This is a genomic window from Sphingomonas sp. Leaf242 (assembly GCF_001422045.1).
Classification (GTDB): Bacteria; Pseudomonadota; Alphaproteobacteria; order Sphingomonadales; family Sphingomonadaceae; genus Sphingomonas.
The window spans coordinates 225,335-283,005 of the sequence record NZ_LMLW01000010.1 but is presented as its reverse complement, the minus strand read 5'-3'; the positions used below and the strand labels follow the sequence as shown (position 1 = coordinate 283,005).

Sequence of the window (57,671 nt, the reverse complement as noted above, 5' to 3'; positions counted from 1 at the left end):
GCACGATGGACAATGCCGAGACCGCGATGTCCGGGCACGTCTATCACTGGCATGACGGCATGTTGACGCAGACCGACGTGCCGCCCGTCGCGATCACCAACGGCCCTGCGATTTCACCTGACGGCCGCACGCTCTACACGGTCGACACGCTCGGCAAGCAGATCGACGCGTGGACGGTCGGTGCCGATGGCACGCTCGACAATCGTCGTCCGTTCATCGTCGTGGGCCCCGACGATGGCCATCCCGACGGCGCGATCTGTGATTCCGAAGGCGGCGTCTGGGTCGGTTTCTTCGGCGGATGGGCGGCGCGTCGCTTTGCGCCGGACGGCACCTGCACCGATGTCGTGCGCTTTCCGGTCGCGAACATCACCAAGATCGCGCTCGGTGGCGCGGACGGCCGGACCGCCTATGCGACGACCGCGGCGAAGGGCCTCGACGCCGCAGCGCTTGCGGAACAGCCGCTCGCGGGCAACCTGTTCACCTTCCGCGTCACGGTCCCCGGCGTTCCGGTCGAGCCGGTCACGCTGTAAGACGCGGTCTGGCCATCCCGGCAAACGGGATGGCCGTACTGCGCTCAGTGGTTATGTCGCGGCGTTTTCGCGGAAATCCCACGATATTTCACGGCGAAGTCGAGCACGCCACCCTCGGCGAGCTGCCCGGTCTTTTCGCGGTACAGTTCCTCCCACGGCGTATTGCTTTCGGGCACAGGGGGCAGCCCCTCGCCCTTGCGTCGCGCGATCTCGTCCGGCGCGACCAGCGCATCGCACGTGCCCGCGACCAGATCGATCCGCACCACGTCGCCCGTCCGGATCCATGACAGTCCGCCGCCGACCGCGCTCTCAGGCGAGACGTTCAGGATCGACGGGCTGTCCGACGTGCCCGACTGCCGCCCGTCGCCGAGTGTCGGCAGCGCGAGCACGCCGCGCTGGATCAGCGCGTCGGGTGGCTGCATGTTGACGACTTCCGCCGAACCCGGCCAGCCGATCGGCCCCGCGCCGCGGATCACCAGGATACAGCCCTCGTCGATCTTGAGCGCGGGATCGTTGATCCGGTGGTGATAATCGTCCGAGCCCTCGAACACGATCGCCCGCGCCTCGAACCGATCTTCCGCCCCCGGCGTCGAGAGATAGCGCGCGCGGAACGCCGGCGAGATCACCGACGTCTTCATGATCCCGAAGTCGAACAGGTTGCCCTTGAGCACCAGGAAGCCGGCCCGTTCCATCATCGGCGCGTCGAACGGCTTGATCATCTCGCGGTCGCGCGTCTCGCGCCCGGCGATGTTCTCACCGATCGACCGGCCGGTGACGGTCAGGCAAGACGTGTCGAGCTTTCCGCCTGCGATCAGCTCGTGGAGCACCGCGGGCACGCCGCCGGCGCGGTGAAAGCGTTCGCCGAGATACTTGCCCGCCGGCTGCATGTTGACCAGCAACGGCAGGTCGTAGCCATGATCCGACCAGTCCTCCGGGTACAGCGTCACGCCAGCATGCTGCGCCATCGCCATGATGTGCGGCTGCGCGTTGCTCGACCCGCCAATCGCGCTGACCACGCGGATCGCGTTGAGGAAGCTGTCGCGCGTGAGGATCTTCGACGGGCGCAGATCTTCGTACGCCATCTCGACGATCCGCCGGCCGGTCTCGTACGCCATCTGCCCGCGCTCGCGGTAGGGCGCGGGGATCGCCGCGCACCCGGTCAGCGACAGACCCAAGGCCTCCGCCACCGCGTTCATCGTCGACGCCGTGCCCATCGTATTGCAATGCCCGGCGGACGGCGCGCTGTCGGTCGCGCGGTTGAGGAACTCCTCCTCGTCGATCTCGCCCGCGGCCAGCTTGCGCCGGCTCCGCCAGATCACCGTGCCGGAGCCGACGAGTTCGCCGTCATGCCAGCCGTCGAGCATCGGCCCGCCCGACAGCACGATTGCCGGGATATCGACGGTCGACGCCGCCATGATCCCGCTCGGCGTGGTCTTGTCGCACCCGGTGGTCAGAACGACGGCATCGATCGGATAGCCGTAGAGCGTCTCGACCAGCCCCAGATACGCCAGGTTGCGATCGAGCGCCGCGGTTGGACGCCGGCAATTCTCGAAGATCGGGTGGACCGGAAACTCCATCGCGATGCCGCCAGCGTCACGGATGCCGTCGCGCGTGCGCTTGGCGAGTTCGAGATGGATGCGGTTGCACGGCGACAGGTCGCTGCCCGACTGGGCGATGCCGATGATCGGTCGGCCCGAACGCAGTTCCGCCGGGGTCAGCCCGTAGTTCATGAAGCGTTCGAGATAGAGCGCGGTCATGTCCGAGCGGGCGGGATCGGCGAACCAGTCGCGCGATCGGAACTGCCTTACCGGTACACGGTCCACTGCAAACTCTCCTGAACGCCATTCTTCGATGGGAGCGCTACCGCGACGGCCGCCATGCGGTCAAGCGTGGACGCACCCGCGTAAAACGCCGCCCCGGTGCGGCATCCGATTGATCGCATACCAGATATTTGTCGGGCAGGACACGGCGGTCCGCCCCACTGCTCGCAGAACGTGGCGCAGGCCCGATGCTCGCGGGAAGCATGCTGGCACGCGATCGAAGAAGCTACGTTCGCCAAGAGCGTAACCGTCATGCGCCCGATCCTCCTTTCGCCGTGCGTATTACCCCGCAATTGCGGACCCCGCCGGCAGTCCTTGGCTTGCGTGTTATCGGTCACACCCTTATTTCGCCTGCGACACCAAGCGATCCGCTACCAAAATGTCGCGACGCGGCCGATGCGCGTCACGACCGACCTGGAGAATTGAAATGGACGGCACCTTCCCGATCGGCGCACGCGCCGTAAGCAGCGACGTCACCTTCCTGGCGATCGACCCGTCGACCGACGCGAAGATCGAGCCCGCCTTCGCGGTGTCGAGCGAAGCCGATGTCGCCGAGGCCTGCAAGCTCGCCGAGGCCGCCTTCGACATTTTCCGCGAGATCGATCCCGAAGCTCGCGCCGTATTCCTGGATACGATCGCTGACGAGATCGAAGCGATCCACGAGCCCCTCGTCGCACGCGCGATCCAGGAGAGCGGCCTGCCCCGGCCACGTCTCGAGGGTGAGCGCGGTCGCACCACCGGCCAGCTTCGCCTGTTCGCCAAGCATCTGCGCGCCGGCACTTGGGCCTCGGTCGTGATCGACGAGGCGCAGCCCGACCGCAAGCCGATGCCACGCTCCGACCTGCGCCAGCGTCGCATCGCGGTCGGTCCGGTCGCGGTGTTCGGCGCGTCGAACTTCCCGCTCGCCTTCTCGGTCGCGGGCGGCGACACCGCCTCCGCACTCGCCGCCGGCTGCCCGGTGGTGGTCAAGGGCCACCCCGCGCATCCCGGCACGTCGGTAATGGTCGGCAAGGCGATCCAGGCCGCAGTTGCCAAGTGCGGCCTGCCCGAAGGCGTGTTCTCGCTGGTCCAGGGTCCGGCGAACGAACTCGGCGCAGCGCTGGTCAAGGACGCCCGCATCAAGGCGGTCGGCTTCACCGGCTCGCGCGGCGGTGGCTTGGCCCTGGTGGCGCTCGCCGCGGCGCGTCCCGAGCCGATCCCGGTCTATGCCGAGATGAGCAGCATCAACCCGGTGATCCTGTTCCCGGCGGCGCTCGCCGCGCGCGGCGAAGCGCTCGGCAAGGCGTATGTCGGTTCGCTGACGATGGGTTCGGGCCAGTTCTGCACCAACCCCGGCATCGTCGTCGCGGTGGATGGTCCTGACCTCGACACCTTCGTCGAAGCCGCCGCCGCTGCGCTTGGCGAAGCCGCGCCGCAGGTCATGCTGACGCCCGGCATCCATGCAAGCTACGACCAGGGCGTAGCCGCGCTTGCCGGTCACGACGCGGTCGAGACGCTCGCCCGCGGCACCGAAGCCGAGGGCGCCAACCGCGGTCGTGCGGCGTTGTTCTCGACCACCGGCAAGGCGTTCGTCGCCGACCCGGCGCTGTCGCACGAAGTGTTCGGGGCGGCCTCGATCATCGTCCGCTGCACCGATCTCGCCGAGGTCCACAGCGTGCTCGAGAAGATCGAAGGCCAGCTGACGATCACGCTCCAGATCGACGAAGGCGATTACGCCGACGCCACTGCGCTCGTGCCGACGCTCGAGCGCAAGGCCGGTCGTATTCTGGCGAACGGCTGGCCGACCGGTGTCGAGGTCGCGCCGGCGATGGTCCACGGCGGGCCGTTCCCGGCAACGTCCGACCCGCGCACGACCTCGGTCGGCACTGCGGCGATCGAGCGCTTCCTGCGCCCGGTCTGCTACCAGGACCTGCCCGACGCCCTGCTGCCCAAAGCGGTCAAGCACGGCAACCCGCTCGGCCTGCCGCGCACCGAGGGGTGATGGGTCCGGGAGTTGCTTGACGGCAACTCCCTCTTCCTTGTTCTCCCGCGAAGGCGGGAGCCCAGACTGGGTCCCCGCCTTCGCGGGGAAACATGTTTAGCTCCATTAAGTGTGAGCCGCTAAGCGCCGCGCACCTTGAACCGCGCACCACCCCGGCGAAGGCCGGGGTCCAATTGGGTGACATCGCTAACGGAGCACTGTCCTTCGTTATTGCCACCTTTCCAATTGGGCCCCGGCCTCCGCCGGGGTGGTTTAGGAATTGTGGTAGCCCGCACCCTGCAACCCTATCGCCGCTAACCATCCGTATTTATTGACACGCGTGCGCCACAAACCCACTAGTCCGGCATGACAACTCCAGACTCGTCGCAAGTCTCGTCGCGCACCGTTATCCTGCCCTCCGACCTCGGCAGCTACATCGACGACCTCGCCGCCGCAGGGCATGGCGATGCCACCGCGATCGTCCGTACCGCGCTCGAACGGATGCGCGAGCGCGACACCCCGCCAAGTCCTGCCGAAATCCTGATCGGCGGCGGCGAATGCGGGATGCTGGTACGCCAGCGCGACTGGAGCGCGACCTCGCTCGGCCCGATCGACTCGTGGGCCGCCGAACTCCGCGTCACGCTCGCCAACATCCTCAACTCGCCCGTCGCCAAGGTCGTGATGTGGGGCCCCGAGCACATCATGCTCTACAACGATAGCTATCGTGCCGTCGCGGGCGACCGCCACCCCGCCGCGCTCGGCAGCCCGGTCGCGACCGCGTTCCCCGAAGTCTGGGACTGGAACCGCGGCGTCCTCGATGCGGGCCTGCGCGGCGAGATCGTGGCGTACCGCGACCAGCCGATCCTGTTCCAGCGATCCGATGGCCCCGAGACGCTGACGCTCGACCTGTTCTACACGCCCGTCTACTGCGCCGGCGTCCCCGCTAGTGGCACCACTGCCAGCACCGTCGGCGGCGTCCTCTGCACGATGGTCGACAACACCGGCCGGGCCGAAGCCGAACACCGCCTCGCCGCCAGCGAGGCCGAACTGCGCCGCGTCACCGATGCGGTGCCGATGCTCATCTCGTACGTCGACCGCGACCATGTCTACCGTCTCGCCAACGCGCAATATGACGAATGGCTCGGGATCGACCCCGAGGCGATGATCGGCAAACCGGTTCGCGAGGTTCTCGGCGAAGCTGCCTACGAGAATCGGCGCCCATCGTTCGATCGCGCGTTTGCCGGCGAGAGTTTCACCACAGAAGCGATCTTCCCGCATCTGGACGGCCGCCCCCGCCGGTCCGAATTCCGCTACGTGCCGCATATCGCGGCGGATGGCTCGATCCCCGGCATCTATATTCTCGGCATCGACGTCGAGGAGCGTGCCGAACGCGAGGCCGCGGTCGGCATCAGCAACGGCCGCTTCCGCACCGCGATGGACGCGGTCCACGGCGTGCTCTGGACCAACAGCCCGGACGGCCGGATGATCGGCGAACAGCCCGGCTGGGCCGCGCTCACCGGCCAGTCGATCGACGCCTACCAGAATTTCGGCTGGGCCGACGCGATCCATCCAGACGACGTCGCCTCGACGATCAAGGCCTGGACCGCCGCTGTCCTCAGCAAGTCGATGTTCGTGTTCGAGCACCGCGTCCGCCGCCACTGCGGCACATGGCGCACGTTTGCCGTCCGTGGCTTGCCGATCCTCGACGAGGCCGGCGAGGTCCGCGAATGGGTCGGCGTCCATACCGACATCACCCACCAGCGCGCCGCCGAAGCCGCGTTGCGCGAACAGGCCGAGGCGCTCGCGCGGCAAGTCCGTCACCGCGAACGCGCCGAGGACCAGCTCCGCCAGCTCAACGAGACGCTCGAAGCGCGCGTCATCCGCGAGATCGACGAACGCCGCCAGGCGGAAGCCAAGCTCGCCCAGTCGCAAAAGATGGAAACCGTCGGCAAGCTCACCGGTGGCGTCGCGCACGACTTCAACAATTTGCTGCAGGTCGTTTCGGGCAATCTCCAGCTGCTCGGCAAGAACCTTGCCGGCAACGCGCGTGCCGAACGCTGGGTCGAGAATGCGATGGCCGGCGTCTCGCGCGGGTCGAAGCTGGCTGCGCAACTGCTCGCATTCGGCCGCCGCCAGGCGCTCGAGCCCAAGGTCGTCAACGTCACGCGGTTCGTACGTGGGATGGACGACATGCTGCGTCGCGCGATCGGCGAAGGCATCGAGATCGAGACCGTGGTCGGCGGTGGCCTGTGGAACACCTTCATCGACCCCGCGCAGATCGAGAACGCACTGCTCAACCTCGCCATCAACGCGCGCGACGCGATGGAGAGCCAGGGCAAGCTCACCATCGAACTCGGCAACGCGCATCTCGACGACGCCTATGCACAGGGTCATGACGAGGTCGAAGCCGGGCAATATGTTATGTTGGCGGTCTCCGACACCGGCACCGGCATGACTCCCGAGATCATCGAGAAGGTCTTCGAACCGTTCTTCTCGACCAAGAGCGAAGGCAAGGGATCGGGCCTTGGCCTGTCGATGGTCTATGGCTTCGTCAAACAGTCCGGCGGCCATGTGAAGATCTATTCGGAGGTCGGCGAAGGCACGACGATCAAGCTCTATCTGCCGCGCGCGATGGAAAGCGAGGACGTCGAGGTCGTCGCGGATGCCAGCCCGATCTGCGGCGGCACCGAGACCGTGCTCGTGGTCGAGGATGACGACGAGGTCCGCGGCACCGTCGTCGAGTTGCTCACCGATCTCGGCTATAGCGTGCTGAAGGCGGTCGACGCCGCGAGCGCGCTGAACGTGGTCGAGAGCGGCGTGCCGATCGACATCCTGTTCACCGATGTCGTGATGCCCGGCACGCTGAAGAGCCCCGAACTCGCGCGGAAGGCGAAGGAACGCCTGCCCGATCTCGCGGTGCTGTTCACCTCGGGCTATACCGAGAATTCGATCGTCCATGGCGGCAAGCTCGATGCGGGTGTCGACCTGCTCTCGAAGCCGTACACACGGGAGGCGCTCGCGCGGAAATTCCGCCAAGTGCTCGCCAACCGCCAGCGTTCGGGAAGCCCGGCGGCCAAGGCCGCGCGCGACTCCCGGATCGACGCGGACCGCCGCCTCGACTCGCCCGCCCGCCGCACCGTGCTGCTGGTCGAGGACGATGCGCTGATCCGCGCCAACACCGCCGAGATGTTGCAGGGCAGCGGCTTCGTCGTCGTCGACGCGGCAAGTGCGGAGGACGCGATGACCGCCCTCCAGACCGTGCCGATCGATGCCTTGGTGACCGACGTGAACCTGCCCGGCGTGTCCGGGCCGGACTTTGCACGGACCGCGCGGGCTCTGCGCCCGGGCGTCGGCATCGTCTTTGCGACCGGAGACACGGCTTCGGTTGCGGACGAGACCGATGCGATCATGCTGGAGAAGCCGTACGGGCTCGACGCACTGGCCGCGGCTGTGCTGGCATCGCTCGGCGAAACGGCATTGGCCGACCCGCTCACGTCGCCAGCCAACTCCGACCGGGTTACCAAAGCCGACTGACGCATCCTCCGTCACCCCGGACCTGTTCCGGGGTCCACCGTTCCGCACGCTTATCATTGGCGAGCGTGGGGAATGGTGGATGCCGGAACGAGCCCGGCATGACGGACGGACCTGTAACGTTCTTCACAACTCTACAGACGACGCACCGGCGCAACCGACACCAACACCTCGCCGCTCTGTGCATTTCCGACCGAAATCCTGTCAACAACCGTACACGACGATCAACGCAGCAGCGAAGGATCGCCCGTGACCTACCAGACCCACATCGCCCAGTTGACCAACCTCATCGCCGACCAGAACGGCACCTGGGACGCGATCTCAACCGAGTCGGTCGCGCGGATGCGGCTCCAGAACCGCTTCGCTACCGGTCTCGACATCGCCCGCTACACCGCCGCGATCATGCGCAAGGACATGGCCGCCTACGACGCGGATCCGACGCACTACACCCAGTCGCTCGGCTGCTGGCACGGCTTCATCGCGCAGCAGAAGATGATCAGCATCAAGAAGCATTTCGGCACCACCGACCGCCGGTACCTCTATCTTTCGGGCTGGATGGTCGCAGCGATGCGGAGCGAATTCGGCCCGCTGCCTGACCAGTCGATGCACGAGAAGACCAGCGTCCCCGCGCTGATCGAGGAACTCTACACCTTCCTCCGCCAGGCCGACGCACGTGAGCTCGGCATGATGTTCCGCGACGTAGACGCCGCGCGAGCCGCCGGAAATGCGATCGAGGAACAGCGCCTGCTCAACGCGATCGAAAACCACCAGACGCACGTCGTGCCGATCATCGCCGACATCGACGCGGGCTTCGGCAATGCGGAAGCGACCTATCTGCTCGCGCGGAAGATGATCGAGGCAGGCGCCTGCGCGCTCCAGATCGAGAACCAGGTCAGCGACGAGAAGCAATGCGGGCACCAGGACGGCAAGGTCACGGTGCCGCACGAGGACTTCCTCGCGAAGGTGCGTGCGTGCCGCTACGCGTTCCTCGAACTCGGCGTCGAGGACGGCATCATCGTCACGCGCACCGACTCGCTCGGCGCCGGCCTCACCAAGCAGATCGCGGTCAGCAAGGCAGCCGGCGACCTCGGCGACCAGTATAACTCGTACCTCGACTGCGAGGAGATCGACCCGGCGACGGCGCAGAACGGCGACGTGATCCTCAACCGCGACGGCAAGCTGCTCCGCCCCAAGCGCCTGCCCTCGAACCTGTTCCAGTTCCGTGCTGGCACCGGCGAGGATCGCTGCGTGATGGACTGCATCGCCTCGCTACAGAATGGCGCCGATCTGCTGTGGATCGAGACCGAAAAGCCGCATATCGAGCAGATCGCCGGCATGGTCGACCGCATCCGCGCAGTCGTGCCCAATGCGAAGCTCGTCTACAACAACTCGCCGAGCTTCAACTGGACGCTGAACTTCCGCCAGCAGGTGTTCGACGCCTGGACGGCCGAGGACCAGGACGTCTCCGCCTACGACCGCGCGCGCCTTATGAGCGTCGACTATGACGGCACCGCGCTTGGCAACGAAGCCGACGAGCGCATCCGCACCTTCCAGGCGGACTCGGCAAAGCGTGCGGGCATCTTCCACCACCTGATCACGCTGCCGACCTATCATACAGCTGCGCTCTCGACGGACAATCTCGCCAAGGAGTATTTCGGCGATGCCGGCATGCTCGGCTATGTGAAGGGCGTCCAGCGCAAGGAAATCCGCGAGGGGATCGCCTGCGTGAAGCACCAAAACATGTCCGGCTCGGATCTGGGCGACGACCACAAGGAGTATTTTGCGGGTGAGGCTGCGCTGAAGGCTGGGGGAGCGCATAACACGATGAACCAGTTTGCGGCGTGATGTCCAAGCCGGAGCGCAAGCTCCGGCGCGGACCTGCATCACGCCCGGCCGGCGGGGCCAAAAGCCTCGTCCGACTTAGTCTATCCTGAGCGCCTGCATTAGCAGGCAGCCGAAGAGCGGCTTAGCCACGGCGGGCTCAAGAGAAGTCCAGCCCCAATCATACCACCCCGGCGGAGGCCGGGGCCCAATTGGGGAGGTCGGAATAACTGGAGGCAGCGCTCTCCCGTCATCGTCCCCCAATTGGGCCCCGGCCTTCGCCGGGGTGGTCAGCGTGTTTGACGTCGGATCGTTACGCAACTCTGGCACCTCGCCCCGTCCCCCGCTACGCACGCCGCCATGGACACCGATATCGCCATCGCCCGCAGCGTCGCGCTGCGCCCCATCGCCACCATTGCGGACGGCCTCGGCATCCCCGACGCGGCGATCGAGCCCTATGGCCGCTTCAAGGCGAAGATCGTGCTAGACTGGCTGGAAACCCGTAAATCAGCCGCAAAAGGCCGGCTGATCCTCGTCACCGCGATCAACCCGACTCCGGCGGGCGAAGGCAAGACCACCACCTCGATCGGCCTTGCCGACGCGCTCCGCCATACCGGGCGCAAAGCCGTGCTCGCGCTGCGCGAACCCTCGCTCGGGCCCTGCTTCGGCACGAAGGGCGGCGCGACCGGGGGCGGCCGTGCGCAGGTCGCGCCGATGGAGGACATCAACCTCCACTTCACCGGCGATTTCCACGCCATCACCGCCGCGCACAACCTGCTCGCGGCGATGATCGACAACCATATCCACTGGGGCAACGCGCTCCAGATCGATGTCCGTCGCGTCGTCTGGCGCCGCGTCCTCGACATGAACGACCGTGCGCTGCGCGACATCGTCCAGTCGATCGGCGGCGTCGCCAATGGCTACCCCCGTGAGTCGGGTTTCGACATCACTGTCGCCTCCGAAGTGATGGCGATCCTGTGCTTGGCCAACGACCTTGCGGACATGGAACGCCGGCTCGGCGATATCGTCGTCGCCTACACCCGCGACCGCAAGCCCGTTACCGCGCGCGACCTGAAGGCCGACGGCGCGATGGCTGTGCTGCTGGCGGAGGCGATCAAGCCCAACCTCGTCCAGTCGCTCGAAGGGACGCCCGCGTTCCTCCACGGCGGGCCGTTCGCCAACATCGCGCATGGTTGCAACTCGGTGATCGCGACGCGGGCAGCGCTGTCGCTGGGCGATTACGTCGTCACCGAAGCGGGCTTCGGCGCGGATCTCGGCGCGGAGAAGTTCTTCGACATCAAGTGCCGTCAGGCAGGGCTCGCTCCCGACGCGGTCGTGATCGTCGCGACCGCGCGCGCGCTGAAGATGAATGGCGGTGTCGCGAAGGCCGACCTCGCGCACGAGAATGTCGAGGCGGTCCGCAAGGGCGCGGTCAACCTCGTCCGGCACATCGAGAACATCCGCCAGTTCGGCGTCCCCGCGATCGTCGCAATCAACCATTTCTACACCGACAGCGATGCGGAGATCGCCGCGATCGTCGAGGCGGCCGCCCAGCACGGCTCGCGCGCGATCCTCTGTCGGCACTGGGCGGAGGGTGGCGCGGGTGCGGTCGAATTGGCCGAAGCGGTCGCCGAGATTTGCGAGACGCATGGTGGCGGGTTCGCGCCGATCTATGGCGACGAACTGTCGCTTTTCGACAAGATCGACACGGTTGCGCGGCGGATCTATCGTGCGGAGCATGCGGTCGCCGAGCCGAGCGTACTCGCGCAACTCAAGCGCTGGGAGGATGCGGGGTACGGCCACCTCCCCGTTTGCCTCGCCAAGACGCAGTATAGCTTCTCGACCGATCCGGCTCTGTTGGGCGCCCCCACCGGCCACATCGTGCCGGTCCGCGAAGTCCGCCTTGCGGCCGGTGCGGGGTTCGTCGTCGCGATCTGCGGCGAGATCATGACGATGCCCGGCCTGCCGCGCGTGCCCGCAGCAGAGGCGATCCATCTGAACGACGAAGGGCTGATCGAGGGACTGTTCTGAGGCCCCAGATGCTACCCCCGCCTCCGCCATCCTGACGAAGTCAGGATCCAGGGTAACCGAGCCCTTCGTGGCTCTGGATCCTGACTTTCGTCAGGATGACGGCGAGCGGGGTGTCAGTCTCACGTGACAATCAGACCGTCCGGCCCGACCGCGACCGACAACCCTGCATAATTGACCACCGTCGGATGTGACGTCGCGACACCATGCGAGTGCGTGGCCGTAATCACGAGAACATCCGCCCCCGCCGCTTCGCCCGCGGCAATCCCGGCGGCGGCATCCTCGAAAACCAGACAATCGCCCGCCGCGACGCCGAGCCGCTCGGCCGCGACTAGAAAGCAGTCCGGTGCGGGTTTGCCGTTGGGGATGTCGTCGGCGGCGATCATGGTGGCAGGCATCGGCAGCCCGGCAGCCTTCAACCTTACTTCGGCGAGCGCACGCGGGGCGGACGTGACGATCGTCCAGCGTTCAGGCGGCAGGCTGGCCAGGAACGCGGCCGCACCGGGGATTGGTTCGATGTCGCCGACGTCCAGCATCTCGGCCGCGGTGATCGCAGCCGCTTCAGCGACCGGGTCGACGCCGGGGAGGTTCAGCCGTCGGACCGTCTCGACCGATTGGACGCCGTGGATCGTCGGCACGAACGTCGCGGGGTCGAGGCCATGCGCGATCGCCCATTTGGTCCAGGTGCGCTCGGCCGACGCGATCGAGGTGAGGATCGTGCCATCCATATCGAACAGGAAGGCGGCGTAGCGTCGGGTGGGGAGAGTCATGCGGGTGCTCGTGAGGCAGGTTGGCGGGTTGGGCAAGGCGGTTTGGTTAGGTTCTCTGCACCACCCCGGCGAAGGCCGGGGCCCAATTGGCATGCCCGAGGTAACGGCGCGCCGCCCTTAACCAGAACCGTCCCCCAATTGGGCCCCGGCCTTCGCCGGGGTGGTGGCAATTCTGATAGTGGCGGCAGCAAAAACCTACCGCACAAAGAAAAGGCCGCTCCGGTTTCCCGGAGCGGCCTGTATTCCCGTACCAAGCCGAAGCTTAGATGTCGTCGCCGAGTGCGCCCTTGACGCTGCCCTTGACGTTCTGCGCAGTGCCCTTGGCCTGCTGCGCCTCGCCTTCGGCTACCAGCTTCTCGTTATCGGTCGCCTTGCCGACGGCTTCCTTGACGTTGCCTGCAACCTTGTTGCCTGCTGCTGCGACCTTGTCGGTGAACTCGCCCATCAGAGCCTCCACTTGCTGTGCGGACCCGCCAACCGGGCCGCTTGAACTTGCAAAGGTATAACGGCCGTCTTTACCGTGGGTTCCGTGACGTTTGCGTCATGACCTATGTTTCAGATCAACCCCGCCAATGGACTCGAAGGATCGGCATAGCGACGCAGCCCCATCCGCCCGGCGCGGTACGCGAGCCGCCCCGATTCGACCGCGGCCTTCATGGCCGCCGCCATCATCAGCGGGTCCTTGGCCTCGGCAATGGCCGTATTCATCAGCACGCCGTCGCAGCCCAACTCCATCGCCACCGCCGCGTCGGACGCGGTGCCGACGCCGGCGTCGACCAGCACGGGCACCCCTGCCCCCTCGACAATCAGACGGATCGTCACGCGGTTCTGGATGCCGAGCCCCGAGCCGATCGGTGCGCCCAGCGGCATGATCGCGACCGCGCCCGCGTTCTCGAGGCGCTTGGTGGCGATCGGATCGTCGACGCAATAGACCATCGGCTTGAAGCCTTCGTTGGCCAGGATCTCGGTCGCGCGCAGCGTCTCGACCATGTCAGGATAGAGCGTCTTCGCCTCGCCGAGCACTTCGAGCTTCACCAGCTCCCAGCCGCCGGCCTCGCGCGCCAATCGCAGCGTGCGAATCGCCGATTCGGCATCGAAGCAGCCGGCGGTGTTGGGAAGGTAGGTGATCTTCTTGGGATCGATGAAGTCAGTCAGCATCGGCGCATTGCGGTCCGACACGTTGACTCGGCGGACGGCGACCGTGACGATCTCCGCGCCTGACGCTTCCACCGCGGCGGCGTTCTGCGCGAAATCCTTGTACTTGCCGGTGCCGACAATCAGCCGCGATTTGAACGTCCGGCCTGCGACTGTCCACGTGTCGTGGTCCCCGCCGCCGACGAAGTGCACGATCTCGAGGTCGTCGCTGTCTTCGACCATCACGTCCGCCAACGTCGAACGCGGCACGACCTCCATGTTCCGCTCGACCGCGATCTTCTCGGGTACGAGGCCGAGTTCGGTCGCGAGCCCTGCCAGCGAGAGTCCGGCGGAGACGCGCTTGTGCTCGCCGTTGACGGTGATCGAGACGGTGCCATCGGAGTGGGGCATGCAAAACTTCCGTTCGTTTCGAGCCCCTCGACATGGCTCGGGACAGGCTGATCGAGAAACCACCCGTCCGCTGCTTGTCTCATGTCTCGACTTCGCTCGACACGAACGGGTAAGGGTGGGACGAAGCATATAGGGGGTGGTTTGCCGCCCTCGCAACCAGGAGCAGCTCTTGCCAGATACCGTGTTCGTCCTGAACGGCCCCAACCTCAACCTGCTGGGAACGCGCGAGCCGGAGATCTATGGCGACGAGACGCTCGACGATATCGCCGGGATGCTGGAGGACCGCGCTCGCGCGCTCGACCTGGAGATCGACATGCGCCAGTCGAATCACGAGGGGCACCTCGTCGACTGGATCCAGGAGGCGCAGGCGCGTGGTGCCAAGGCGGTGATCCTCAACGCCGGTGCGTTCACGCATACCTCGGTCGCGGTGCACGACGCGATCAAGGGCGTGAAGACTCCGGTGATCGAAGTGCATCTTTCCAATCCCCATACGCGTAAACCGTTCAGGCATGTGAGCCTGGTCGGGCAAGCGGCGAAGGGCACGATCGCGGGTTTCGGCGCGCTTTCGTATCTGCTCGCGCTTGAAGCCGTCGCACGGTTCTGACAGGAGGCCCCGCCATGAACGATACAACTGAAAACACGGGCGCAATGCAGGTCGATGTGACCCTGGTGCGCCAGCTCGCCGAACTGCTCGACACCACGCAGCTGACCGAGATCGAAGTCGAGGACGGGTCGCGCCGGATCCGCGTCGCGCGCAAGGCCGCCCAGGCTGCCCCCGTCGCGCATTACGCGCAGGCGCCCGCCCCGGCCCCCGTCTCCGCACCGCTGTCGATCCCGCAGGCCGAGGTCGGCGCATCCGCCCCCGCGATCAGCGCGAGCGCGGTCAAGTCGCCGATGGTCGGCACCGTCTATCTCGCCGCCAATCCCGAGGCGAAGCCGTTCTCGACGGTCGGCCAGAAGGTCAATGCGGGCGACACGCTGCTGATCATCGAGGCGATGAAGGTCATGAACACGATCGTCGCGCCGTCCGCCGGCACCGTGACCGCGATCCTGGTCGAAAACGGCCAGCCGGTCGAGTTCGATCAGCCGCTGGTCGTGGTGGAATAATGCCGCAAATCAAGAAGCTGCTCATTGCGAATCGCGGCGAGATCGCGCTGCGGATCCACCGTGCCTGCCACGAGATGGGCATCAAGACGGTCGCGGTGCACTCGACCGCCGACGCCGACGCGATGCACGTCCGGCTCGCGGACGAGGCGATCTGCATCGGACCGCCGTCCGCCGCGGACAGCTATCTGAACATCCCGAATATCATCTCGGCCGCCGAAATCTCGGGCGCGGACGCGATCCATCCGGGCTATGGCTTCCTCAGCGAGAACGCGCAGTTCGCCGAGATCGTCGAGCTGCACAACATCCTGTTCGTCGGTCCCAAGCCCGAGCACATCCGCACGATGGGCGACAAGGTCCAGGCAAAGCGCACCGCGGGCGCCTTGGGGCTGCCGCTCGTCCCTGGGTCTGATGGCGCGATCAGCGACATCGCCGAGGCGAAGCGGATCGCCGAGTCGATTGGCTATCCGGTGATCATCAAAGCGGCATCGGGCGGCGGCGGTCGCGGCATGAAGGTCGTCAACGACCCCGAAGATCTCGAAACGCAGATGCAGCAGGCCGGCAGCGAGGCGAAGGCCGCGTTCGGCGACGCCACCGTCTACATGGAAAAATACCTCGGCAATCCGCGGCATATCGAATTCCAGATCTTTGGCGACGGCGAAGGCAACGCGATCCATCTCGGCGAGCGCGACTGCTCGCTGCAGCGCCGCCACCAGAAGGTGCTCGAGGAAGCGCCCTCGCCGATCATCACCGCCGAAGAGCGCGAGCGGATGGGCGGGATCGTCGCCAAGGCGATGGCCGACATGGGCTATCGCGGAGCGGGGACGATCGAGTTCCTGTGGGAAGCGGGCGAATTCTACTTCATCGAGATGAACACCCGGCTCCAGGTCGAGCATCCGGTGACCGAGATGATCACCGGGCTGGACCTCGTCCGCGAGCAGATTCGGGTGGCCGAGGGTCATCCGCTGACGCTCCGCCAGGAAGACGTCCAGTTCCGCGGCCATGCGATCGAATGCCGCATCAACGCCGAGGACCCGCGCACGTTCGCGCCGTCGCCGGGGCTGGTGAAGGTGTATCACGCGCCGGGCGGGATGCATGTGCGCGTCGATAGCGGGCTGTATGCGGGGTATCGCGTGCCGCCTTACTACGACTCGATGATCGCCAAGCTGATCGTCTATGGGACCACTCGGCAGGGTGCGCTGCGCCGGTTGCGTCGTGCGCTCGAGGAGATGGTGATCGAGGGCGTCACGACGACGATCCCGCTGCACCGTGCGCTGCTCGACGATCCCGAGTTCCAGGAAGGCGCGTACACGATCAAGTGGCTGGAAGAGTGGTTGGCCAAGCAGGGGGCGTAGGTACGATGTCGCGGTGGATGTTGCTTGCCGTTCCGGTCCTGCTCGCTGCGGGACCGGCATCCCCCGATCCGGTCAGAGGATTGGCCGGGCGCTATTACGCCCAGTTTGCCGACGGCATGGTGACCGGCGAAAAATACACCGGCGAGAATGTCGTCGAGATCGTGCCCGTAGCTGCGAACGCAGCCTATGTCCGCGCGCATCTCGATTTCTTCAACGGTCATCAGTGCGACATCGCTGGCATCGCGACGTCCCGCGGGGCGACACTCGTCTATCGCGACCTCGAAACGCCGTTACCCGGAGAACCGGCGTGCGTGCTCACCGTCTCTCATGCCGGGTCGTCGCTCAAGCTCGACGACGGCAATCGGGGGTGCAGCACCTATTGCGGCGCACGGGGAAGCTTGACGAACATGAGCGTGCCGTTCGCAAGCCGCCGCCCGATCCGGTACATGCCGCGTCTCAAGGCATCCGAGCAATATCGGCGCGCGATGACGGAATGGCGGACGGGCAAGCCTGCATCGTGAAGGCGACGATCTACCACAATCCGCGTTGTTCCAAGTCCCGCGAGGCGCTCGCCCTGCTGCAAGAGGCAGGGGGGGACGTCACGATCGTCGAATACCTCAAGACCCCACCCACCCGCGCGGAGCTCGTCCGCCTCTACGACCGCGCGGGCATGACGCCGCGTCAAGGGCTCCGCATGGCCGAGGACGGCGCCAAGGCGGTGAAGCATGGCGATGCCGAAGCAATCCTCGACGCGATGATGATCGATCCGCTGCTGATCGAACGCCCGCTGGTCGAGACCGACAAGGGCGTCCGGCTCGGCCGCCCGATCGCGCGGCTGCACGAAATCCTGTGATCGGCTCCCCTGCCCTTACATTGCGCACGCACCGCCCAGGTGCCGCAATTTCGGGCAGCGAAATCGACGATATTCCGCGGTTGCCCGAGGGCGCTGCGGCTGGCACGCTTGGTGCAAGGCGCCCTTCAGGGCGTAAACTGGACCCGCAAGGGCGTACAGCTCGTCCGAAAGGGCGGGGGTTTCAACAATCGGGGGCGTACCTGTGAAAAAGATCGAAGCCATCATCAAGCCGTTCAAGCTGGATGAGGTGAAGGAAGCGCTGCACGAGATCGGCGTGAGCGGCATCACCGTGACCGAGGCCAAGGGCTTCGGCCGGCAGAAGGGCCATACCGAACTGTATCGCGGCGCGGAATATGTCGTCGACTTCCTGCCGAAGGTGAAGCTCGAGGTCGTCGTCGAGGACGGGCTTGCGCAACGCGTCGTCGAGGCGATCGCTGCGGCTGCACAGACCGGCCGGATCGGCGACGGCAAGATCTTCGTCATCCCGGTCGAGAGCGCGCTTCGCATCCGCACCGGCGAGCGCGACGACGACGCAATCTAGCTCCCAACCACGCATATTGCGTTGACGACGAGTGACGACATCGTCATTTGACGCAGCGCAACATTGTGTGGAAATCCCGTTCCATACCGCAATTAGATTCCCCGCATGATGCGGCGGAAATCTCAAAACGAAGGGCAAGCATCATGGCGAATTCGGCCTCCGACGTTCTACAGATGATCAAGGACCAGGAGATCGAGTGGGTCGATCTGCGGTTCACCGATCCCAAGGGCAAGTGGCAGCATCTGACGATGGTCGCGAGCCTGATCGGCGAAGACGAGCTGACCGACGGCCTGATGTTCGACGGCTCGTCGATCGAGGGCTGGAAGGCGATCAACGAGAGCGACATGACGCTCAAGCCCGATCTCGACGCGGTCTATGTCGATCCGTTCTCGGCGACGCCGATGATGATCCTGATCTGCGACATCGCCGATCCGTCGACCGGCGAGCTGTACGCGCGCGATCCGCGCTCGACCGCCAAGCGCGCCGAGGCGTATCTGCTGACCACCGGCGTCGGCGACACCGTGTATGTCGGCCCCGAAGCCGAATTTTTCATGTTTGACGACGTCCGCTTCGAGAACAGCTATTCGACGAGCTACTATAAGATCGACGACATCGAGCTGCCGGGCAATTCGGGTCGCGAATATGAGGGCGGCAACCTGGGGCATCGTCCGCGCGCCAAGGGCGGCTACTTCCCGGTCGCACCGGTCGACAGCGCCGTCGACATCCGCGGCGAGATGGTCTCGACGATGATCGAGATGGGCCTGCCCTGCGACAAGCATCACCACGAAGTCGCGGCCGCACAGCACGAGTTGGGCCTGACCTTCGGCACGCTGACGCAGACCGCGGATCGCATGCAGATCTACAAGTACGTCGTCCATCAGGTCGCGCATGCGTATGGCAAGACCGCGACGTTCATGCCGAAGCCGATCAAGGAGGACAACGGCTCGGGGATGCACACGCATTTCTCGATCTGGGAAGGCAAGACTCCGCTGTTCGCCGGCAACGGCTATGCGGGCCTGAGCGACATGTGCCTGTATTTCATCGGCGGCATCATCAAGCACGCCAAGGCGGTCAACGCGTTCACCAACCCGTCGACCAACAGCTACAAGCGCCTCGTCCCCGGTTACGAAGCCCCGGTGCTGCTCGCCTATTCGGCACGCAACCGCTCGGCATCGTGCCGCATTCCGTACGGCACCGGCCCCAAGGCGAAGCGCGTCGAAGTGCGCTTCCCGGACGCGCTGGCCAACCCGTATCTCGCCTATGCGGCGCTGATGATGGCGGGCATGGACGGCATCCTCAACAAGATCCATCCGGGCGAAGCGATGGACAAGAACCTGTACGACCTGCCACCGGCAGAGCTCGCGCAGGTCCCGACCGTCGCGGGGTCGCTCCGCGAGGCGCTCGAATGCCTGCTCGCGGATCACGACTTTCTTCTGAAGGGCGACGTGTTCTCGAAGGATCAGATCGAGAGCTATGTCGAGATCAAGTACGCCGAGGTTGCGCGTTGGGAGATGACGCCGAGCCCGGTCGAGTATGATATGTATTACAGCGGGTGAGCTACCGAGCCGGCAGCGGTGCGCGAGAGCGCACAGCCGCTGTCGGCCGGCGTCGCGGGTAGCGACGACCGACGGCGTGGCTTTGCCACGTCGCTGAATTGGAAGAGGGCGCCCGAGGCAATCTGGGCGCCCTTTTTCTGTCAGGCCTAACGAACCCTCTTCCCGGCGCGTTCAATGGGAGCAGAGATCAGGCCGGCGCCCCTTCCGTCATTCCCGCGGAGGCGGGAACCCATACTGGCTGACGGCGCGATCGAAGCGCGAGCTGTCGAGTTTATGGATCCCCGCCTGCGCGGGGATGACGATGGGGTGTAGGCCGAAGTGCATCGGCGCCAAGCTTGTTTCCCCGGGAAGGCGGGGACCCAGACTAGACTCCCGCCTTCGCGGGAGAACAGGGGTAGCCTTGGTTAACTTCGAGGGTGGGCTCGGATTGATCGACCGTGACCGCCACCCATATCTCTCCTGAGAGCTCTCCCGAAGAACCCAAGGAACACCCGTGACCGAAGACAGCGGCAACAGCGCCGGACGCGCGATCCCCAGCGGCCGCCTCGCCCGTCTCGGCGTCTTCGGCAAACTCGCGGGCGGTGTCGCCGGCGGAGTCGTGGCCGAAGGCGCCCGCCGTCTAGCAAACGGCGAACGCCCCAAGATCGGCGACCTCCTCCTCACCCCCGCCAACGCCACCCGCGTCGCCGACCAGCTCTCGCACCTCCGCGGTGCCGCGATGAAGCTGGGGCAAATGATCTCGATGGACGCGGGCGACATGCTCCCGCCCGAACTCGCAACCATCCTCGCGCGTCTGCGCAACAATGCGAACCATATGCCGCCGCAGCAACTCGACCGCGTGCTTGCCGCCGAATGGGGCAAGGACTGGCGCCGCAAATTCGCACATTTCCAGGCGCACCCCGTCGCCGCCGCCTCGATCGGCCAGGTCCACCGCGCGCGCCTGCCCGACGGCACCGAACTGGCGATCAAGGTCCAGTATCCTGGCGTCAAGGAGAGCATCGACGCCGATGTCGACAACGTCGCGACTCTGCTCCGCGTGTCGGGCATGCTCCCCAAGTCGCTCGACATCGCGCCGCTGCTCGACGAGGCGAAGAAGCAGCTTCACGAGGAGGCCGATTACCTCCGCGAGGCGCAGATGCTCGCGCGCTACGGCGACCTGCTTGCCGACCAGTCGCAGTTCGTTGTGCCAAAGCTCTATTCCGATCTGACCACGCCGCGCGTCCTCGCGATGAGCTTCGTCACCGGCGTGCCCGTCGAGACGCTGGAGACCGCGCCGCAGGACGTTCGCGACCGCGTGATGCACGACCTGATCTCGCTCGTGCTGCGCGAGTTGTTCGACTGGCGGCTGATGCAGACCGATCCGAACTTTGCCAACTACCGCTGGCAGCCCGAGACGGAAAAGCTCGTCCTGCTCGATTTCGGCGCCGCCCGCCCCCTCCCTGCCGAAACCGGCGAAGGCTATCGCCGCCTGCTCACCGCAGCACTGGCGGGCGACCGCGACGCGGTACGCGAGGCCGCTATCGCCGCCGGTTTCCTCGGCGAAGCGGCCGTTCTCCAGCACCGCGCACTCGTCGATCGGATGATCGACGTCATCCTCGTCGAACTCGCCAAACCCGGCCCGTTCGACTTCGGCGACCGTGCGTTCGTCGGCGTGCTGCGCGAACAGGGCACCGAGATCGCCCGCGACCGCGATACCTGGCACCTGCCCCCGATCGACACGCTGTTCGTCCAGCGCAAGATCAGCGGCACCGCGCTGCTCGCCGCCCGCCTCAAGGCCCGAGTCGACGTCCGCGCGTTGATCCAGCATTCCTTCGGCGAAGCAACGCTCTAGGCCGCCACCAATCCTCCCGTATAAGGTCGGGATGACCAGTCCGACCGCCCCCGTGCCACTCAAGACCATCGTCATCGTCGGCGGCGGCACCGCGGGCTGGATCGCCGCCGCGATGCTCGCGCGGTTCGTGCCCCGCACGGCGAAGATCCGGCTGATCGAATCCGACGCGATCGGCACCGTCGGCGTCGGCGAGGCGACGATCCCGCAGATCCGCCTGCTCACCGCTGCGCTCGGCATCGACGAGAATGCGATGCTCGCCGCCACGCAAGGCACGTTCAAGCTCGGCATCGAGTTCGTCGACTGGACCGGCCCCGGCAGCCGCTACATGCACGCGTTCGGGGCGGTCGGTCGCGGCCTGGGCGTCGTCCCGTTCCATCATCACTGGTTGCGCGCGCAAGCGTCCGGGACCGCAGCACCGCTCGGCGACTATATCGCCAGCGCGCGGGCGGCGGCGGACGCGCGGTTCGATCGCCATCCGGACCTAGCCTACGCCTATCACTTCGACGCAACATTGCTGGCCCGCGGGCTTCGCGGCCTGGCCGAAACCGCCGGCGTCGACCGGATCGAAGGGCGGATTGTCACCGCACAGCGCGATGGCGAGACCGGGGACCTGACCGGCGTCACGCTAGACGACGGCCGCACAGTCGAAGGCGATTTCTTCCTCGATTGCTCAGGGTTCCGCTCGCTCCTGCTCGGCGAGGCGCTGGGTATCGGGTTCGAAGACTGGTCGCACTGGCTACCCTGCGACCGCGCGGTGGCGGTGGCCTGCGAGGCGACCACGCCGTTGCTCCCCTGCACGCGCGCGACCGCACGGCCGGTTGGCTGGCAGTGGCGGATTCCGCTCCAGCATCGCACCGGCAACGGCCTGGTCTACGCCGCCGCGCATCTGTCCGACGACGAAGCGGCAGCGCGGCTGCTGGCCAACCTCGATGGCGCGGCGATCGGCGATCCCCGCCCGTTGCGCTTTGCGACAGGCAAGCGCGCCACCTTCTGGGAGCGTAACGTCGTCGCGCTGGGCCTTGCCTCCGGGTTCATGGAGCCGCTCGAATCGACCAGCATTCACATGGTGCAGTCCGCGGTGGCGCGGCTGTTGTCGCTGTTCCCGTCGGCCGGCGACAACGCCGCCGCGCGCACCGCGTACAACCGCCAGACACATGTCGAATATGACACCGTCCGCGACTTCCTGATCCTCCACTACCACGCCAATCGCCGCCCGGAACCGTTCTGGCAGCGGTGCCGCGACATGCCGCTGCCCGACCGGCTGGCCGAGAAGATCGCGCAGTTCCGCGCCGCCGCGATCCTGACGCAGGACGTCGCCGATTTGTTCACAGAACCAGCCTGGCTTCAGGTCATGATCGGTCAGGGTATAAATCCCGCCACATGGTCGCCACTCGCCGAGGCGCTGTCGCCGGACCAGCTCGCCGAGTTCCTCGCCGACATCCATGACCGGCATGCCGCTACGGCCCGCGCGCTTCCAGCGCATGCCGACACCGTCGCGCGGCACTGCAGGGCGAAGCGCTAGCACGCGGCCTACTGCTCGCCGCATCGCAACATTAAACCAGCATTAAAAACGCCCTACACGCGATTCTTAAATCCGTAACCGGCGCGCCACGACTGCCCCTTATCGCGCCCATCAAGGCAAAGGTGTCTGAAAAGGGAAATCTCGATGTTGAATGCAGCAAGCCTGCGCGTGCGGTTGCTGGCCGGCGCCGCGCTGACCGCCGCGCTGACGATGGCGATCGCCTCGCCAGCTCTCGCGCATGCCGACCCGGCAATCGCCAAGGACGCCACCGCGACCGCGCCTGCCGCGACGCCGACCGATCCAGCCGATCCGGCAGCTGCGCCCGCCGCCGATCCCGCCGACCAGACCGGTCTGGGCGAGATCGTCGTCACCGCGACCAAGCGCGAGACGAACCTGCAGAAAACGCCGATCGCGATCAACGTGCTCAACAGCCAGGCGCTGACCGACCGCCACGTGCAGAGCCTGTACGACCTCGCCGACGGCGCGGTACCGTCGTTGCGCGTCGCGACGTTCGAGGCGCGCCAGTCCGCGCTGACGATCGGCATCCGCGGCATCGTGCCGCTCGACGCCAACCAGCCCGCGCGCGAGCAGGGCGTCGGCATCTATATCGACGGCGTGTATCTGGGCCGCCAGCACGGCCTGAACGCCGCGCTGTTCGACGTCGACCGGATCGAGGTTCTGAAAGGCCCGCAGGGCACGCTGTTCGGTCGCAACACCGAAGGCGGCGCGCTGAGCATCGTCACCAAGGGCCCGAGCGGCAAATGGGGCGGCAGCGCAACCGCAGGCATCGCCAATTATGGCGGCTATAACGGCGCGCTGCGGCTCGACCTTCCCGAAGTCTACGGCGTATCGCTGAAGCTCGACGGGGTCGTCCAGTATCAGGGTGCGACCACCAAGAACCCGCTCGTCGGCCAGACCGGCTTCAACTATTACGATCGCCGCGGCTTCAAGGCGACCGCGCGGGTCCATCCGATCTCCGGCATGACCGCCGACTTCAGCTATGACAACGGCTACGACTCGAACAGCCCGTTCTACAGCCAGCTGCTGAACTTCAACCCGAACGCGTGCAAAGCCGGCGCGCAGGCGGCGTCCTCTGCTTGTGCCCTGCCCGGCACCAATTACGCGACGCTCACCGGCAGCGTGAAGCCGTTGCCGAGCCAGGTCGTCATCAACGGCGACAGCCGCGCGAAGGTCGCCGACATCGGCGTGCCGCAGCAGCCGAGCATCGACAAGACGCACGGCTTCACGTCGAACATCCGCTGGGACGTGTCGCCCGAAATCGAACTTCGCTCGATCACCGCGTGGCGCGGCGTGAACGCGACGCAGTACGATAACAGCGGCGGCTATCACCGCGTCCCCGTCGTCGCCGCGGGCTGCACCGGCACCGCGTGCAACTTCAGCCGCTACAGCCTTGCCGACCTCCACCAGAACCAGTTCAGCCAGGAATTCCAGGCTGTCGGCACGGTCGGCCAGTTCGACTACGTCGCCGGGCTGTATTATTTCAACGAACACATCAGCGACGACGCCGCCACGCCGAACTCGCTGGCGTTCAATTCGACGCTGTCGACGATTTCGGTTCTCGATCCGTGCACCGGCTCGGGCGGTTTCGGAGCGCAGCCGGGTTGCCGCTCGATCGATCGTGCGTCGGAAGTCTTCTCCAAGAGCTATGCAGGCTACGGCCAGGTGACGTGGAACGCGACCGACGCGATCCACCTGACCGCCGGCGGCCGCTACACGCGCGACGAAAAGCAGGGCGTGCTGCATTATTCGCGCAACCTGAACTATGACACGGCGTCCGCGGCCCAGCTGACCGCGGCGGGCTACAAGCCGCTCGACGCAAGCTGGAACCGGTTCAATCCGATGGCGACGCTCGCCTACGACGCGAGCGACTCGGTGCACCTCTACGCCAAATACGCGACCGGCTACCGCGCCGGCGGTGCCAGCTCGCGCACGTCGAATTACCAGACGTTCAACCCCGAGGACGTGAAGTCGTACGAGATCGGCGCGAAGACCGATTTCTGGAACCATCGCGCGCGCCTGAACCTTGCCGGCTACATCATGGACCGCAAGAACAGCCAGGTCGACATCAGCTCGATCCAGACGACCGCGTCGGGCAGTTTCAACAACTTGGTGACGATCAATGCGCCCGGCATCACCAAGATCCGCGGGATCGAGGCGGACCTCACCGTGCAGCCGGTCACCGGCCTGACGCTGACCGCGGGCTATGCGTACACCTACACCAAGATCCCGCCCGTGCTGATCGCGTCGACCGGCGTGTACCAGAACTTCTACATCGTGTTCACGCCGCGCAACGCCGCCAACGGCTCGATCGACTACACAATGCCGGTCGGCGACATGGATCTGAAGTTCCACCTCGACGGCAACTATTCGCAGGCGACGCAGACCTTCGATCAGTTCGCGACCAAGAACGATCCGGCGTTCATCGCCAACGCCCGCCTCGCCCTGGCGAATATCCAGGTCGGCGGCAGCAACGCGGTGACGATCTCGGCGTGGGTCCGCAACCTGTTCGACAAGCAGTATGTGTTCCGCCGCGATCCCTCGAACAGCCTGCCGGGTGCCCCGACGACGAGCACCGCCTCGGGCAGCATCAGCAACGTCCTCGGCGATTACGGCAACTTCAACGCGCCGCGCACCTACGGCATGGAGGCTTCGGTCAAGTTCTGATCGGGCTTACCGCGTAGAAATGGAAACCCGGGCAGGCGCTCAGCCTGTCCGGGTTTCGTCGTTTCTGCCCTTGGGCAGCGCAATGACGACACGCAATCCGGGGGCCGCGTCTTCGAGTGCGATCGTACCGCGATGAAGCCGGACGATCGCCTGAATCAGCGGCAGGCCCAGGCCATGACCTTCGTCGTGGCGGCTGGCGTCAAGCCGCCCGAACCGCCGCAACGCCAGCTTGCGCTGATCTGCCGGGATACCGGGGCCGGTATCGGTCACCGTCAGCATGGCGGTCCTGCCGGTGGTCGCGATGCCGATCTCGATGCGTGTGCCGGGCGGCGTATGGCGAAGCGCGTTCTCGATGAGGTTCACGAGCATCTGGCCGAGCAGGTGCCGATCGCCGAGGATTTCGGCCGGCCCGGCAGTATCCAGAGTCATCGTCCGATCGCCATCGGCGACCACCGGCTGCATCATCGTCGCGACCTCGTCGGCCAGCGCCGCCAGATCCAGCGCTGCGAACGCCGCACGGCGATCGCCACCCTCGACCTCCGCGATCCGCAGCATCGCCGCGAACATCTCGAGCAGTTCATCGCTCATCGCGATCGCCGCTTCGAGATCGTCGCGTTGCGCGTCCGTCTCGGCGCGACGCAATGACAGCGCCAACTGGCTCTTCAGCCGGGCGAGCGGCGTGCGCAAGTCATGCGCGATGTCGTTGGAGACGTTGCTGATGCTCGCCATCAGTTCGGATATCCGGTCGAGCATCCGGTTGAACGCCATCGCCTGCTGCGCGAACTCGCCGCCCGACGGATGGATCGGCACGCGGCGCGCCATGTCGCCGTCGATGATCGCATCGACCGTCCGCCGCATCTCGCCGATCCGTCGCCGGATCGTGACGACGAAGACCAGCATGCCGGCGATCACGATCAGCACGATCGATCCGAATCCGAGGAGGTAGATCCGCACGCGCGCCGCATTATAGTCGTCGAACGGCTCCGTTTCGGCGATTGTCGTGAGCGTCATGCCGCGGCCGACATCACGGACCAACGCACGCCCCGCCGAGAGACCCGCGATCTTATCCTTCACGGCAACCGTCGAGAAACCGAGCGGCAGGCGGCGCAGCTTGGCGATGTTGCCGCCCAGCCGACGGCTGTCCGTGTCGAGCAGCAGGAAGCCGATATCGCCGGTATCGCGTTCCTGCGTGGCCGCGTTGATCCGGCGGACGAGTTCCTCGGGACTGCGATCGCCGAACGTTCCGGCGACCTCGTCGCTCACGGCTTCGATCCGACGATCGACCAGCCGCTCGATCGTTTGCTGCGTCACCGTGTGGATCGCGAACCCGGTACCGATCGTCGCGACGAGGAACGCCAGCACAAACGCCAGCGTCAGCGCGCGCAGCGACCGGAACCGCATCATCCGCGCAGCATATACCCGACGCCGCGTACCGTGAGGATCGGGTCGCGGCCCCCCGCCGCGGTCAGCTTGACGCGCAGGTGGCGGACATAGACGTCGACGATGTTGGTGGTCGGCGCGAAGTCGTATCCCCAGACCCGCTCGACCAGCATCGCCCGGGTCAGCACCGCATCGGCGTTGGCGACGAACTCGCTGAGCAGCTTGAACTCGAGCTTGCCGAGATCGAGCGCGATCCCGTCGCGCCACGCACGGAACTTGGTCGGGCTGACGACGATATCGCCCGCGCGGATCGTGTCGGCACTGCCCCCGGTCCAGCCGCGCCCGCGGACGACCGCGGCAAGACGTGCGCTGAGTTCGGCGGCGGCGACCGGCTTGACCACGTAATCGTCGGCGCCCGCCTCGAGACCCTCGACCTTCTCGACCGAGCGGCCGAGGGCGGTGAGCATGATCACCGGCAGCGTCATGTTGCCGCCGCGCAACCGCTCGAGCACCGCCATGCCGTCGACCTTGGGCAGCATCCGATCGAGCACCACCGCGTCGAACGGCGCGCTGTCGACCGCCGCCAGCGCCTCGCGGCCATCGACCGCGACCGTCACGCAGTGATCGAGCCCGCGCAATTCCTCCGCCAAGGTCTGCGCGAACACCGCATCGTCCTCGACCAGCAACAGATTCAAGCTCATCGTCATCTCGCCGAAAGGGGGCGTTCGCCGTACCGCGATTCGCCCCCGAGGCAAACCACCGGCTTATTCGGGGAGCAAGAGCGTGCTTCCCCAGGTGTCACCGCTCTCCACCGCGCGGTGCGCGTCGGCGGCGTCTTCGAGCGCGAAGGTCTGGCCAATCTCGGGGGTGACCGCGCCGCTGTCGAGCATTGCGAACAGGCGCGTGATGCCGGCCTGCTTCTCCTCCGGCGTGGCGTAATAGTCGAACAGCGTCGGGCGGGTGACGAACAGCGATCCCTTCCGCGCCAGGACGCCGATGTTGACGCCGTCGACAACCCCGCCGGCATTGCCGTAGCTGACGATCAGTCCGCGCCTGGCCGCGCTGTCGAGCGAGGCGTTCCACGTCGCACCACCGACGCCGTCGAGCACGATCGGGACGCCCTCGCCGTCGGTGATCTCGCGAACGCGTGCGGCGATGTCCTCGGACTTATGGAGGATGACGTGATCGGCGCCGGCCTTCCGAGTCCGCGCCGCCTTGTCCTCGCTGCCGACGCTGGCGATGACGGTCGCGCCGATCGCCTTCAGCCAGCCGACCAGGATATGGCCGACCCCGCCCGCCGCCGCGTGGACGAGGACGGTCTGGTCCGCCTGCACCTTGGCGCAGCGCTCGACCAGGAACTCGGCGGTGGTGCCCTTCAGCAGGATCGCCGCGGCGGTGCGGTCGTCGAGCGTGTCGGGGAGCTTGAACAGCTGGCTCGCGGGTACGTTGCGCTCGGTCGCGTAGGCGCCGCGCGAGGGGCCGAAGGTGCCGACCCGGTCGCCGGGCGCGAACTCGGTCACGCCCTCGCCGACCGCCATCACCACGCCCACCGCCTCGCTGCCGAGCCCCGAGGGCAGGTCGACCGGGTACACGCCGCTGCGGTGGTACGTGTCGATGTAGTTCAGCCCGACCGCAGTGTTGCGCATCCACACCTCGCCCTTGGCCGGTGGCGGCAATTGGACATCGTGCCACTGGATGACCTCGGGGCCGCCGGTCTTCTCGATGAATGCCACTCTCGCCATGCCGGCCTCCTGATGCGTCTGGCGGTCACCCTACCCGACGCGTTTCGGGTTGCAACCGATCTCCGGCGAGCCCATTCCTGCGCGAGACAAGATGCGGAGAGGCACGATGAAACGCTATTTGCAGCAGTATATCGACGGCGCGTGGGTCGAGAGCGAGGGCGGCACCGTCTATCAGGTGATCGACCCGTCGACCGAGCAGCCGTGCACCGAGATCACGCTGGGCACTGCCGCCGACGTCGACAAGGCCGTGGCTGCAGCACGCTCGGCGTTCGAAAGCTGGAGCCAGACCAGCGTGCAGGAGCGCCTCGACGTGCTCGGCCGGATCATGACCGAATACAAGGCGCGGATGCCCGATCTCGCCAAGGCGATGTCGCAGGAGATGGGCGCCCCGATGGCGCTAGCCTCGATGGCGCAGGCGCCGACCGGCCTCGCGCATTTCTCGGCGACCGCGAAGGCGCTGGCGGCGTTCGAGTTCTCCGAGACGATCGGCAAGGCGACCGTCGTGCACGAGCCGCTCGGCGTCGTCGCGATGATCACGCCGTGGAACTGGCCGCTGAACCAGATCTGCGCGAAGGTCGCGCCTGCGCTGGCCGCCGGCGACACGATGATCCTGAAGCCGTCCGAGGAAGCGCCGTCGTGCGCGGTGATCCTGGCCGAAATCATGGATGCGGCGGGCGTGCCGGCGGGCGTGTTCAATCTCGTCAACGGTGACGGTCCAGGCGTTGGCGCGGCGCTGTGCGCGCACCGCGACGTCGATATGGTGAGCTTCACCGGCTCGACGCGGGCCGGCATCGCGGTCGCCTTGGCGGCCGCGCCGACCGTGAAGCGCGTGCATCAGGAGCTTGGCGGCAAGGCGGCGAACCTCGTGCTCGAAGGCTCCGATCTAGCCGCGGTGCTGCCGCCGACGGTGGCTGGCGTGCTCGCCAATTCGGGCCAGAGCTGCATCGCGCCGACCCGACTGCTCGTGCATGCTAGCCAGGTTGCCGAAGCGACTGCGATCGTGAAGTCGATGATGGAGCAGACCAAGGTCGGCGATCCCGCCGAGATGGGCCAGCATATCGGCCCGGTCGTCAACAAGGCGCAGTTCGACAAGATCCAGGGCCTGATCCAGTCTGCGATCGACGAAGGCGCGACGCTGGTGACCGGCGGCGTCGGGCGTCCAGACGGGCGTAATGCGGGGTATTATATCCAGCCGACGCTGTTCACCGACGTGCGGCCGGACATGCGGATCGCGCAGGAGGAGACGTTCGGCCCAGTCGCGACGATCACGTCGTATGCCGATCAGGACGAGGGCATCCGCATCGCCAACGCCACCGAATACGGGCTGTCTGCGACGATCTCGGGCGATCCGGCGGCGGCGGCGAAGGTCGCACCGAAGTTGCGCGCGGGGCTGGTGACGATCAATTCGTGGAGCCCGGACATCGGCGCGCCGTTTGGCGGCTACAAGCAGTCGGGCAACGGTCGTGAGAACGGGCGCTATGGGTTGACCGACTTCATGGAAGTGAAGACGATTACCGGCCTGCCCGGTGACACGCGTCAAAGAAAGCCGGCCGAAGCCGGGGCTTAAGGTTTACGCCAACTTCTTAGGGGGCCCGTCAGGCACGAGCCCCGTCCGTCATCCTGACGAAAGTCAGGACCCAGAGCCACTAAGGGTGCCTGTCGTAACCCTGGATCCTGACGTTCGTCAGGATGACGGACGGGGTGACGGGCGCGCCAGCCTAGTCGAGGTTTGGACGAAGCCAGCGTTCTGCGGTCTTCAGGTCTGCGCCACGGCGTGTGGCGTAGTCCTCGAGCTGGTCGCGGCCGACGCGGGCTACCCCGAAATACTCCGCCTGCGGATGACCGAAATAGAAGCCTGATACGGCGGCGGTCGGGAACATCGCGAAACTCTCCGTCAGTTCCAGCCCGGTCGCGGTCGGCGCGTCGAGCAGGTCGAACAGGATCGGCTTGAGGCTGTGGTCCGGGCACGCGGGATACCCCGGCGCGGGGCGGATGCCGCGATACTGCTCCTTGATCATCGCTTCGTTGGTGAGTTGCTCGTCGGGCGCATAGCCCCAGAGATCGGTGCGGACATGCTTGTGCAACCGCTCGGCGAAGGCTTCGGCGAAGCGGTCGGCGAGCGCCTTGAGCAGGATGTCGTTGTAGTCATCATTGTCCGCCTTGAAACGGGCAATGTGGTCGTCGATCCCGTGGATGCCGACCGCGAAGCCGCCGAACCAGTCGTCCTGGGTGTCGACGAAATCGGCGAGACACATGTTGGCGCGGCCTTCGCGCTTGGCGATCTGCTGGCGCAGCATGGGGAGGCGCACTTCCTTCTGCTCCCTCTCCCCTGCGGGGAGAGGGTCGGGGTGAGGGGCTGTTCCGGGCGCTGCACTGCTTGGCTGCCCCTCACCCCAGCCCTCTCCCCGCAGGGGAGAGGGGGCAGTGACGACCACATCATCGCCCTCGCGGCGCGCGGGCCACAGTCCGGCAACACCCCGCGGAATCAGCCACTTCTCCGCGACGATCGTGTCGAGCATCGCCTGCGCATCCGCATACAGCGAACTCGCGCTCTCACCCACCACTTCATCCGTCAGGATCGCCGGGAAGTTCCCCGCCAGCTCCCACGCCCGGAAGAACGGCGTCCAGTCGATATAGTCGCGGAGGTCCGACAGATCCCAGTCCGCGAAAACATGCACGCCGGGCTTCACCGGTGCAGGCGGCTTCATCGCGAAGTCCGCCACGAACCCGCGCGCGCGCGCCGTCTCCAGCGGCAAAAGCTCGCTCTGCCCCTTGTTCGCGCGCGAGATCCGCACTGCCTCGTATTCGTCCGCGGTCTTGGTCACGAACTCGTCGCGGATCGTGTCCGACACCAGCGTCGATGCCACACCTACCGCCCGGCTGGCATCGAGCACATGCACCACCGGGCCGTCGTAGGCCGGCGCAATCCGCAGCGCGGTGTGCACCTTCGAGGTCGTCGCGCCGCCGATCAGCAGCGGCATCGTCATCCCCGCGCGCTTCATCTCCTCGGCGACCGTCACCATCTCGTCCAGCGACGGCGTGATCAGCCCGCTGAGCCCGATCATGTCCGCATCGTTCTCGTTCGCCGACTCCAGGATCTTCGACCAAGGCACCATTACGCCGAGATCGACCACGTCGAAGCCGTTGCACTGCAGCACCACGCCGACGATGTTCTTGCCGATATCATGCACGTCGCCCTTGACGGTCGCCATGATGATCTTGCCCTTGCCGCGCGCGCCGGGCTCCTTGGCCGCCTCGATATATGGCAGCAGATGCGCGACCGCCTTCTTCATCACGCGCGCCGACTTCACGACCTGCGGCAGGAACATCTTGCCCGATCCGAACAGGTCGCCGACGACGTTCATGCCGTCCATCAGCGGGCCTTCGATCACCTCGATCGGCCGCCCGCCATTGCCCGCGATGATCAACCGCGCTTCCTCGGTATCCTCGACCACGTGAAGGTCGATGCCCTTGACCAGCGCATATTCGAGCCGCTTGTTGACCCCCAGCGAACGCCATTCCGCCGCCGCCTTCTCCGCGACAACGTCGGTGCCGCGATAGCGTTCGGCCAGCGCGACCAGCCGGTCGCCCGCCTCGGGATCGGTGTTGAGCACGACGTCCTCGACCGCCTGGCGAAGCTCGGGATCGATGTCGTCGTAGATGTCGAGCTGGCCGGCGTTGACGATCGCCATGTCCATGCCGGCGGGGATTGCATAATACAGGAACACGCTGTGCATCGCGCGGCGGACGGGCTCGTTGCCGCGGAACGAGAAGCTGAAGTTCGAGAGCCCGCCCGAGATGTGGCAATGCGGGCAGCGTGCCTTGATCTCCTTGCACGCCTCGATGAAGTCGACGCCGTAGTTGTTGTGCTCCTCGATCCCCGTGGCAACCGCGAACACATTGGGATCGAAGATGATGTCCTCGGGCGGGAAGCCGATCCCGACGAGCAGCTTGTACGCGCGCTCGCAGATCTCGACCTTGCGCTCCTTGGTGTCCGCCTGACCGACCTCGTCGAACGCCATCACGACGACGGCCGCGCCGTACGCCATGCACTTGCGCGCCTGCGCCAGGAACTGTTCCTCGCCTTCCTTCATGCTGATCGAATTGACGATCGGCTTGCCGCTGACGCACTTCAGTCCAGCCTCGATCACGCTCCATTTCGAGCTGTCGACCATGAACGGGATGCGCGCGATGTCGGGCTCGGCGGCGATCAGCTTCAGGAACGTCGTCATCGCGTGGTGCGCGTCGAGCAGCCCCTCGTCCATGTTGACGTCGAGCACCTGCGCGCCGCTCTCGACCTGCTGGCGCGCGACCTCGACCGCGGCGGGATAGTCGCCCGCCATGATCAGCTTCTTGAAGCGCGCCGAGCCGGTGACATTGGTGCGCTCGCCGATGTTGACGAAAGAGGTGGAGGAGGAGGTGGTCATCGGTTCGCTTCTTCTAGCCCCCTCTCCCCTCCGGGGAGAGGGTTGGGGTGAGGGGTAGTTCCGGGCGGTAGCGCTCCTGGCGCCCCTCACCCCGGCCCTCTCCCCGCCGGGGAGAGGGAGCGGTGGCCTAAGCCGCCATCGTGAATGGCTCTAGGCCGGCGAGCTTGGTGCGCACTTCCGGCCGCGCAACCGCGCGCGGCTCAAGCCCCCGCACACTGTCGGCCATCGCCTTGATATGCGCCGGGGTCGACCCGCAGCAGCCGCCGAGCACGTTCACCTGCTTGGCCACCGCCCACTCGCCGACGAGCCCCGCCGTCGTCTCGGGCTGCTCGTCATACTCGCCGAGTTCGTTCGGGAGCCCCGCGTTCGGATACACCATGATCAGCGTGTCCGCGATCGCCGACAGCGTCTTCACGTGCGGCCGCAGCTGCTCCGCGCCGAACGAGCAATTCAGCCCGATCGTGATCGGCTTGGCGTGCCGCACCGCATGCCAGAACGCCTCGACCGTATGCCCCGACAGGTTGCGCCCCGACAGATCGGTCAATGTCATCGACATCATGATCGGCACGTCGCGCCCGAGCGCATCGCCCGCCTCGATCGCCGCCATGATCCCGGCCTTGGCGTTGAGCGTGTCGAACACCGTCTCGATCAGGATAAAGTCGACGCCGACCCCCTCGCCGCCTTCGAGCAACGCGTCGATCTGCTCGCGGTACACGCCCTTGAGGTAATCGAAGTCGATCTCGCGAAAGCCGGGATCGTTGACGTCGGGCGACAGCGACAGCGTCTTGTTGGTCGGCCCGATCGCGCCGGCGACGAAGCGCGGACGGCCGTCCTTCGCCTCATATTCGGTGGCGAGTGCACGTGCGATCCGCGCGGACTCGACGTTGATCTCGCGCACCAGATGCTCGGCGCCGTAATCGGCCTGCGAGATGATATTCGCGCTGAACGTGTTGGTCGAGACGATGTCCGACCCCGCCTCGAGATATTCGCGCGTGATCGTCTCGGGGACGTCCGGCTTAGTGATCGCCAGGATGTCGTTGTTACCCTTCTGGTCGTGGCTCAGGCCGAGCGACCCTGCGTAAGCCGCCTCGTCGAGCTTCCAGTTCTGGATCTCGGTACCGAACGCCCCGTCGGTGATCAGGATGCGCTTGGCGGCTTCCGCGTTGAAACGTTCACGTGGTGTCATCGTCAATCTCCTCCCCTCCCGCTGGCGGGAGGGGTCGGGGGAGGGAAGTGCCGCAAACGAGACGGTCGGATCGGGCCAGCCCCTCCCCTGACCCCTCCCGCAAGCGGGAGAAGAATTACGCCGCGGCGACCTTGTCGACCGGCTTCGCGCGAACACCCAGCATGTGGCAGATCGCATAGGCCAGCTCCGCGCGGTTGAGCGTGTAGAAGTGGAAATCCTTCACGCCGCCCGCATAAAGCCGCCGGCACATCTCGGCCGCGATCGTTGCCGCGACGAGCTGTCGCGCGGAGGGATGATCGTCGAGCCCTTCGAACAACCGGTCCATCCACGCCGGAATCTCCGCCCCGCACAGCCCCGCGAACTTCCGCGTCTGCGCGACGTTCGAGACCGGCAGAATCCCCGGAAGGATCTGCGCGGTGATCCCCGCCGCCGCAACCCGGTCGCGAAACCGGAAATACGCTTCTGGCGAGAAGAAGAACTGCGTGATCGCGCGGGTCGCACCGGCATCGATCTTGCGCTTCAGATTGTCGATGTCGGCGTCGTGACCGCCCGATTCCGGATGGCACTCGGGATACGCCGCGACCGAGATCTCGAACGGATGCAGCTTCCGCAACCCAGCAACCAAAGCCGCCGCATTCTCATACCCGCCCGGATGCGCCTGATACGGCTGGCCAAGCGTCGGCATGTCGCCGCGCAGCGCGACGATGTGGCGCACGCCCGCTGCCCAATACTCTTCCGCGACCTGGTCGATCTCCGCCTTGGTCGCCTCGACGCAGGTCAGGTGCGCGGCGGCGTTCATCGACGTCTCGCGCTGGATCCGCGCCACCGTCGCATGCGTCCGCTCGCGCGTAGAGCCACCCGCGCCATACGTCACGGAAACGAAATCCGGGCCGAGCGGCTCCAGCGTGCGGATCGCCTCCCAGAGCTGCGTCTCCATCTTTTCGCTCTTGGGGGGGAAGAATTCGAAGCTCAGACCAACATCTCCCGCAAGATCCGCGAAGAGCGGTTCTTCGAGCGCGCGGCGCGCTTCGGCCAGTTGGGGGATCGAAATATTCGTCATGCCGCCTTCACCTCACGCAAGCTCGCGCCGATCTTCCGACCGAGCCATAATTTCACCGTCAACTCGCCGCCCTCAAGCGTTTCCACGCGCGCGGTTTGCAAGCCCGCGGCCTCGAACCACGCCGCCATTTGCTCGTCCGCGAACCCGAGACGCGTATGCGCATCGCGCAACCGCAGTTCCTCGCGGTCGTGGCTCGCGAAGTCGGCGATCAGCAGTCGCCCGCCGGGAGCCAGTACCCGCGCCGCTTCACTCACCGCGGCACCCGGCTGCTGCGCGAAGTGCAACACATGATGCAGGATCGCGACATCCGCCGCGGCATCCGCCATCGGCAGTGCGTAGAGGTCGGCCTGGCGCAGTTCGGCGTGAGTCATGTCGTGCAGCTTGGCACGCGCGAGCCGCAGCATCTCCGAACTGCGATCGATCCCGAGCGCGACCGTCGCGCGTCCGCCGAACAGTTCGAGCATCCGCCCGGTGCCCGTACCGATGTCAATCAGCGTGCCGACCGGCGCATCGCCGAGCACCGCAGCCATCGCCGCCTCGACTTCGCTGTCCGCGACATGCAACGACCGGATCGCGTCCCATTCGTCGGCATGCCCCTCGAACCACGCCGCTGCCGACGCCGCCCGGTCCGCACGCACCGCCGCAAGCCGCGCCGCATCCGCGACCGCCCAGTGATCCGGCTCGGCCTTGGCCCAGACGTCGAGTGCGCCCGCAACCGGCTCGACCACGTCCGCAGACCCCAGCGCGACGAATACCCAGCTGCCCTCCTTGCGACGCTCGGCAAGCCCGGCATCGCACAGGATCTTCACATGGCGCGAGACGCGCGGCTGGCTCTGACCGAGCACCTGCGCCAGCTCGCCGACCGACAGCTCCATCCGCCGCAACAGCGCGAGGATCCGCAACCGGGTCGCGTCCGCCAAAGCACGGAAGATTTCGAGCGCCATCGTCATGCCAAGACATATAAAGAATTCTTTATATGAGGTCAACGCAGGCGTGCAGCTCTTCGACATTGCCATATCCGCCCGCGACTTATCGCATCGCGCGAGATCGTGACGGATCGGAAACGCTTTATCCGCGTTCGATTGCGCTATGGGCTGGGCATTACCCGGTCCACAAGACGACATCCACGGGAGTAGATACCTATGAAGAAGTTCCTGATCCCCGCCCTGGCGCTCACCGCCGGCCTCGCAGCCTGCAGCAACAACGCGCAGGACCAGACCGCACAGGCCGCCAACGCGATCGCCGCCGATGCGAGCGCGACCACGGCCAATGCCGTCGACGACGTCAGCGCCGCCAGCGATCGCGCACTGGGTTCGGCCGAGCGTTCGCTCGACAATGCCGGTGCCAAGATCGACAACTCGACCGATCACCTCGACGCCAAGGCCGACCGCGCCGGCGACCGGATCGAGGCCGGCGCAGACCGTGCAGGCGCCTCCATCAGCAACGGTGCGGACCGCGCTGCCGACGCCACCGGCAATGCGCTGACCCGCGCGGGCAAAGCGATCAAGGACTAAGCCTTGCCAAGGCGCCCCCACTTCTCCGTCACCCCGGCTAACGCTGGGGGCTTCCGGTCAGGGTCACGACGCCCCTCGTGGAAGGAAACCAGCGTTCGCTGGCATGACGGTATGATGGTGGGGGCGCTTTTCGCTATCTCGGCGCTCGCGGCGTGTTCGCCTGCGAGCGAACCCGGCGCCGTCACCGCCGACGAAGCGCACCAGTTGAACGAAGCCGCCGCGATGCTCGATGCCAACAGCGTCGACCTGAACGCGGTCGCCGCCGCTCCTGACGACACTGACCGATCCTCGAATCAAAGCGATCAGACCCGATGACCCTCCGCCGCCTCGGCTCGACCGATCTCAAGATCGCCCCGCTCGTCCTCGGCGGCAACGTCTTCGGATGGACTGCCGACCGCACCGCCAGTTTCGCCGTGCTCGACGCGTTCGTCGCGGGCGGTGGCACGATGATCGACACCGCGGACGTCTATTCGGCGTGGGTCGACGGCCACAAGGGCGGCGAGTCCGAGAGCATGATCGGCGAATGGCTGAAGGCCAGCGGCAAGCGCGACGACGTCCTGATCGCGACCAAGGTCGGCATGCTCCCCGGCGAAGGCGGCGAGAAGCTCGCCCCCGCGCGTATCGCCGCCGCTGCCGAAGCCTCGCTCAAGCGCCTCGGCACCGATCGCATCGACCTGTATTACGCGCACCAGGACGACGACTCGCAGACGCAGGAGGCTGTCCTCGAAGCGTTCGGCAAGCTGGTCGATGCGGGGAAAGTCCGCGTGATCGGCGCGTCAAACTTCCACGCCGCCCGCCTCAAGTCTGCGGTCGAGGCTGCCAAGACTTCGGACTTGCCGCGCTATCATGTCCTCCAGCCCGAATATAATCTCGTCAGCCGCACCAAGTTCGAGGGCGAATTGCAGGATTACTGCGTCACCGAGAACATCGGTGTGCTGCCCTATTACGGGCTCGCCTCGGGTTTCCTCACCGGCAAGTACCGGACGAAGGACGATCTAAACCAGAGCGTTCGCGGCGGTCGGATGGGCGAATTGCTCGAAGGTACCGGCAAGGCCGTCCTCGACGCGATGGACTCGGTCGTCGAAGCTACTGGCGCGACCCACGCGCAGGTCGCGCTGGCGTGGTTGATTGCGCAGCCGGGCGTTACGGCACCGATCGCGAGCGCCACGAGCGTGAAGCAGGTCGAAGACCTGCTGCCGGCGATGACGCTGGAACTGTCGAAGGACCAGTTGGACGCGCTGATGGTCGCTGGCGCCTGACCCTTAATCCTCCCCCGCCAGGGGGAGGTGTCGCCGAAGGTGACGGAGGACAAGGGAACAGCGGTTTCGCCTTCCTCCCCCTCCGTCAGGCAAGCGCCTGCCACCTCCCCCTTGCGGGGGAGGATTAGAAGGGCTCCCTTAGTCGCCCGCAAACGTCAGCGCGGACGTCCTTCGTTCCCGCTCGTTGATCAGCAGCGCCCGCCCTGCTGGCGCGACAGACCGTTGCGGACAATCGTTGCGGAAACAGGCGCGGCAACCGAGGCCGATCGGCATCGCCCGCCCCGCCAGATCGAAGCCGCTCGCCGCCGCCAGCACACCCGCCTGCGCCGCCGCGACGCCAAGACCAATGGCGAACTCGGCATGCACTGCACCAAAGCGGCTGCCCTGCGGCGTCACGGTGCGCGCCATCGTCAGCCAGCGCGCGCCGTCCTCCAGTTCGACCAGCTGCACCATCAGGCTGCCCGGTCGGTCGAACGCATGATGTAGCCGCCACAGCGGACAACGCCCGTCGGCCTCGACCAGCGCAGCGCCGCTTGCGCCGGGATAGCGCTTCGACGCCTGCCCCGCCCGATCGATCCGGATCATGAAGAACGGCAGCCCGCGCGCGCCGACGCGCTGCAACGTCGTCAGCCGGTGCGCGACCTGTTCGAAGCCCGCGCCGAACCGGCGTTGCAGCAGTTCGATATCATACCCCGTGGTCTCGCACCCGCGCAGGAACCGGGCGTACGGCATCATCAGCGCTGCGGCGAAATAGCCCAGCAGGTGGCGGCGATAGAGCCGTTCCGCGGCGCGATCGGTGAACCCGGCGCCTTTCGCCAGCGCATCGATCTCCGCCTTCGCCTCGATCTGCCCGAGCTGGAACGCGACCGCGAACGTGCGCGAGGCGGGGTCGAGCATTTCGCTCAACTGCAGTTGCCGCGCGTGCAGGTCTAGTCGGCGAAGTGTGTCGGGCAGCACGTCGGCGGGCAGCACGCGGATGGTCAGGCCGTGCTTCGCGCGCAGCCGCTCGGCGATCGCGCCGTAGAGATCGCCTGCGCCGAGCCGCAGTTCGTCGGCCAGCGCTTCGGCCGCGGCGTCGAGATCGGCGAAATGATTGCGCCAACGCTCGATCTCGCGACGGACGAGGGTGACCGGATCGTCGCCCGCCGCGACCACTGCGCCGCCGCCGATCCGGTCGAACACGCGCGCAAATGCCGCCGCACCGCCGGGGGCACTGGCGAGCCATTCCTCGACTTCGTTGCGGTCGATCTCGAGGTCGGCGAACATCGGGTCGGCGAGCCGCCGCCGGATCGCATCCGCGCCGCCGCCCGGTTCGCCCGCCGCGAGCGACCGCGGATCGAAGTCGAAGCTCTCGGCCAGCTTGATCAGCAGCGTCGCGGAGATCGGCCGCTGGTTACGCTCGACGAGGTTGAGATAGCTCGGGCTGATCGCGAGCATGTCGGCCATCGCCGCCTGCGTCAGCCCCGCCCCGCGCCGCAAGCGACGGATCGCATGCCCCGCGAGCAATTTCCGTTCCGCCATCGCAAACCCTCCTGTCACGATGTTTACAGAACGACACGTGTTGCACAAGCTGGACGGACACCGCGACGTTGCGGCGGCACGGGACGGCCTTCCAAATTGCCGGCTTCGAACGCTATTGCCTGTGTATCGCCTCTCTCGACACACGCTCGGTGTAAAGAGAGAGACAAGACGATCATTGAAGGAGGCAAGCCATGCAGACGACCACCGAACAACCTCGCGCCCGCGCCGTCTTCTCGACCAACGATTTCGCGCTGATGAAGGAAGTCCTCGGCGAGATGATCAGCAAGACCTCGATCGACGACGAACGGCTGACGCGGATGAGTGCGCTGTACCACCGCCTCGGCCGGCTCGGCTAAACCGCTTCACACAGTTTCCTGGGGAGGAAAGGATCCCGCCGGTGGCTCGTCCGCCGGCGGGTATTCCTGTTTCCTCCGACTTCGCCCCTCCCTGAAAGGGAGGGGTTGGGGGTGGGTCGGCCCGCTCGTGTCGCACCGGGTCGAGAAATGCGGAAACCTACCCACCCCCAGCCCCTCCCTTTCAGGGAGGGGGAAGGGAGATTTGCGTTCAAATTCCGCCCCTTTCCAACCCAGTCCCCTCGTGTAGGACGGCGGGATGGCCAAGACACTGACCGCTCGCATCAAGGACGACATCGTCCTCTACGGCGCCCTCGCCGCCAATCTCGGGATCGGCGTGGCGAAATTCGTCGCCGCCGGGATGACCGGATCGTCGTCGATGCTGACCGAGGGCTTCCACTCGGTGGTCGACAGCGGCAACCAGGTGCTGCTGCTCTACGGCCAGAAAAAGGCCAAGCGTCCCGCCGACGAGGCGCACCCGTTCGGCTATGGCCGCGAACTGTATTTCTGGGCGTTCGTCGTCGCGATCCTGATCTTCGCGATCGGCGCGGGCGTGTCGATCTTCGAAGGCTGGCGGCATATCCGGCAGCCCGAACCGCTTACCAGCCCGACCATCAACTACGTCGTCCTCGCGATCTCGTTCGCGCTCGAGGGTAGCAGCTGGACGATCGCGGTGCGCGAATTCTCGAAGTCGAAGGGCGACATGGGCTGGTGGCAGGCGATCCACCGGTCGAAGGACCCCGCCGGCTTCATCGTGCTGTTCGAGGATTCCGCGGCGCTCGCCGGTCTCGTCATCGCCGGGATCGGTATTTGGGCGAGCCATGCGTTCAACGATCCGCGCATCGACGGCGCCGCCTCGATCGCGATCGGGGTGATCCTCGCGCTGGTAGCGGTGCTGCTCGCGCGCGAATCGAAGGGCCTGCTGATCGGCGAGCGCGCCGACCCGGCGGTGATCGCGACGATCCGCAAGATCGTGTCCGCGCATCCCGCGATCGTCTCGGTCAATCATGTCCGCACGATCCACACCGCGCCCGAGAGCATCTTCGCGGCGATCAGCGCGGACTTCGACGATTCGGTGACGATGGGCGACGGCGAGACACTGATCGAGGCGATCGAAACCGAATTGCGCGCTGCGGTGCCGACGCTCTCGTCGATCTATATCCGGCCGGAAAAGCGCGAGAACGCGGCACTCGCGCCGGTATCGACTGGCACCCCAGAACCCGCCTGAACCGCGACGCGTCGCTACAGCAAGTCAGACCGAACCACGGGGCCGGCGGCCGCGCGCTAGCTGGCCGGCACCAGTTCGACGACGTCGAGCACCGATTCAAACCGGGGGTAGGGCAGCACCACGCGCCAACGATCCGTCCCGATCCGTTCGATCAACCCGGCCATGTCGCGGTTGGCGTCGCGACCATAGCGCATCGGCCGCTTTTCATCGCCAAGCTCCATTGTCCCGAGAAAGACGGCCCGAAAATCGGTGTCGGCAAAGACCGTACCGACCGGGCGCTGCGATCCGTCGAGCTTGACGAGGCTGACAACGCTCTCGCCATCGTCGTCGGAGTCGCCGCCATCATCATCGCTGGCGCCGAACCGGCAGGCGAACCAGCCTGACCGCGTAAAGGTCGGACCGATCCCCGCCCGCGCGCCGAGCTTGTAGGTGCGGCACCGATACGCACCCGAGGGCGGCAACGGGTCGACCAGCGAACGATCGGGATCGAACAGGACGGGATCGTTCGTCACTTCGCGGGGATCGACCTGCGCGAGCGCGTTGACCCATGCTTCGCGCCAGCTCCGCAGCCGCGCGCGGTCCGCGGTGGTGGCGACTCGGCGCCAGTCGAGGCTCGTGCGGGACGGATAGGCCCCCGCCGTTCCGACGCCGATACCAGCCGATCCGCAGACCGCGATCATCACACACGAGGCAGTTCCGAACCAAGTCCGCATCGTCTGGTGTCCCCATGGCTTGACCCAGGCTACCCGCGCATCCCCTTGAACGGCAATGGTTTTTCGAACGCCCCCGCGACTAAAGTTCACGCGGCGGTCCAGCCGCCATCCATCGACAGGTTCGCGCCGGTGATCGCCTTCGCCTCGTCGCGACACAGGAACAGCGCGAACGCCGCGACCTGTTCGGGGGTGACGAATTCCTTGGTCGGCTGTGCGGCGAGCAGGACATCGTTCATCACCTGGTCGCGCGTCAGCCCCCGCGCTGCCATCGTGTCGGGGATCTGGTTCTCGACCAGCGGCGTCCAGACATAGCCCGGCGAGATGCAGTTGACGGTGATGCCGTCGGTCGCGGTCTCCAGCGCGATCGTCTTGGTGAGCCCGGCGATCGCGTGCTTGGCCATGACGTAGGCGGACTTGTTCGGGCTCGCGACCAGCGAGTGCGCGGACGCGGTGGAGATGATCCGCCCCCAGCCCTTCGCGCGCATCAACGGGACCGCGGCGCGCATCATGTGCCACGCCGAGGACAGGTTGATCGCGATGATCGCGTCGAACTTGTCGATCGGAAAATCGGCGATCCCCGCGACATGCTGGATGCCGGCATTGTTGACGACGATGTCGACGCTGCCGGTTTCCGCCGCAGCACGCGCGACCATCGCGGCGATCTCGTCGGGCCTGGTCATGTCCGCCGCATCGTAGAGCGCCTGGGCACCGCTGGTCTGCGCCAACGCGGCGCGCTCGCGCTCGATCGTATCCGAATCACCGAAGCCGTTGAGGACGACCGCGGCGCCTTCCGCTGCGAACGCCTTGGCGTAGGCGAGCCCGATACCAGAGGTCGATCCGGTGATGACCGCGGTCTTGCCCTTCAGGAACATACGCACTCCTCGCTTCTCGCGTTCGGCCGATACGATGGCCGTGCAACCCTAGCGCCACCTTGCGCATTTCGTTCCCAAGCAGAAACGAAAAGGGGCATATCATGCGGCTCGACGATTACGATCCGAACATCAACGTCGAGGACCAGCGCGGCTCGGGCGGCGGCGGCGGAGGTTTTGGTGGCGGTGGCGGCGGCCTGCTGATGGGGCTATTGCCGATGATCGGCAGCCGCTTCGGCTGCGGCGGGATCGTCGTCGTACTGATCCTGATGGCGGTGTTCGGCGGCATGGGCGGTCTTGGCGGCCTGCTCGGTGGCGGGCAATCGTCGGCGCCGACCACGCAGAGCGGACCGCGAGCTGGTACCGACACGGCGTCAAGCTGCAACCTGACCCCCGAGAGCAAGGCGGCATGCAACGCGTTCAGTTCGGCCGACAACACCTGGGAGGCGATCTTCCAGAAGAACGGCCAGAAATTCGAAGCGCCCAAGCTCGTCTTCTATTCGGGTAACGGTCGCTCGGGCTGCGGCGCGGCGCAGTCGGCGATGGGGCCGTTCTACTGCCCCACTGACCAGGGCATCTATCTCGACACCAGCTTCTTCTCAGAACTCGCCAACCGCTTCCACGCGCAGGGCGACTTCGCGCAGGATTACGTGATCGCGCACGAATTCGGTCACCACATCCAGAAGCTGCTCGGCACCAACGCGCAGGTCCAGCAGGCGCAGCGCCAGGCGAGCGAGACCGAAGGCAATGCGCTGTCGGTCCGGCTCGAACTGCAGGCGGATTGCTATGCAGGCGTCTGGGCGGCGGCGAACAAGTCGCGGCTCGAGGCGGGCGATATCCAGGAGGGCATGACCGCGGCGCAGGCGATCGGCGACGACACGCTGCAGAAGGAGACGCAGGGCCGCGTGGTACCCGACAGCTTCACGCACGGTACGTCGGCACAGCGCCAGTCGTGGCTGAAGCGCGGGCTCGACAGCGGCGACCCGCAGCAGTGCGATACGTTCTCGGGTGCGATCTGACCTGACCGCGTATCCCTGATATCTCGTCATCCCCGCGTAGGCGGGGATCCATATCCGCTACGTCGCTAATCCGACGCTACGCTAGCCAGTATGGATCCCCGCCTGCGCGAGGATGACGGCGTAGGTTTAAGCATAACCGCGGCCTCGACCACGCTAGCGGGGCTCAGCCGACCGTCACGCCCTTCCAGAATGCGTACCGGTCCTTGATCTCCGCCGCCGCCGACTTCGGGTCGGGATAATACCAGATCGCATCGACGTTGCGTTTCCCGTCGACGACCAGCGTCTTGTAGCTCGCCACGCCCTTCCACGGGCAGTTCGAGTGCGTCGCGCTGTCCTCCAGCAATGCCGGATCTACGCTGTCCACGGGAAAATAATGATTGCCCTCGACCACGACGGTATCGTCGGACCGGGCAATCTCGTGACCATTCCAAGTTGCAACAGGCATGTGAGTCTCCTTCAGACGCTTTCCAACTCCGCCGCGTCATACGCCTCGGGCTTGAACCCGACCAGCAGCGTCTCGCCGGTATCGAGCACCGGGCGCTTGATCATCGACGGCTGCGCCAGCATCAGCGCCACTGCCTTGTCCGCATTGAGGTCAGCCCGGTCGGCTTCGGGAAGCTTGCGAAACGTCGTCCCCGCACGGTTGAGCAACACTTCCCAACCGACCCGACCGATCCAGTCGTGCAGATGCGCTGCGTCGATTCCCGCCGTCTTGTAGTCGTGAAACGCGTAGGGAACGCGGTGCTCGTCGAGCCAGGTTCGCGCCTTCTTGATCGTGTCGCAGTTCTTGATCCCGAACATCGTGATCGCCAAAATCGTCTCCTGTGTCATCGTGACCGATTTTACTCGGCCTTGCCCGCATAGATTGCGCGGGCGTCGCGTTTGAACGCCGCGCCGCTGTCTTCGCGGCTGTAGAACATGTGCCCGCCCGGATAGACGTTGAGCTTCACGCGCTCGGTCGCGCCGAAGCTCGGCATCTGGTCGACGATCAGCCGCGAGGCGAAGAACGGGCAGGACAGGTCGTCCCAGCCGTGGACGATCATCACCGCCATCTTGGGATCGTTGGCGATCGCTTTCCGCAGGTCGGTGACGGGCGTGTCGTCTGGCTTGCCACGATCCCACGCCGCGTTCACTGCGTACGACAGCGCATGATAGCGCGCGTCGGTTTTCCAGCCGACGACGCGCGTGACGAAATCGACCATCGCGCTGGTCGTCGGCGCGATCAGCGCGTCGAGGATCGGGTCGTTCGACTGGCGCTGCGCGGACCAGGGAAACGGATCGAACGCGGTGACGTTCGAATCGTAGACGCTGCCGATCGTGCCGTCGGCGCGGTGGATCTCGCGCAGGAACGTCGCGGAATCAACGCGGCCACCCATCTTCTGGACCAGCGCCGGATCGAGCCCCGTCAGCCGGCTGACGTTGGTGACCAGCCGTGAGACCGCCTGCGGATCGGTGCGTCCGCGCAGCAGGTCGGTCGCGAAGGCCCCCCGCGTGTACGCCTCGACGTCGACCATCGCCGCCGGGGTCAGTTGATGCTGCTGCTCGAGATGCGCCGCCGCCATCGACGGGAGGTCGATCATCCACGGCAACGGCGAGAGCGCAGTCGCACCGTCGCCTGAGGCGGGATCGAGATACGGCGAGACCATGACGATCCCGTTGACGCCGACGCCGATCTGCGACTGGAGTTCATAGGCGATCCGCGGCGCGCGGTAGCCGCCATAGCTTTCGCCCATGACGTATTTCGGCGAGCGCAACCGCCCGGCCTTCACGAGCCAGTCGTAGACCACTTTCGACAGATATTTGATGTCGGGATCGTTGGCGTAGAACGCCTTCTTGGTCTTCTCCTCGTCGACCAGGCTGCGGCTGAAGCCGGTGCCGACCGGGTCGATGAAGACGAGATCGGTGAAGTCGAGCCAGCTGTTGGGATTGTCGGTGGTGATCGGTGCGTCGGACGGCGCGTTGCCCTGCGCGCCGAACTGGACGCGCTTGGGCCCGACCGCGCCGAGGTTGAGGTAGACCGACGACGCGCCGGGGCCGCCGTTGAACGCGAACGTCACCGGGCGGTTGGTGGCGCCTCCCGTGGCGACATAGGACGTGTAGACGACCTGGCCGATCTCCTTGCCCTTGTCGTCGCGCACCGAAATCGTGCCGATCGTCGCGTCGTACGCAATCGACCGGCCGCCGATCGACGCCGACTGGCGCACCGTCTTGTCGGCGGGGAGCGGCGGGAACTTAAGCTCGTCGTCGACCTTCTTCTCGACGGTCGAGGTCTCCTTCTTGTCCTGCGCCGCGATCGGCGCGGCGAGCAGGCTGGTTGCGGCCAGCGCGATGACGAGGCGCGCGATCACTTCGCGGTCCCCCCGCCGACCGCGATCCACGAGTCGATCTTGCGTTCGAGCACCGGCATCGGCAGCGATCCGGTATCGAGCACCTGCGCATGGAAATCACGCGGATCGAACTTCGCCCCAAGCGCCGCCTGCGCCTTCGCCTTGGTCCGCGCGATCGTCAACTGGCCGATCTTGTAGGCCAGCGCCTGGCCGGGAATAGCAATGTAACGCTCGACCTCGGCGGTCGCGTCGGTCCGCGCCATCGGCGAATTGGCGAGCATGTAGTCGATCGCCTGGTCGCGCGTCCAACCCTTGGCATGGATGCCGCTGTCGACCACCAGCCGCATCGCGCGCAGCATCTCGTCGTTCAGCCCGCCCATCCGCTGATACGGATCGGTCTCCATCCCGAGTTCCTTCCACAGACTCTCGGCATAGAGCGCCCAGCCCTCGACATAGGCGGTGTTGCCGCCGAACCGCATGAAGGCGGGTAGAGCGGTGTTCTCCTGCGCGAGACTGATCTGGAAATGATGCCCCGGCACGCCCTCATGCAGGAACAGCGTCTCCATCTCCCACATGTAGCGCGAGGGCAGGTCGTAGCTGTTGTAATAGAACACGCCCGGCCGCGATCCGTCCGGCGTGCCGCCCTCGTACGAGCCGCCCGCCGCGGTCTTCTCCTTGAACGCCGGGACCGGGCGGATTTCGAGCGCGGTCTTCGGCGTCAGCGAGAACTGCTCGGGAATCCGCTGATAGATGCGCTTCTCGATCGCCTGATAGCCGTCGCGCAGCTGCGCGACCGAACTTGGCTGGAACTGCTTGTCGGTGCGCAGGAAGGTGAAGAACGCCGGCAGATCGCCCTTGAACCCGACAGCCTGCTTCTGCGCCTCCATCCCCTTCAGGATCCGCGCGACCTCGGACAGGCCGAGCTGGTGGACCTGCTCGGCGGTCATCGGCAGCGTCGTGCGCTGCTGGATCAGGTAGGCGTAATAGGCATCGCCGCCGGGCAGCGCGGACAGCCCGACCGTATCGCGCGCGACCGGCAGATACGTCTTGGCGAGGAAATCGCGCATCCGCTGGTGCGCGGGCGTGATGACGTCGCGGATCTGCTTCGCAAACGCCGCCTTGAGACGCGTCTGGTCGGCCGCCGAGATCGTCGCGGGGAAGGTCTTCACCGGGCCGTAGAAGGTCGAGCCCTCGACGCCTTCCGCGATCAGATTGTCGAACTCCTGGATCATGTTGGTGACGACCAGCTTGGGCTGGACGATCTTGTCCTTCATGCCCTGGCGGAACAGTCCGATCGCACGGTCGAGCACCACCGCATATTGCGCGTTGCGCTTCAGGTTGTTGTCGTAGTCCGCAAGTGTCTTGAACGGCGCCGCGCCCTTGCCCGACGCGAAGTCCGGATAGAAGGTCTGAAAGCCGCCGAAATGATCGATCGGCAGGTCGCGCTGGACCTTGAGGATCGCAGGTGTGTAGCCGGCGAGATCGGTCTCGTTGCGGGTCTTGAACACGTCATAGGCGATCTGATCGGTCGGCGTCAGCTTGGTCCGGTCGATCGCCTTGAGCGCGGCGAGGTCATGCTCGATCGCCGCACGTTCGCCGGCGAGATAAGCATCGGTCAGATAGTCGCCGAGCCGGTCGGCATAGCGCAGATCGCCGCGGAAGATCGCATCGATCGGATTGCGCTTCAGGCTCGCCTCGTCGCTGTCGTAGAACAGCCGCTTGAGCCGCGCATCGTCCGCGCTCTCGCCGGGCTGCGCAGTGGGCGGGGGCAGCGCCTGCGCCGTCGCAGCGGCAACGGTGAGCGTGGTGGACAACAGCGCGGCAATCACCAATTTGACGGTCAACAGGCGTTCCTTCGAATACGACGACACGGGGGTAGATTGCGACCGATGTCCCCGCAAGCGCCTGCGAACGGCTGAGGACGCCGCGATCGGAATCTCCAGTATCGCGCCGGTCACAGCATGCCGAGATCCTGCAACCATTGCCGTACCTGCCCCGGCCATTCGCGGGTGACCGGGGCCGTCGTCGGCCGCATGCCGAAGGCGTGGCGTCCCTTCGCATAGAGGCGCAGATCGACCGGTACGCCGGCCTCGTTCAACGCGAGCGCATACGCCATCGCATGCCGGACATTGTCGGTCGGATCGTTCATCGCGTGGATCAGCAGCGTCGGCGGCGCCTTAGCACTGATCGTCACCCATGGCGCCAACCCCAGATCGGTCTTGGCGTTGCTGCGATCCCAAAGGCGCCCGGTATAGGCCAGCACGGCGAAGTCGGGGCGCGACGGCTCGCGGTCGGCTGCATCGACCGTCAGATAAGTCCGTCGCTCGGCATTGCTCAGCGACGCCGCCACATACGCGCCAGCAGAAAACCCCATGACGCCGATCTTGTGCGGATCGATGCCATAGCCGGCCGCCCCATGCCGCAGCAGACCGACGGCGCGCTGGGCATCCTGCAAGGCCAACAGGATTTCTGGCCGTCGACCGAAGCCCGTCTTCTTGTCGACGGTCCATTCCTGGGGTGCGCGGTATTTCAGGATCACGCAGGTCATGCCCTGCCGGACGACCCAATCGCAGATTTCGGTGCCTTCGAGATCGATCGCCACCGCCGAGAACCCGCCGCCCGGCAGGACAAGGATCGTCGCTCCGCCAGTCTTCCGTTTCGGCCGGTAGACCGACATCGTCGGTCGCGAGACGTAGCTTGCCCAATGCCACGCCCGCCCCCCGACGAGCGGCGAGCCGTTGCCGGTTTCCTCAGGGCGATCGCCGCTGTCGGGCTTCAGGATCGCAAGATCCTTCGGCCACAGCGGCACCTGCGTACCGCCCGGTCCCGGTTGCCACACCCCAACCGTCGCAACCTTCGCGATCTCGGTTGGCGGATCGGCGCTCGGTTTAGTCTGGGCTGGCGCAATCGCGACCGCGCCGATCGTCAGCAGCGATGCCGAGACCGATGCGGAGACCAAAGCCAAGATATTGTTCAACCCTGCAACTCCTTTTGCGCGCCGACGACGCAAGCCGGTGGCGTGACGCGGGCTTGGCGTTTATCGGTACGGGTATGACGCATCCGTTCTTCGCGATCCATCGCCACGGCCTGATCCGGGTTGCCGCCGCCACGCCGCGCGCGTCGGTGGGGGATACCGCCGCCAACGCAGACGCGACGATCGCGTTGGCGAAGGAGGCGCACGCGCGGGGCGTCGACCTCGTGGTGTTCCCCGAACTGAACCTCACCTCCTATGCGATCGACGACCTGCATCTCCAGACCGCGCAGCAGCGCGCGACGCTGGCAGCGATCGCGACCGTGGTGGCGGCCAGCACCGAGGTGCGGCCGGTTCTGCTCGTCGGCGCGGCGCTGGTTCGGAACGGGCGGTTGTACAATTGCGCGCTGGCGATCGCGCGGGGCCGTGTGCTCGGCGTGGTCCCGAAGACGTTCCTGCCCAACTACCGCGAGTTCTACGAGAAGCGCTGGTTCGCAAGCGGCACCGGGATGACCGGACTGACGATCGACCTCAATGGCGAAGACGTACCGTTCGGGACCGACCTGATCTTCGCGGCGCGCGACCTGCCCGGTTTCGTCTTCCATGCCGAGATCTGCGAGGATTACTGGGCCCCGACCCCGCCATCGACCGCGGGCGCGCTCGCGGGCGCACTGATCTGCTGCAACCTGTCCGCGTCCAACATTGTGATCGGCAAGGCGCGCGATCGGGCGATGCTGGCGGCGGCGCAATCGGCGCGCGCGGTCTGCGCCTATGTCTATTCCGCCGCGGGACCGGGCGAGAGCACCACCGAAGTCGCATGGGACGGCCAAGGGCTGATCCACGAACTCGGCGAACAGATCGCGGAGTCGGCGCGGTTCTCGACCGAACCCGAGCTGGTCGTTGCCGACGTCGACTGCGAACGGATCACGCAGGAGCGCCTGCGGACCGGCACGTTCAACGATGCCGCCGTGTTCGCCGGCAATCCCGAGACACGCTTCCGAAGGATCGGGTTCGATCACGCGCCGGTACTTGAGGACAGTTGCCTCGAACGCGCCATACGTCGCTTTCCGTTCGTGCCGAACGATCCAGCGCGGCGTGACGACGATTGCTACGAGGCGTTCAACATCCAGGTGGAGGCACTGTCGAAGCGCCTCGTCGCCGCGCATGCCGACACGATCGTGATCGGCGTATCTGGCGGCCTCGACTCGACTCACGCGCTGATCGTCGCGGCGAAGGCAATGGACCGCCTCGGCCGCCCCCGTAGCGCGATCCTCGGCTTCACAATGCCCGGATTCGCGACCGGCGAAGGCACCAAAGCGAACGCCTGGGCGCTGATGCGCGCGCTCGGCATCACCGCGGAAGAGATCGACATCCGGCCAGCCGCTCGCCGCATGCTGGAGGACATCGGCCACCCCTTCAGCGAAGGCGAACCCGTCTACGACATCACCTTCGAGAACGTGCAGGCGGGTCTGCGCACCGATTACCTCTTTCGCCTCGCCAATCAGCGCCGCGGGATCGTGCTGGGCACCGGCGATCTCAGCGAGATGGCGCTCGGCTGGTGCACCTACGGCGTCGGCGACCAGATGAGCCATTACGCGGTCAACGCAGGCGTGCCCAAGACGCTGATCCAGTTCCTGATCCGCTGGTGTATCCGCACCGACCAGTATGACGCGGCGACCGACGCGATCCTGTCGACGATCCTCGCGCAGGAGATTTCGCCCGAACTCGTGCCGGCGGGGGCGGACGGCGCACTGCAGAGCACCGAGTCGATGATCGGGCCGTACGCGCTGAACGATTTCTTCGCGCATTACGTGATCCGCTACGGGCTCGCGCCATCGAAGATCGCGTTTCTCGCCTGGCACGCGTGGCGCGATGCGAGCGTCGGCGCCTGGCCTGAAGACCTGCCGGCAGATGCGCGCGTCGCCTACGACCTGCCGACTATAAAGGCGTGGCTGGAGAAATTCCTGGTCCGGTTCTTCACGACCAGCCAGTTCAAACGATCGGCGATGCCGAACGGGCCGAAGGTCTCGGCGGGAGGCGCATTGTCGCCGCGCGGCGATTGGCGCGCGCCCTCGGACGGGATCGCAACCACTTGGATCGAAGAATTGCGCTCAAGCGTTCCGTAAGGTTCGTTGCACTACCTTGCATAAATCGCCCGCGCGGCGCATTATGAAAATCCTATGACAGTGGCTCCACCGGATGGATCGCGCGATCGCCGGATCGAGATCCCATCTAACCTTTGGCTGATTCATCCGGCGGGCCGTGCGCTGCTGCCGGTCGCGCTTGCGCGTGGTATTTCGGCGAATGCGGTGTCGGTGGCGGGGCTTTGCCTCGGAGGTGCCGCGGCTATTGCCTATGCGCAATGGCATAGCTGGGCGCTCGCCCTGGTCGGTCTGGTGCTGTCGATCGGTTGGCTGATCGCCGACGGACTCGACGGCATGGTCGCGCGCGCAACCAAGACCGCGAGCCCGCTCGGGCGGATGCTCGACGGATTGTGCGATCACGGCGTCTTCGCACTGATCTACACCGCGCTGGCGATCACGATCGACACGCCCGAGGGCTGGATCCTCGCCTTTGCCGCGGGTGGCGCGCATGCGGTGCAGTCGAACATGTACGAAGGCGAGCGCTCGCGCTTCCATCGTCGCATCAAGGGCGTGGCGCTCGAAGCGCCGCCCGTGCCGACCGGCAATGCGCTCGTCCGCTTCTACGACGGGGTCGCCGGCAGCATCGACCGGATCGCGATGCCGTTCGAACGCACGCTCGGCCAGTCGAGCGATCCGGTCGCGCTTGGCACGCTCTACGGTGCCCGTGCCGTCGCGCCGTTGCGCTTCATGGCCTTGCTTACCGCGAATGTCCGGGTATGGGCGATCTTCGTCGCCTGCTTCGCGGGCAACCCGCGCATCTTCTGGTGGTTCGAGATCGTCCCTTTGACGCTCGTCGCCATCGTCGGGCTCGTCTGGCACCGTCGTGTCGAACGCGCCTTCGTTCGTCGTACTTCCGCAACGCGACCAAAGACCGCGTCGCGCATGCATCTTTCGTAAGGAACAGGGTCAGTAATGAATAGCATTCGGATCGCCGTGGTCGGCATCGGCAACTGCGCGAGCTCGCTCGTCCAGGGCCTCGAGCATTATCGCGAGGGGGCAAACGACCAGGTTGGCCTGATGCATTTCGACATGGGTGGCTACAAGCCGAGCGACATCAAGGTCGTCGCGGCCTGGGACGTCGATCGTCGCAAGGTCGGCAAGGACGTCGCCGAGGCGATCTTCGCCAAGCCCAACTGCACCGCGGTGTTCGCACCCAATGTCGGCAACACCGGCACGATCGTGAAGATGGGCAAGAAGCTGGACGGCGTCGCTGACCACATGGCCGACTTCAAGGACGACCGCACGTTCCTCGTGTCCGACGCCGCCGAGCCGACCCGTGAAGAGGTCATCGCGGAGCTGAAGGCATCGGGCGCCGACGTGCTGATGAACTACCTGCCGGTCGGTTCGCAGGAAGCGACCGAATTCTACGCCGAATGCGCGATCGAAGCAGGCGTTGCATTCGTCAACAACATCCCCGTGTTTATCGCGTCGAACCCGGTCTGGGCGAAGAAGTTCGAAGACGCCGGCGTCGCGATCATCGGCGACGACATCAAGGCACAGCTCGGCGCGACGATCGTCCACCGCGTGCTGACCGACCTGTTCGCCAAGCGTGGCGTGAAGCTGGATCGTACGTATCAGCTCAACACCGGCGGCAATACCGACTTCCTCAACATGTCGAACCATCGCCGTCTCGAGTCGAAGAAAATCTCGAAGACCGAAGCGGTCCAGTCGGTAGCGGCCGAGCGCATGGACGACGACAATGTCCATATCGGCCCGTCGGACTATGTGCCCTGGCAGAACGACAACAAGGTCTGCTTCCTGCGCATGGAAGGCCAGCTGTTCGGCGGCGTGCCGATGAACATCGAGCTACGTCTCTCGGTCGAGGACAGCCCCAACTCGGCGGGTGTCGCGATCGACATGATCCGTTGCGCCAAGATCGCCAAGGATCGCGGCATCGCCGGCGTGATCGATCCTGCATCGGCCTATTTCTGCAAGCACCCGCGCACGCAGATGACCGACGATCTCGCGCAGATCGAAGTCGAGCGGTTCATCAAGGCCGCCTGATATGATCGATACGCCCCGGGTTGAAACGGCGATCATCCTCGCCGCCGGGGAAGGCAGCCGCCTTCGCACCTCCGCCCCGTACAAGCCGCTCTGCGCGGTCGCGGGGCGGCCGCTGATCGCCCACGCGCTCGAAGGATTGGCGGAAGCTGGCTTTGCGCGGGCGATCGTTACGGTGAGCTACGGGCGCGAGGCGATCGAGGCGTATCTCGGTAGCCGGCGCTGGCCGCTGGCCGTCGAGACTGTGCTGGCGGATCACCGCGAACCTAACGGCGTCTCGGTACTGGCGGCGCGCGATGCGCTGGCCGGTAGCGAAGCGATCCTCGCGATGTGCGACCATCTCGTCAGTCCCGAACTTTACGCCCGCATGGCGAAGACCGGCGCTGGCGGTGGTCTGCGCCTCGGCATCGACCGACGCCTCGGCCATGACTGGGTCGACCCCGAGGACGTCACCTGCGTGGCGACCGAGGACGACCGCATCGTCGCGATCGGCAAGGGCCTCGAACCGCACGACTGCTACGACACCGGAGTCTTCGCGATCAGCCCTGCGCTGTCGGATGCGCTGGCCACGCTCGCTAGCCCCTCGCTCACGGAAGGCGTCCGCCTGCTCGCCGCACAGGGCCTAGCCCGGATCGTGGATTGCAGCGATATCGACTGGATCGACGTCGACGACGCCCCCGCGCTGGCGAAGGCCGAAGCGTGGATGGCAACCAAGGCGGATGCCGTAGCGGCCTGAAACTCCCGTTCTCCTGCGAACGCAGGAGAACCAAACCCGTCATCCTGACGAAAGCCAGGATCCAGTGTTACGAGTGGCGCCCTTTGGGCTCTGGGTGCTGACCTTCGTCAGGACGACGGGATGTCGTCAGGACGCCGAGGCTTCCTCGACTCGAGGATCAGGCACGTCCAGCGTCGCGCACGTCCCGACCTGCGCATTCTCGATGGTCACCGCCCCACGCAACTGCCGCGCGAGGCTGCCGATCATCCGCATCCCGAGGCTTTTCCGCGACGCCGTCTTCAGGTCGAAGTCCGCCGGCAACCCATCGCCCTCGTCCGACACCGTCAGCACGATCCGCCCCTCCGCGCTCCGCACCGTGACCAGGATCACGCCGCCATCGTCGCCATACGCATATTTGATCGCGTTGGTGACCAGCTCGGTAACCAGCAACCCCATCGGGATCGCGACGTCCGCGCTGATCAGGATCGCCTCGATATCGCATTCGATCCGGTGGTTGGGCGACTGCTCCCCCAGACCAGTCGCGATCCCGCAGACCAGATCGTTGAGCGCGACGATCCCGACCTGATCGCCGCGCCACAACTGGTCGTGCGTCTGCGCGATCGCCGTGATCCGCGCCTGCGCATCGCCGAGCAGCCGCCGGATCCGCGGATCGTCGTCCTCCTGCATCTGGAGGTTGAGCATCGCCGACACGAGCGCAAGGCTGTTCTTCACGCGGTGGCTAGCCTCCCGCGTGAGCAATTCCTGATGCTCCATCGCCTCGCTCAGCCGCTGCTCCGCCTGCTGCCGCTCGATCGCCACGCCGATGAGGTTCGCAAACCCCTGCATGAACGCGAAGTCGGCCGGCTCGAACTGACCCTCGTCGGGGCTGTCGACTTCGAGCACGCCAAAGCGCTTGCCCGACGTCTCCACCAGCACGTTGATCGCGCGCCGGATATTATGCCGCGCCATGAACTCGGGCGTACGGAAACGCTGCTCGTTCTCGAGGTGGTTCGAAATCACCGGCAGACCCGTCTCCAGCGCAAACCCCGCCGGCGACCCGAGATCGGTCCGCATCTCGGTCGACCCGACCACGCCAGGCTCCCAGCCGATGCCGGCGCGCACCAGCAGCGTATCCTGCTCGGGGCGATATTCGAGGAACTTGCAATATTTCGAGCGCATCCCCTCGCCGCACAATTCGGTCGCGCGCTGCAACATCGGCTGCAGATCCCGCGCACGCAAAGCCTCGATCCCGAAATCGGCCAGGATCGATTGCTGACGCAGGCGATACTCAAGCTCGCCCGCACCCGGAGGACTATCCCCGCCGGGAGAAGGTTCGACGATAGGCAATACATACTCCGCTCTGTTTCACGCGTCTTGGGGACGCTTGCCGATCATGCTAGGCTCGCGCGATGACCGAGATGGTGCCTCTTACCACCGTGCCGCTCCCCGTAAAGCTTCGGGTCGAGGACTATCTGATGCTCGACGCCGCCGGCGCGTTCGAGGCGTATGGCAAGACCGAGCTGCTGGACGGGGAAATCGTCTACATGAATTCGCAGCACCGGCCGCACGCGCGGATCAAGTCACGGCTATACTTCCTTGTCGCAGCAGCGTTGCGCGACCTGGGTGGAAGTCTGGAGGCGCTGGTCGAGGGGTCGGTCTCGATGCCGCCGTACAACGTGCCGGAACCGGATATCGCCGTGACCGCCGAGCCGGAAGGCGAAGGCCTGATCCCGCTTTCCTCGCTCGCGCTCGTCATCGAGGTTGCCGACACGACACTGCGCAACGATCTCGGCCGAAAGCGCAAGATCTATGCGCGTGAGGGCATCGCGGAATATTGGGTCGTCAACGTCCGCGCCAGAGTGATCCATCAGATGTGGGCACCGGTCGGCGATCGCTTCACCCAATCACGCGACGCGCCCTTTGACGCGGGCATAGAGTCGACGACCATCCCGGACCTGACAGTCGACACCGCGACGCTTTAATCAGCCCATCGCTTGTTGGACGAATATCTGTGCGCTTGATTGATCGAGCAACGCCAATGTGCCGCCCTGAAAGTCCGGATCATACGTAACCTCGGACCGAGCCCATTCGGGTGGCTGCACGGCCGCCAGCGACGCGGCGTCGGGCTGCTCTATCTCGGCTAGCTCGAGCCCGGCGAGCGCCCCTTCGAACGAATCGATTCCGAACTCGCCCGACGCGCTCGAAACCGCATGCCGCCGCTTGCGGAACCAGTGCCCCGGCAACGCCGCGAATAGCGCGTCTTCCTCCGACGTCAGATACGTCGCCACCAGCGGCCGCGTGAGCGGATCGGGGACATCGTATTTCTTCGACAGCTTAAGCACCACGCGCCCGCCGACGCTGTCGGTCTTCCGCCGCAGCCGGCACCGCGTATCCGTAATGTAGAGATCCTCGATCAGGATCGACCGGCAACCGTCCAGCGATGGCCGCTTCAGAGGATCGACGAGGAACCGCCGCTCACGCTCGACATGCGAGTATTTGTAAGCCGCCAGTTCCTCGTCGAGACCTCTCAGCACGCCATGATCAGCGGGTCAGCTTCTTGTAGGACAGCGCGGTCGGACGATCCGCCGCATCGCCCAGACGGCGGCGCTTGTCCTCTTCGTAGGATTCGAAATTGCCTTCGAACCATTCGACATGGCTGTTGCCCTCGAACGCCAGGATGTGCGTGGCGAGACGATCCAGGAAGAAGCGGTCGTGGCTGATCACCACCGCGCACCCGGCGAAGTTCTCGATCGCTTCCTCGAGCGCGCCCAGGGTCTCGACATCGAGATCGTTGGTCGGTTCGTCGAGCAGCAGTACGTTGCCGCCGCGCTTCAGCATCTTGGCGATATTGACGCGGTTGCGCTCGCCGCCCGACAGCTTGCCGACGTTCTTCTGCTGGTCCTGGCCCTTGAAGTTGAACGCACCGACATAGGCGCGCGTCGACTGGTCGAAGCCGTTGACCTTCATCGAATCGAGGCCGTCGGAAATCTCTTCCCAGACGTTCTTCTTGTCGTCGAGATGATCGCGGCTCTGGTCGACATAGCCCAACCGCACGGTCGATCCCTTGTCGATCGTGCCGCTGTCCGGTGTCTCCTGCCCGGTGATCAGCTTGAACAAAGTCGATTTGCCGGCGCCGTTGGGACCGATGACGCCGACGATGCCGCCCGCCGGCAACGTGAAGCTGAGATTTTCGAACAGCAGCTTGTCGCCGTAGGCTTTCGAGACATTGTCGAGCTCGATCACCTTGCCGCCGAGACGCTCGGGCACCTGGATGACGATCTGCGCCTTGCCCGGCGAGCGGTTTTCCTGTGCGGAAACGAGGCGTTCGAAGTTGGCGATACGCGCCTTGGACTTGGTCTGGCGTGCCTTGGCACCCTGGCGGATCCATTCGAGCTCGTTCTTGATCGCGGTCTGACGACCGGATTCCTCGCGATCCTCCTGCTCGAGGCGCTTGGCCTTCTTCTCGAGATAGGTCGAGTAGTTGCCCTCGTACGGGAAATACTTGCCACGATCGAGCTCCAGGACCCAGCCGACGACGTTGTCGAGGAAATAGCGGTCATGGGTGATCATCAGCACCGCGCCGGCATAATCCTTCAGGTGGTTCTCCAGCCACTGGACGCTTTCGGCGTCGAGATGGTTGGTGGGCTCGTCGAGCAGCAGGATCCCCGGCTTCTGGATCAGCAGGCGGGTCAGTGCGACGCGGCGCTTCTCACCACCCGACAGCTTGTCGACCGGCCAGTCGCCCGGCGGGCAGCGCAGTGCTTCCATCGCGACCTCGAGCTGGTTGTCG

Annotated in this window: 49 protein-coding genes (2 of these 49 running past the window's edge); 27 read left to right on the top strand and 22 right to left on the bottom strand. The window is 65.9% G+C overall.

What is annotated here, in order from left to right; translation table 11 throughout:
- Positions 1–530: the 3' portion of an SMP-30/gluconolactonase/LRE family protein gene (locus tag ASF09_RS15445; RefSeq protein WP_060527011.1), read on the top strand. 370 nt of this gene lie to the left of the window's left edge; the window shows 530 of its 900 coding nt (coding positions 371–900); its start codon lies beyond the left edge, outside the window; the stop codon is at positions 528–530.
- A 44-nt stretch (positions 531–574) separates the two neighbouring features.
- On the opposite strand, the gene ASF09_RS15440 is transcribed toward ASF09_RS15445, so the two are convergent.
- The gene (locus ASF09_RS15440; protein ID WP_060527010.1) at positions 575–2,353 is read right to left on the bottom strand and encodes an IlvD/Edd family dehydratase; all 1,779 of its coding nucleotides are present in this window, start codon (positions 2,351–2,353) and stop codon (positions 575–577) included.
- Between the two features lie 424 nt (positions 2,354–2,777).
- Between ASF09_RS15440 and ASF09_RS15435 the strand changes: the two genes are divergently transcribed.
- The 4 genes from ASF09_RS15435 (at position 2,778) to ASF09_RS15420 (ending at position 11,693) form a co-directional block, all read left to right on the top strand.
- Positions 2,778–4,331 (top strand): aldehyde dehydrogenase (NADP(+)), encoded by a 1,554-nt coding sequence (locus ASF09_RS15435; RefSeq protein ID WP_060527009.1) that lies wholly within the window; start codon positions 2,778–2,780, stop codon positions 4,329–4,331.
- Between the two features lie 345 nt (positions 4,332–4,676).
- Positions 4,677–7,844 carry a response regulator gene (locus tag ASF09_RS15430; RefSeq protein ID WP_082444325.1) on the top strand — a complete coding sequence of 1,056 codons (3,168 nt, stop codon included), beginning with the start codon at positions 4,677–4,679 and terminating at the stop codon, positions 7,842–7,844.
- 246 nt (positions 7,845–8,090) lie between these two features.
- Positions 8,091–9,686, top strand: coding sequence for an isocitrate lyase (locus ASF09_RS15425; RefSeq protein WP_060527008.1), 1,596 nt, complete (start codon positions 8,091–8,093; stop codon positions 9,684–9,686).
- 336 nt (positions 9,687–10,022) lie between these two features.
- Positions 10,023–11,693 carry a formate--tetrahydrofolate ligase gene (locus tag ASF09_RS15420; RefSeq protein WP_060527007.1) on the top strand — a complete coding sequence of 557 codons (1,671 nt, stop codon included), beginning with the start codon at positions 10,023–10,025 and terminating at the stop codon, positions 11,691–11,693.
- 119 nt (positions 11,694–11,812) lie between these two features.
- On the opposite strand, the gene ASF09_RS15415 is transcribed toward ASF09_RS15420, so the two are convergent.
- The 3 genes from ASF09_RS15415 to thiS all read right to left on the bottom strand — a co-directional run bounded on the left by ASF09_RS15415 (position 11,813) and on the right by thiS (position 14,005).
- Complete coding sequence (locus ASF09_RS15415) at positions 11,813–12,460, bottom strand: HAD-IA family hydrolase (protein ID WP_060527006.1); 648 nt, start codon at positions 12,458–12,460, stop codon at positions 11,813–11,815.
- Positions 12,461–12,722: 262 nt separating this feature from the next.
- The gene (locus ASF09_RS15410; protein WP_056050734.1) at positions 12,723–12,905 is read right to left on the bottom strand and encodes a CsbD family protein; all 183 of its coding nucleotides are present in this window, start codon (positions 12,903–12,905) and stop codon (positions 12,723–12,725) included.
- Between the two features lie 110 nt (positions 12,906–13,015).
- Positions 13,016–14,005 (bottom strand): sulfur carrier protein ThiS, encoded by a 990-nt coding sequence (thiS, locus tag ASF09_RS15405; RefSeq protein ID WP_082444324.1) that lies wholly within the window; start codon positions 14,003–14,005, stop codon positions 13,016–13,018.
- 169 nt (positions 14,006–14,174) lie between these two features.
- On the opposite strand from thiS, the gene aroQ reads away from it, so the two are divergent.
- The 10 genes from aroQ to ASF09_RS15355 all read left to right on the top strand — a co-directional run bounded on the left by aroQ (position 14,175) and on the right by ASF09_RS15355 (position 25,452).
- Positions 14,175–14,609, top strand: coding sequence for a type II 3-dehydroquinate dehydratase (gene aroQ / locus ASF09_RS15400; protein WP_060527005.1), 435 nt, complete (start codon positions 14,175–14,177; stop codon positions 14,607–14,609).
- A gap of 14 nt (positions 14,610–14,623) precedes the next feature.
- Positions 14,624–15,112 (top strand): acetyl-CoA carboxylase biotin carboxyl carrier protein, encoded by a 489-nt coding sequence (gene accB / locus ASF09_RS15395; protein ID WP_056050738.1) that lies wholly within the window; start codon positions 14,624–14,626, stop codon positions 15,110–15,112.
- Positions 15,112–16,464 carry an acetyl-CoA carboxylase biotin carboxylase subunit gene (gene accC, locus ASF09_RS15390; protein ID WP_060527004.1) on the top strand — a complete coding sequence of 451 codons (1,353 nt, stop codon included), beginning with the start codon at positions 15,112–15,114 and terminating at the stop codon, positions 16,462–16,464. Before accB ends, accC begins: the two co-directional genes overlap by 1 nt.
- 17 nt (positions 16,465–16,481) lie before the next feature.
- Positions 16,482–16,985 (top strand): hypothetical protein, encoded by a 504-nt coding sequence (locus tag ASF09_RS15385; RefSeq protein ID WP_156359394.1) that lies wholly within the window; start codon positions 16,482–16,484, stop codon positions 16,983–16,985.
- A complete protein-coding gene (locus tag ASF09_RS15380) occupies positions 16,982–17,317 on the top strand; it encodes an arsenate reductase family protein (RefSeq protein WP_060527103.1) in 336 nt (111 codons plus the stop codon). Before ASF09_RS15385 ends, ASF09_RS15380 begins: the two co-directional genes overlap by 4 nt.
- A gap of 202 nt (positions 17,318–17,519) precedes the next feature.
- Entirely contained in the window at positions 17,520–17,858 is a 339-nt protein-coding gene (locus ASF09_RS15375; protein ID WP_055875939.1) for a P-II family nitrogen regulator, read from the top strand.
- Positions 17,859–18,001: 143 nt separating this feature from the next.
- Complete coding sequence (glnA, locus tag ASF09_RS15370; RefSeq protein WP_056050744.1) at positions 18,002–19,414, top strand: type I glutamate--ammonia ligase; 1,413 nt, start codon at positions 18,002–18,004, stop codon at positions 19,412–19,414.
- Positions 19,415–19,907: 493 nt separating this feature from the next.
- On the top strand, positions 19,908–21,245 hold the full coding sequence (locus ASF09_RS15365) for an ABC1 kinase family protein (RefSeq protein WP_060527002.1): 1,338 nt from the start codon (positions 19,908–19,910) through the stop codon (positions 21,243–21,245).
- Positions 21,246–21,276: 31 nt separating this feature from the next.
- Positions 21,277–22,767: a tryptophan halogenase family protein gene (locus ASF09_RS15360; RefSeq protein WP_060527001.1), complete on the top strand. Its 1,491-nt coding sequence runs from the start codon at positions 21,277–21,279 to the stop codon at positions 22,765–22,767.
- A gap of 144 nt (positions 22,768–22,911) precedes the next feature.
- Positions 22,912–25,452, top strand: a complete 2,541-nt coding sequence (locus tag ASF09_RS15355) for a TonB-dependent receptor (protein ID WP_060527000.1) — start codon at positions 22,912–22,914, stop codon at positions 25,450–25,452.
- A gap of 39 nt (positions 25,453–25,491) precedes the next feature.
- Here ASF09_RS15355 and ASF09_RS15350 read toward each other — a convergent pair whose 3' ends face one another.
- From ASF09_RS15350 to ASF09_RS15340, 3 genes are all read right to left on the bottom strand, one after another.
- A complete protein-coding gene (locus tag ASF09_RS15350) occupies positions 25,492–26,856 on the bottom strand; it encodes a sensor histidine kinase (RefSeq protein WP_327196591.1) in 1,365 nt (454 codons plus the stop codon).
- Entirely contained in the window at positions 26,853–27,533 is a 681-nt protein-coding gene (locus ASF09_RS15345; RefSeq protein ID WP_200912577.1) for a response regulator transcription factor, read from the bottom strand. The genes ASF09_RS15350 and ASF09_RS15345 overlap by 4 nt, the downstream gene beginning before the upstream one ends.
- A gap of 63 nt (positions 27,534–27,596) precedes the next feature.
- A complete protein-coding gene (locus tag ASF09_RS15340) occupies positions 27,597–28,574 on the bottom strand; it encodes a quinone oxidoreductase family protein (protein ID WP_060526998.1) in 978 nt (325 codons plus the stop codon).
- Positions 28,575–28,680: 106 nt separating this feature from the next.
- Between ASF09_RS15340 and ASF09_RS15335 the strand changes: the two genes are divergently transcribed.
- A complete protein-coding gene (locus ASF09_RS15335) occupies positions 28,681–30,141 on the top strand; it encodes an aldehyde dehydrogenase family protein (RefSeq protein WP_060526997.1) in 1,461 nt (486 codons plus the stop codon).
- 151 nt (positions 30,142–30,292) lie between these two features.
- Here ASF09_RS15335 and metH read toward each other — a convergent pair whose 3' ends face one another.
- The 4 genes from metH to ASF09_RS15315 form a co-directional block, all read right to left on the bottom strand.
- Positions 30,293–33,001, bottom strand: a complete 2,709-nt coding sequence (gene metH / locus ASF09_RS15330) for a methionine synthase (protein ID WP_060526996.1) — start codon at positions 32,999–33,001, stop codon at positions 30,293–30,295.
- Between the two features lie 127 nt (positions 33,002–33,128).
- Positions 33,129–34,187 carry a homocysteine S-methyltransferase family protein gene (locus ASF09_RS15325; protein ID WP_060526995.1) on the bottom strand — a complete coding sequence of 353 codons (1,059 nt, stop codon included), beginning with the start codon at positions 34,185–34,187 and terminating at the stop codon, positions 33,129–33,131.
- Positions 34,188–34,302: 115 nt separating this feature from the next.
- Positions 34,303–35,247 (bottom strand): methylenetetrahydrofolate reductase, encoded by a 945-nt coding sequence (metF, locus tag ASF09_RS15320; protein ID WP_056050763.1) that lies wholly within the window; start codon positions 35,245–35,247, stop codon positions 34,303–34,305.
- Complete coding sequence (locus tag ASF09_RS15315; RefSeq protein WP_060526994.1) at positions 35,244–36,197, bottom strand: ArsR/SmtB family transcription factor; 954 nt, start codon at positions 36,195–36,197, stop codon at positions 35,244–35,246. Before ASF09_RS15315 ends, metF begins: the two co-directional genes overlap by 4 nt.
- A gap of 192 nt (positions 36,198–36,389) precedes the next feature.
- Between ASF09_RS15315 and ASF09_RS15310 the strand changes: the two genes are divergently transcribed.
- From ASF09_RS15310 to ASF09_RS15300, 3 genes are all read left to right on the top strand, one after another.
- Positions 36,390–36,761, top strand: a complete 372-nt coding sequence (locus ASF09_RS15310) for a hypothetical protein (RefSeq protein ID WP_060526993.1) — start codon at positions 36,390–36,392, stop codon at positions 36,759–36,761.
- 114 nt (positions 36,762–36,875) lie between these two features.
- A complete protein-coding gene (locus ASF09_RS15305) occupies positions 36,876–37,076 on the top strand; it encodes a hypothetical protein (protein WP_235529847.1) in 201 nt (66 codons plus the stop codon).
- Positions 37,073–38,020: an aldo/keto reductase gene (locus tag ASF09_RS15300; RefSeq protein WP_060526991.1), complete on the top strand. Its 948-nt coding sequence runs from the start codon at positions 37,073–37,075 to the stop codon at positions 38,018–38,020. The genes ASF09_RS15305 and ASF09_RS15300 overlap by 4 nt, the downstream gene beginning before the upstream one ends.
- A gap of 138 nt (positions 38,021–38,158) precedes the next feature.
- On the opposite strand, the gene ASF09_RS15295 is transcribed toward ASF09_RS15300, so the two are convergent.
- Positions 38,159–39,541 carry a helix-turn-helix domain-containing protein gene (locus ASF09_RS15295; protein WP_060526990.1) on the bottom strand — a complete coding sequence of 461 codons (1,383 nt, stop codon included), beginning with the start codon at positions 39,539–39,541 and terminating at the stop codon, positions 38,159–38,161.
- Positions 39,542–39,732: 191 nt separating this feature from the next.
- Here ASF09_RS15295 and ASF09_RS20755 point away from each other — a divergent pair, with 191 nt between their 5' ends.
- Together ASF09_RS20755 and ASF09_RS15290 are read left to right on the top strand one after the other, a co-directional pair.
- Positions 39,733–39,897 carry a hypothetical protein gene (locus tag ASF09_RS20755; protein ID WP_164913371.1) on the top strand — a complete coding sequence of 55 codons (165 nt, stop codon included), beginning with the start codon at positions 39,733–39,735 and terminating at the stop codon, positions 39,895–39,897.
- Between the two features lie 256 nt (positions 39,898–40,153).
- Positions 40,154–41,122, top strand: a complete 969-nt coding sequence (locus tag ASF09_RS15290) for a cation diffusion facilitator family transporter (protein ID WP_060526989.1) — start codon at positions 40,154–40,156, stop codon at positions 41,120–41,122.
- Between the two features lie 56 nt (positions 41,123–41,178).
- Here the strand turns inward: ASF09_RS15290 and ASF09_RS15285 are convergent, their stop codons facing one another.
- Positions 41,179–41,835 carry a DUF4893 domain-containing protein gene (locus ASF09_RS15285; protein ID WP_082444323.1) on the bottom strand — a complete coding sequence of 219 codons (657 nt, stop codon included), beginning with the start codon at positions 41,833–41,835 and terminating at the stop codon, positions 41,179–41,181.
- Between the two features lie 86 nt (positions 41,836–41,921).
- Positions 41,922–42,707 carry a 3-hydroxybutyrate dehydrogenase gene (locus ASF09_RS15280; protein ID WP_060526988.1) on the bottom strand — a complete coding sequence of 262 codons (786 nt, stop codon included), beginning with the start codon at positions 42,705–42,707 and terminating at the stop codon, positions 41,922–41,924.
- 101 nt (positions 42,708–42,808) lie between these two features.
- Here ASF09_RS15280 and ypfJ point away from each other — a divergent pair, with 101 nt between their 5' ends.
- On the top strand, positions 42,809–43,723 hold the full coding sequence (gene ypfJ / locus ASF09_RS15275; RefSeq protein ID WP_060526987.1) for a KPN_02809 family neutral zinc metallopeptidase: 915 nt from the start codon (positions 42,809–42,811) through the stop codon (positions 43,721–43,723).
- 163 nt (positions 43,724–43,886) lie between these two features.
- On the opposite strand, the gene ASF09_RS15270 is transcribed toward ypfJ, so the two are convergent.
- From ASF09_RS15270 to ASF09_RS15250, 5 genes are all read right to left on the bottom strand, one after another.
- Positions 43,887–44,168, bottom strand: a complete 282-nt coding sequence (locus tag ASF09_RS15270) for a DUF427 domain-containing protein (RefSeq protein ID WP_060526986.1) — start codon at positions 44,166–44,168, stop codon at positions 43,887–43,889.
- An 11-nt stretch (positions 44,169–44,179) separates the two neighbouring features.
- The gene (locus ASF09_RS15265) at positions 44,180–44,554 is read right to left on the bottom strand and encodes an ArsC family reductase (RefSeq protein ID WP_443025027.1); all 375 of its coding nucleotides are present in this window, start codon (positions 44,552–44,554) and stop codon (positions 44,180–44,182) included.
- An 11-nt stretch (positions 44,555–44,565) separates the two neighbouring features.
- The gene (locus tag ASF09_RS15260; RefSeq protein WP_156359393.1) at positions 44,566–46,071 is read right to left on the bottom strand and encodes a S10 family peptidase; all 1,506 of its coding nucleotides are present in this window, start codon (positions 46,069–46,071) and stop codon (positions 44,566–44,568) included.
- Positions 46,068–47,894, bottom strand: a complete 1,827-nt coding sequence (locus ASF09_RS15255) for a DUF885 domain-containing protein (RefSeq protein ID WP_060527098.1) — start codon at positions 47,892–47,894, stop codon at positions 46,068–46,070. Before ASF09_RS15255 ends, ASF09_RS15260 begins: the two co-directional genes overlap by 4 nt.
- A 110-nt stretch (positions 47,895–48,004) precedes the next feature.
- On the bottom strand, positions 48,005–49,027 hold the full coding sequence (locus ASF09_RS15250; protein ID WP_235529846.1) for an alpha/beta hydrolase: 1,023 nt from the start codon (positions 49,025–49,027) through the stop codon (positions 48,005–48,007).
- A gap of 74 nt (positions 49,028–49,101) precedes the next feature.
- Here ASF09_RS15250 and ASF09_RS15245 point away from each other — a divergent pair, with 74 nt between their 5' ends.
- The 4 genes from ASF09_RS15245 to ASF09_RS15230 are packed head-to-tail and all read left to right on the top strand — an operon-like array spanning position 49,102 to position 53,902.
- Positions 49,102–51,147 carry an NAD(+) synthase gene (locus tag ASF09_RS15245; protein WP_060526984.1) on the top strand — a complete coding sequence of 682 codons (2,046 nt, stop codon included), beginning with the start codon at positions 49,102–49,104 and terminating at the stop codon, positions 51,145–51,147.
- A gap of 54 nt (positions 51,148–51,201) precedes the next feature.
- Positions 51,202–52,062 carry a CDP-alcohol phosphatidyltransferase family protein gene (locus ASF09_RS15240; protein ID WP_060526983.1) on the top strand — a complete coding sequence of 287 codons (861 nt, stop codon included), beginning with the start codon at positions 51,202–51,204 and terminating at the stop codon, positions 52,060–52,062.
- Between the two features lie 15 nt (positions 52,063–52,077).
- Positions 52,078–53,169: an inositol-3-phosphate synthase gene (locus tag ASF09_RS15235; protein WP_056050788.1), complete on the top strand. Its 1,092-nt coding sequence runs from the start codon at positions 52,078–52,080 to the stop codon at positions 53,167–53,169.
- Between the two features lies 1 nt (position 53,170).
- Entirely contained in the window at positions 53,171–53,902 is a 732-nt protein-coding gene (locus tag ASF09_RS15230) for a phosphocholine cytidylyltransferase family protein (protein WP_060526982.1), read from the top strand.
- Between the two features lie 126 nt (positions 53,903–54,028).
- On the opposite strand, the gene ASF09_RS15225 is transcribed toward ASF09_RS15230, so the two are convergent.
- Entirely contained in the window at positions 54,029–55,228 is a 1,200-nt protein-coding gene (locus ASF09_RS15225; protein ID WP_235529845.1) for a sensor histidine kinase, read from the bottom strand.
- Positions 55,229–55,356: 128 nt separating this feature from the next.
- Between ASF09_RS15225 and ASF09_RS15220 the strand changes: the two genes are divergently transcribed.
- Entirely contained in the window at positions 55,357–55,863 is a 507-nt protein-coding gene (locus ASF09_RS15220) for a Uma2 family endonuclease (protein WP_235529844.1), read from the top strand.
- Here ASF09_RS15220 and ASF09_RS15215 read toward each other — a convergent pair whose 3' ends face one another.
- Together ASF09_RS15215 and ettA are read right to left on the bottom strand one after the other, a co-directional pair.
- Positions 55,864–56,415, bottom strand: coding sequence for a hypothetical protein (locus ASF09_RS15215; protein ID WP_060526980.1), 552 nt, complete (start codon positions 56,413–56,415; stop codon positions 55,864–55,866).
- Between the two features lie 7 nt (positions 56,416–56,422).
- Positions 56,423–57,671, bottom strand: the 3' portion of a protein-coding gene (ettA, locus tag ASF09_RS15210; RefSeq protein WP_060526979.1) for an energy-dependent translational throttle protein EttA. Its footprint extends 431 nt past the window's final position; the window shows 1,249 of its 1,680 coding nt (coding positions 432–1,680); its start codon lies off the right edge, out of view; it ends in the stop codon at positions 56,423–56,425.

Bases quoted from the DNA above. Each gene is read 5' to 3' on its own strand.
- ASF09_RS15435 (WP_060527009.1), top strand. From the start codon at position 2,778: ATGGACGGCACCTTCCCGATCGGCGCACGCGCCGTAAGCAGCGACGTC.
- ASF09_RS15430 (WP_082444325.1), top strand. From the start codon at position 4,677: ATGACAACTCCAGACTCGTCGCAAGTCTCGTCGCGCACCGTTATCCTG.
- ASF09_RS15420 (WP_060527007.1), top strand. From the start codon at position 10,023: ATGGACACCGATATCGCCATCGCCCGCAGCGTCGCGCTGCGCCCCATC.
- ASF09_RS15415 (WP_060527006.1), bottom strand. From the start codon at position 12,460: ATGACTCTCCCCACCCGACGCTACGCCGCCTTCCTGTTCGATATGGAT.
- ASF09_RS15410 (WP_056050734.1), bottom strand. From the start codon at position 12,905: ATGGGCGAGTTCACCGACAAGGTCGCAGCAGCAGGCAACAAGGTTGCA.
- thiS (WP_082444324.1), bottom strand. From the start codon at position 14,005: ATGCCCCACTCCGATGGCACCGTCTCGATCACCGTCAACGGCGAGCAC.
- accB (WP_056050738.1), top strand. From the start codon at position 14,624: ATGAACGATACAACTGAAAACACGGGCGCAATGCAGGTCGATGTGACC.
- accC (WP_060527004.1), top strand. From the start codon at position 15,112: ATGCCGCAAATCAAGAAGCTGCTCATTGCGAATCGCGGCGAGATCGCG.
- ASF09_RS15385 (WP_156359394.1), top strand. From the start codon at position 16,482: ATGTTGCTTGCCGTTCCGGTCCTGCTCGCTGCGGGACCGGCATCCCCC.
- glnA (WP_056050744.1), top strand. From the start codon at position 18,002: ATGGCGAATTCGGCCTCCGACGTTCTACAGATGATCAAGGACCAGGAG.
- ASF09_RS15360 (WP_060527001.1), top strand. From the start codon at position 21,277: ATGACCAGTCCGACCGCCCCCGTGCCACTCAAGACCATCGTCATCGTC.
- ASF09_RS15355 (WP_060527000.1), top strand. From the start codon at position 22,912: ATGTTGAATGCAGCAAGCCTGCGCGTGCGGTTGCTGGCCGGCGCCGCG.
- ASF09_RS15350 (WP_327196591.1), bottom strand. From the start codon at position 26,856: ATGATGCGGTTCCGGTCGCTGCGCGCGCTGACGCTGGCGTTTGTGCTG.
- ASF09_RS15345 (WP_200912577.1), bottom strand. From the start codon at position 27,533: ATGAGCTTGAATCTGTTGCTGGTCGAGGACGATGCGGTGTTCGCGCAG.
- ASF09_RS15340 (WP_060526998.1), bottom strand. From the start codon at position 28,574: ATGGCGAGAGTGGCATTCATCGAGAAGACCGGCGGCCCCGAGGTCATC.
- ASF09_RS15335 (WP_060526997.1), top strand. From the start codon at position 28,681: ATGAAACGCTATTTGCAGCAGTATATCGACGGCGCGTGGGTCGAGAGC.
- metH (WP_060526996.1), bottom strand. From the start codon at position 33,001: ATGACCACCTCCTCCTCCACCTCTTTCGTCAACATCGGCGAGCGCACC.
- ASF09_RS15325 (WP_060526995.1), bottom strand. From the start codon at position 34,187: ATGACACCACGTGAACGTTTCAACGCGGAAGCCGCCAAGCGCATCCTG.
- metF (WP_056050763.1), bottom strand. From the start codon at position 35,247: ATGACGAATATTTCGATCCCCCAACTGGCCGAAGCGCGCCGCGCGCTC.
- ASF09_RS15315 (WP_060526994.1), bottom strand. From the start codon at position 36,197: ATGACGATGGCGCTCGAAATCTTCCGTGCTTTGGCGGACGCGACCCGG.
- ASF09_RS15310 (WP_060526993.1), top strand. From the start codon at position 36,390: ATGAAGAAGTTCCTGATCCCCGCCCTGGCGCTCACCGCCGGCCTCGCA.
- ASF09_RS15305 (WP_235529847.1), top strand. From the start codon at position 36,876: ATGGTGGGGGCGCTTTTCGCTATCTCGGCGCTCGCGGCGTGTTCGCCT.
- ASF09_RS15300 (WP_060526991.1), top strand. From the start codon at position 37,073: ATGACCCTCCGCCGCCTCGGCTCGACCGATCTCAAGATCGCCCCGCTC.
- ASF09_RS15295 (WP_060526990.1), bottom strand. From the start codon at position 39,541: ATGGCGGAACGGAAATTGCTCGCGGGGCATGCGATCCGTCGCTTGCGG.
- ASF09_RS20755 (WP_164913371.1), top strand. From the start codon at position 39,733: ATGCAGACGACCACCGAACAACCTCGCGCCCGCGCCGTCTTCTCGACC.
- ASF09_RS15290 (WP_060526989.1), top strand. From the start codon at position 40,154: ATGGCCAAGACACTGACCGCTCGCATCAAGGACGACATCGTCCTCTAC.
- ASF09_RS15285 (WP_082444323.1), bottom strand. From the start codon at position 41,835: ATGCGGACTTGGTTCGGAACTGCCTCGTGTGTGATGATCGCGGTCTGC.
- ASF09_RS15280 (WP_060526988.1), bottom strand. From the start codon at position 42,707: ATGTTCCTGAAGGGCAAGACCGCGGTCATCACCGGATCGACCTCTGGT.
- ypfJ (WP_060526987.1), top strand. From the start codon at position 42,809: ATGCGGCTCGACGATTACGATCCGAACATCAACGTCGAGGACCAGCGC.
- ASF09_RS15270 (WP_060526986.1), bottom strand. From the start codon at position 44,168: ATGCCTGTTGCAACTTGGAATGGTCACGAGATTGCCCGGTCCGACGAT.
- ASF09_RS15265 (WP_443025027.1), bottom strand. From the start codon at position 44,554: ATGACACAGGAGACGATTTTGGCGATCACGATGTTCGGGATCAAGAAC.
- ASF09_RS15245 (WP_060526984.1), top strand. From the start codon at position 49,102: ATGACGCATCCGTTCTTCGCGATCCATCGCCACGGCCTGATCCGGGTT.
- ASF09_RS15240 (WP_060526983.1), top strand. From the start codon at position 51,202: ATGACAGTGGCTCCACCGGATGGATCGCGCGATCGCCGGATCGAGATC.
- ASF09_RS15235 (WP_056050788.1), top strand. From the start codon at position 52,078: ATGAATAGCATTCGGATCGCCGTGGTCGGCATCGGCAACTGCGCGAGC.
- ASF09_RS15230 (WP_060526982.1), top strand. From the start codon at position 53,171: ATGATCGATACGCCCCGGGTTGAAACGGCGATCATCCTCGCCGCCGGG.
- ASF09_RS15220 (WP_235529844.1), top strand. From the start codon at position 55,357: ATGCTCGACGCCGCCGGCGCGTTCGAGGCGTATGGCAAGACCGAGCTG.